Genomic DNA, 51,198 nt, shown 5'->3' with positions numbered 1-51,198 from the left:
GGAGGCAGCGCCCCCGGACGCCTGCCAGAGGCGCGCGGCCGACGGCTTTTCACCCCCAGTCGAGCACGACCTTCCCCGATTTGCCCGAGCGCATCACCTCGAACCCGTCGCGGAACTGGTCGATCGGGAAGCGGTGGGTGATGACCTTGCGGATGTCGAGCCCGTTTTGCAGCATTGCGATCATCTTGTACCAGGTCTCGAAAATCTCACGCCCGTAGACGCCCTTGATGGTGATCGCCTTGAACACGATCCGGCTCCAGTCCACCGGCGACTTGCCCGGCGGGATGCCGAGGAGGGCGATCCGCCCGCCCATCACCAGCGCCTCGATCATCTGGTCCATCGCGGCCTGGCTGCCGGACATTTCCATCCCGACGTCGAAGCCCTCGGTCATCTTCAGCCGGGCCATGACATCTTTCAGGTCTTCGGTCGCCACGTTCACCGGCGTCACGTCCGCCACCTCGGCGGCCAGCGCGAGGCGCGCCGGGTTGACGTCGGTGATCACCACATGGCGCGCGCCCACATGGCGCGCCACGGCGCCCGCCATGATGCCGATCGGCCCGGCGCCGGTGATCAGCACATCCTCGCCCACCAGATCGAAGCTGAGCGCGGTGTGCACCGCATTGCCCAGCGGGTCGAGGATCGCGCCGATGTCGTCGTCGATTTCGTCCGGCAACGGCACCACGTTGAACGCGGGCAGCCGCAGGTAGCCCGCAAAGGCGCCGGGTTCATTCACCCCGATGCCCCGCGTCGCGGGGTCGAGGTGGAACTTGCCCGCCCGGCTCTGGCGGCTCTGGCGGCCGATCAGATGGCCCTCGCCCGAGCAGCGCTGGCCGATCGACAGCCCCTCCACATCCCGGCCCATGTCGACGATCTCGCCCGCGAATTCGTGGCCGGTGATCAGGCCCAGCGGCACCGTCTTGGCGGCCCAGTCGTCCCAATTCCAGATGTGGATGTCGGTGCCGCAGATGCCGGTCTTGCGGATGCGGATCAGCACGTCGTCATGCCCGATCTCGGGCACCGGGCGGTGTTCCATCCACAGCCCGACTTCCGGCTTTGCCTTCACCAAGGCCTTCATTTCGTTGGTCATAGTGCCCCCACCGCCTTGCCCGCCGCGGCAAAGGCCGCCAGCGCGAAATCGAGATCGTCCCGGCTCAGCGCCGCATTCATCTGGGTGCGGATGCGGGCGCGCCCCTTCGGCACCACCGGGAAGAAGAAGCCCGCGACGTAGACGCCGCGCTCATACAAGGCCGCCGCCATCGCCTGCGCCAACCGCGCCTCGCCCAGCATCACCGGCACGATGGGGTGCTCGCCCGGCAGCAGGTCGAACCCCGCCGCCGCCAGCCCGGCCCGCCAATGGGCGGTGTTGGCGAAGAGCCGGGCGCGCAGGTCATCCGCCGCCTCGACCAGATCGAGCGCCGCCAGCCCCGCCGCCACCACGGCGGGCGGCAGCGCGTTGGAAAAGAGGTAGGGCCGCGCCCGCTGGCGCAGCAGGTCGATCACCGGCTGCGGCCCGGCGATGTAGCCGCCCAGCGCGCCGCCCAGCGCCTTGCCCAGCGTGCCAGTCAGGATGTCGACCTCCACCCCGGCATGGGCGGGCGTGCCGCGCCCTTGCGGCCCCATGAAGCCGGTGGCGTGGCAATCGTCCACCATCACCAGCGCGCCATAGCGGTCGGCCAGCGCGGTGATCGCGGGCAGTTTCGCCAGATAGCCATCCATCGAGAAGACGCCATCGGTGGCGATCATCACGAACCGCGCGCCCTCGGCCCGCGCCTGCTTCAACTGAGTCTCCAGATCGTCCATGTCGGAATTGGCGTAGCGATAGCGCCTCGCCTTGCACAGCCGGATGCCGTCGATGATCGAGGCATGGTTGAGCGAGTCGGAAATCACCGCGTCCTCGGCCCCCAGCAGCGGCTCGAACAGCCCGCCGTTGGCATCGAAGCAGGCCGCAAAGAGGATCGCATCGTCCTTGTGCAGAAAGGCCGCCAGCCGCGCCTCCAACTGCCGGTGCAGATCCTGTGTGCCGCAGATGAAGCGGACCGAGGCCATGCCGTAGCCGTGATCGTCCATCGCCTGCTTGGCAACGGCGATCAGCGCCGGATGGTCGGCCAGCCCGAGGTAGTTGTTGGCACAAAGGTTCACGACCTTGCCGTCATGCCCCGCCACCGAAACCCGCCCGCCCTGCGGCGAGGTGATCAACCGCTCGCGCTTCATCAGCCCCTCGGCCTCGATGCCGCGCAACTCGGCCCCGAGGTGCGCCAGGAATGCCGCCTTGTCCGCCATCTCAGAACCCCCTCCGATGTGGCGGACAAGATGCCCGCCCGCGCGGAAATCGTCAAGATCACGGATGCGAATCCGCCAAAACGGAAACCGCCTAGCTGTTCTGCACCACCAGCAGCGCGCGCGCCCCGCCACCCTCGGCGCGGATCGCGTGCGGCCGGTCCGCCGCGTAGCGCGCGGTGTCGCCGGGGCCGACATGCTCCTCGTCCTCGCCCGAGGTCACGCTCAGCGCGCCCTCCAGCACCGTCAGATGCTCGCGGCAGCCCGGCCCGTGCGGGTCGCTGACCAGCGCGCCGCCCTCGGCAAAGCTCAGGTCGTAGACCTCATGCGCGCCTGCCGCCTCGGCGGGGCTGAGGATGCGGATGCGCACCCCGACCCCGCGCCCCTCGATCAGCGGGGCGGCCCCGGCCCGCATCACCTCGACCCCCGGCGTCGCGCGCCCTTCCAGCAGCCCGGCGAAATCGACGTGCAGCGCCTGCGTCAGGTTCCACAGCGTCGCCACGGTCGGGCTCGATTCGCCGCGCTCGATCTGGCTGACCATCGAGCGGCTGACGCCGGAAAGCTTGGCCACCGCATCGAGACTCAGCCCCTTGGAGCGCCGCGCCGCCTTCAGGCTGGCCGCGAGTCGGTCGTGGATGTCGGCACGATGGTTCATGCGACAAACGGTGAGACGGCAGCCGCGCCTCTGTCAACCGCCCATTCATCGCGGCCCAAAAATCCCCCGCGAAGCGTTCCGCCGCCCTGCCGCGATCGACGGGCCGGGCTTGCGCGCGCCGTCGCCGCCCGGCAAACCTTGGGCATGATCACCCGAACCCACCTCAAGGGCGACGCGCCCTCCACCGCGGTCTATTCGCCCTGCGAACGCTACCGCTACCTGCTGACCCGCGCCTGGGACGCCAAGGGGCCAAAGGCGCTGTTCATCATGCTGAACCCCTCGACCGCGACCGAGGTGCAGAACGACCCCACGGTGGAACGCTGCGAGCGGCGGGCGCGGGCCCTCGGCTTCGGCGCGTTCCGGGTCTGCAACATCTTCGCCTGGCGCGATACCGACCCGAGGGCCATGCGCGCGGCGATCGACCCGGTGGGGCCGGGCAACGATGCCGCCCTTCGCGACAGCACCGGTTGGGCCGACCGCATCATCTGCGCCTGGGGCAGCCACGGTGCGCATCTGGACCGGGGGCGGCAGGTGGAACGAATGCTGCGCGAAATCGGCCTTCCGCTGTATCATCTGGGGCTGACGCAGGGCGGCCAGCCGAAACATCCGCTTTATATCAGCTACGACCGCCAGCCCGAATCGTGGGAGGCACCATGACGACCATCGACGGCTTCCTTCGGCGCCGTGTCGCCGCCAACGGCATCACCCTGTCGGTGCAGGAGGCCGGCACCGGCCCCGCGCTGATCCTGCTGCACGGCTACCCGCAGAACGGCATGTGCTGGGCCAAGGTCGCGCCTGCGCTCGCCCGGCATTTCCGCGTGCTGATCCCCGATCTGCGCGGCTACGGCCAAAGCGACGCGCCGCCGGACGACGTCTGGCACAGCACCTATTCGAAACGCACGATGGCGCGCGACATCACCGGCATGATGGACGCCCTGGGGATCACCCGCGCCGATGTCCTCGGCCATGACCGGGGTGCGCGGGTCGCCTACCGGCTGGCCCTCGACGCGCCGGAACGGGTGTCCCGGCTGGGCATCATCGAGATTCTGCCCACCGCCGACTACTGGGCGCATTGGGATGCGGGCCTCGGCATGGCCGCCTATCACTGGACTTTCCTCGCCCAGCCCGCGCCGCTGCCCGAGAAGATGATCGGGGCCGATCCGGTGTTCTACATCGACTGGACGCTGCGAAGTTGGACGCGGGCGAAGTCGTTGCACGCCTTCCCGCCCGACTCGCTGGCGAGCTATCACGCGCAGGCGCGCGACCCGGCGCGGATCGCCGCGATGTGCGCCGACTACCGCGCCGGGGCCACCACCGACCGCGCGCTGGACGAGGCGGACCGCGATGCGGGGCGCAAGATCGCGGCACCGCTGCATTTCCTGTGGGCCACGACCGGCTTCCCCTCGCGCCTCGGGCAGCCTGCCGCGTTGTGGCGCGCCTGGGCCGATCAGGTCACCGACACCTCCTGCGAAAGCGGCCATTTCGCGATGGAAGAGGCGCCCGACGCGGTGCTGGCCGCCTATCTGCCGTTCTTTACCGCCCTACCCTGAGGCGCTGACCAGATCGACCGAGGCCGCCGTCAGCCCCGGCACGCCCAGCACCTGCGCCAGATGCACGCCGTCCAGCGTGACGTAGACCGAATCCGCCTGCGCGCCCGGCTCGATCGTCAGCACCGGGTCGGGATGCTGGGCGGGATCGTATTCCACCACGATGCGGTCCTGCGTGGGGTCGAAGTCGTGGATCGTGGCGTCATGCCCGGCCGCGATCCAGTCGCCCGCCTCGAAGGTGTCGGCGCCATCGCCGCCGCTGGCGTGGTCGCCCGACCCGAGGATCAGGTGATCATCGCCCGCGCCGCCGTTCAGATAATCCGCACTCTCATCGCCGGTGGTTTGCGGGTCATCGTGCGAGGCACCATCCAGCGTGTCGTTGCCATCGCCGCCCATCAGCGTGTCATGACCGGCGCCGCCCGTCAGGCTGTCGTCGCCCGCGTTGCCCTGCATCGCATCGTCCCCCGCCCCGCCGTGGAGCGTATCGTCGCCTTCGCCCCCCATCAGCGTGTCGTTCCCGTCGCCGCCGCCAAGCGAATCACTGCCCTCGTGCCCGGCCAGACTGTCGTCGCCCGCGCCGCCGTCGAGCGTGTCATTCCCCGCGTCGCCATGCAGCGTGTCGTGGCCATCGCCGCCTGCCAGCGAGTCGTCGCCCGCGCCGCCATGCATCAGATCGTCGCCGGAGCCGCCATCGAGGGAATCGTTCCCGGCGTGGCCATCCAGCATGTCGTCGCCGCCGTGCCCGGCAATGGTGTCGTCGCCCGCGCCCCCCACCAGCAGATCGGGCCCGTCGGTGCCGGTCAGGGTCTCCGGCTCGGTCGGTTCGGTCACGCCGGGGTCGGCCGGATCGGCGGGCAGCGGTTCCAGCACCGGACCATCGCCCGGCTCGTTGTCGACCGTCTGCGGGGCATCGGGGTCGATCGGTGGATCGGCGGGGCCGGTATCCTGCGGTGGTCCGGGGTCGGCCGGCAACGAGGGGTCGAGCGGCTGATCGGCCGGGGTGGCGGCGTCGAGCGGGGCGTCCGGCGCCAGCGGCTGCAGCGCGGCCCCCGTCGGCACGGGCGTCGTCGCCGGGTCGGGCACGGTCGGGCCATGCGCCGTCAGGTCGCCGGCCGTGTGATCGCCGGTCGCGTGATCGCCGACCGCGTGATCGGCCATCGCGTGATCGGCTGCCGTGGCATCCGCTGTCATGGCATCCGCTGTCGTGCCATCCGCTGTCGTGCCATCCGCTGTCGGGTGATCGCCCTGCCCCTGGTCAGCGGTCACGTGGTCGTCGGGCAGGTTGCCGCCGGTCGACGGGTCGTCCGCGCCATGATCGGTCGCAGCCGGGTCTTCGGTCTCGGAACCGTGAGGGGCAGGGTCGCCCCCGGACGCCTCGCCCCCGGTGTCGTCGCCGGTTCCGGCTGCATCGGCGGCGGCGCTGCCCGCAAGCGGGTGATCGGCGAGGCCCATGAAATCCTCCAGACTCTGGTGCCCGCCCGAGTCGTCGCCATCTCCGTCGTGGCCGTCGCTGCCACCGGTGCCCGCATCCTCATCGTGATCGGAGTCCGGATGCGACGGCTCGAAGAACACGCCCATCATGGCCAACCCCATCAACCCCAACAGTCCCAGCATGACTCGCACCCCCCAGACACTCCCCCCACCCCGGGCGGATACCGTTAACCACAAATCTCGTTAACTATTTGTTATATAACGATTATGACAGAAAAACGTGGCGCAAAGAAGGCGTGGCTTGCGGCTTTCGGCGTCATGGTTACCGCGCGATGTGCGGCCGCGCGCACCGATCCCGTCAGGGGGATTCGCGCTTTCCTTTTCAACCGATTTCCCCTATACGCGCGCATCTGTCCCTTGGGCGGATACTCCACGGGCCCTGCTGGACGACATCCCGGCCTGCGCCATAACCCCCATCCGAAAGGAGACCCCGATGTCGATCACGGTCGAAGAGAAAACCCGGCTGATCAAGGACTACGCGATCAAGGAAGGCGACACCGGTTCGCCCGAGGTTCAGGTTGCGATCCTGTCCTCGCGGATCGCGACGCTTACCGAACACTTCAAGATGCACCGCAAGGACAACCATTCCCGTCGCGGTCTTCTGATGATGGTGGCGCTGCGCCGCAAGCTGCTGGACTACCTCAAGGCAAAAGACGAAGCGCGCTACAACACGCTCATCGAGCGTCTGGGCCTGCGCCGCTAAGGCTACCGCTACGGCAATTGACGCCCGTGCCGCATGGCGCGGGCGTTTTGCATTTGCGTCGTCATTGCTGCGACAAGGGTCGCCCCCGACCCTGCATACCGAATTCGCGCCCCTCATTCTTGGCCGATGGAAACCGCGCCCACCCAGCAGCCTCCAACCCTCCCGACCGATGTCCCTGGGCGGTTGCGCGCTTCGCCCCTGCTGTTCCCGCTGCTGTCCGTGGTGCTGGTGATCGCGTGGAGTTCCGGCTTCGTCGGCACCCGTTTCGCCACCGATGGCGCGCCGGTTGCCGCCGTGCTGTTCTGGCGCAGCCTGGTGTCTGGCCTGCTGCTTCTGCCCTTCGCCCTGGCCTTCGGGCCGAGGATCACCCGCCGCGCACTGGCCGAGCAGGGCCTGTTCGGCTTCCTCGGGATGTTCCTCTACCTCGGCGGCTTTGCGCTTGCGATCGGGGCCCGGGTGCCAACGGGTCTCGTGGCGCTGATGGCCGATCTGGTGCCGCTGGCCATCGCGGCGCTGTCGTTGCCGATTCTGGGCCAGCGCCTGAGCGGGCGACAGTGGCTCGGCACGGCCATTGGCCTGGCGGGCGTGCTGATTGTGTCGGCTGATGCGCTGACATTCGGCAGCGCGCCCGCCCTTGCCTATGTCTTGCCGATCCTCGGAATGATCTCCTTCGCGCTATCGACCGTTCTGCAAAAGCGGATGCGGGCCAGCGGCCTTGCCATCCATCAGCGGCTTGGCCTGCAATGCCTCTGGGCCGCGGTGTTCTTCGCGCCCTTCGCCGCCTTCTCCGGCGGGTTGTTGCCGCCGATGACCCTGCGCTTCGCCTTCGGCATCGGCTGGCTGGTGGTTCTGGCCACCTTCGGCGCGTGGAGCGTCTATTACTTCTGCCTGCGCTGGTATGCCCCGGCTCGGGTGTCGAGCGTGATCTACCTGAGCCCGCCCGTCACCATGCTTTGGGCCCGGGCCCTGTTCGGCGATCCGCTGACGATGGCCATGGCGCTGGGGCTGGTGGTCACGCTTTTCGGCGTCTATCTCGCCGTCTCGGTGCCGGACCCGACGCAGGACTGACACGCAACCCCGGAATGCCGCCACTTCCCAACCCCCTCGTTTTCCTGTAAGGCGCGCCCCATCTGCGACGTGAGGCCCGATCCCCCCGGGCACATGCGAAGGATCAGGGGGCGGCGGCAATGGGGCCGCCATAGGATAAGGGCACCCGGAGGGCCGGGCGACCCTTGAGGAAACGACATGTTCAACGTTACACGAAAATCGATCCAGTGGGGCGGCGAGACGCTGACACTGGAAACCGGCAAGGTCGCCCGTCAGGCCGATGGCTCGGTCATCGCCACGCTGGGCGAGACCTCCGTCATGGCCAACGTCACCTTCGCCAAGGAGGCGAAGACGGGGCAGGACTTCTTCCCGCTGACCGTCCACTACCAGGAAAAATACTACGCCGCGGGCAAGGTGCCCGGCGGCTTCTTCAAGCGCGAGGCGCGGCCGTCCGAAAAGGAAACGCTGACCTCGCGCTTGATCGACCGGCCCTGCCGCCCGCTGTTCGTCGATGGTTTCAAGAACGAAGTGCTGGTGATGGCGACCGTGCTGAGCCATGACCTTGTCAACGAGCCCGACATCGTCGCGCTGATCGCCGCCTCGGCCGCGCTGACGCTTTCGGGTGTGCCGTTCCGCGGCCCGATCGGCGCCGCGCGCGTCGGCTTCTCGAACGGCGAATACGTCCTCAACCCGCAGGTTGATGACATGCAGAACCTGCGCAACAACCCCGACCAGCGCCTCGACCTTGTCGTCGCCGGCACCAAAGACGCCGTGATGATGGTGGAATCGGAAGCCTACGAGCTGTCCGAAGCCGAGATGCTGGGCGCCGTGAAGTTCGGCCATGCCGCAATGCAGCCGGTGATCGACATGATCATCGACCTTGCCGAAGCGGCAGCCAAAGAGCCCTTCGACTATTCGGCACCGGACTACTCGGCGCTTTATGCCAAGGTGAAGGCGGCCGGCGAGGCGAAGATGCGCGCAGCCTTTGGCTTGCGCGACAAACAGGAACGCCAGAACGCCATTTCCGCCGCCCGTGACACCGTGAAAGCGGCGCTGTCGGCCGACGATCTGGCCGACACGAACCTCGGTTCGGCGTTCAAGAAGCTGGAAAGCGCGATCCTGCGCGGCGACATCATCAACGGCGGGGCCCGCATCGACGGGCGCGACAACAAGACCGTGCGCCCGATCGTGTCGGAAGTCGGCATCCTGCCGCGCACCCACGGTTCGGCGCTGTTCACCCGTGGCGAAACCCAGGCGCTGGTCGTGACCACGCTGGGCACCGGCGAGGATGAGCAGATCATCGACGCCCTGCACGGCAACTCGCGCTCCAACTTCCTGCTGCACTACAACTTCCCGCCCTACTCGGTCGGCGAAGTCGGCCGCGTGTCGGGGCCGGGCCGTCGCGAAATCGGCCACGGCAAGCTGGCCTGGCGTGCGCTGCAGGCGGTTCTGCCCGCGCCGACCGACTTCCCCTACACGATCCGCGTCGTCTCCGAGATCACGGAATCGAACGGCTCGTCGTCGATGGCGTCGGTCTGCGGTGGTTCGCTGTCGATGATGGACGCGGGCGTGCCGCTGAAAGCGCCGGTCGCCGGTGTCGCGATGGGTCTGATCCTGGAAGACGATGGCCGCTGGGCCGTGCTGACCGACATCCTCGGCGACGAGGATCACCTCGGCGACATGGACTTCAAGGTGGCGGGCACCTCGAACGGCATCACCTCGCTGCAGATGGACATCAAGGTCGCGGGCATCACGCCCGAGATCATGGAGCAGGCCCTGGCGCAAGCGCGTGACGGCCGGATGCACATCCTGGGCGAGATGGCAAATGCGCTGACCGCGGGCCGGACCGAGTTCTCGGCCCACGCGCCGCGGATCGAGACGATGCAGATCCCGACCGACAAGATCCGGGAAGTGATCGGCTCGGGCGGCAAGGTGATCCGCGAGATCGTCGAGGTTTCGGGCGCCAAGGTCGACATCAACGACGACGGCATCATCAAGATCGCCTCGGCCAACGCCGACTCGATCAAGAAGGCCTACGACATGATCTGGTCGATCGTGGCGGAACCCGAGGAAGGCCGCATCTACACCGGCAAGGTGGTGAAGCTGGTCGATTTCGGCGCCTTCGTGAACTTCTTCGGCAAGCGCGACGGTCTGGTGCACGTCAGCCAGATTTCCGCCAAGCGGCTCAACCACCCGAACGAGCTCTTGAAGGAAGGCCAGGAAGTGAAGGTCAAGCTGCTCGGCTTTGACGAGCGCGGCAAGGTCCGGCTCGGCATGAAGATGGTCGACCAGGACACCGGCGCCGAGATCGTCGAGAAGAAGACCGAAGAGGCGTGAGCCTTCCAACCCCGTAATGACGAAGGCCCCGGCGAAAGCCGGGGCCTTTGGATTTCCGGCCACCGGTGGAGCCGGGTCTTGACCGGAGCGCCTTACTACGGCGCCGCGGCGAAGCGCAGGTAGGGCAGTTTGATGTCCAGGTCGCCGAACTTCGCCTTTGCCTGCGCGTCGTTCAGACTCATCGACACGATGACGTCCTGCCCCGGCACCCAGTTGGCGGGGGTGGCGACCGGCACGCCGTCGGTGATCCGCACGGCATCGAGGGCGCGCAGGATTTCGGCGAAGTTGCGCCCGACCGACATCGGATAGGCCATTGTCAGGCGGATCTTCTTGTCCGGCCCGATGATGAACACCGTGCGCACCGTGGCAGAATGGGCGGGCGTGCGGCCGTCGGGCAGGTAGGCATCGGCGGGCAGCATGTCATAGGCCTTGGCGACCGCCAGCGAGGTGTCGTCGATGATCGGAAAGTCGGCCGGGGCGCCGGCGAAGGCCTCGATGTCGCGCTTCCATTTCTGGTGGTCCGCGACACTGTCCACCGAAATGCCCATCACCTTGGTGTTGCGCTTCTTGAATTCGGGCACAAGCTGGGCCACTGCCCCGAATTCGGTGGTGCAGACCGGTGTGAAATCCTTCGGGTGGCTGAACAGGATGGCGTAGCCCTCGCCGATCCAGTCGTGCAGCGTGATCGGCCCGTTGGTCGAGTTGGCGGTGAAGTTCGGAGCGGTGTCGTTGATGCGCAGGCCCATCGGAATCCCCTGGTTTGCGAAGTGACGGTTGCGCGAATGACATAGTCGGCGCCGCGCCGGAATGCGACCCCCGATGTCGGGCCCGCGCCTTGCCGCCGGAGGTCGACGGTGCCAAGGTATGGCCCGACCGATGGAGGCGAGCATGACGCGCAAACGTGAATTTTACATCAACGGCGCCTGGGTTGCCCCGGCCGTCGCCCATGATTTCCCGGTCATCGACCCCTCGACCGAGGAGCATTGTGCGACGATCTCGCTCGGCAGCGCCGCCGATGCCGATGTCGCCGTCGCCGCCGCCAAGGCCGCCTTCCCCGGCTGGTCGCAGACCCCGCCCGCGGCACGGCTGGCCTGTGTCGAGAGGATCCTCGCCGTCTACGAACGCCGCGCCGAAGACATGAGCCGCGCGATCAGCCTTGAGATGGGTGCCCCGATCGATATGGCGCGCCGGTCGCAGACCACATCCGGCACCTGGCACATCCAGAATTTCATCACCGCGTTCAAGGCGATGGAGTTCATTCGCCCGCTCGGCCCCCATGCCCCGAACGACCGCATCGCGCTGGAACCGATCGGCGTGGTCGGCCTGATCACGCCGTGGAACTGGCCGATGAACCAGGTCACGCTGAAGGCGATTCCGGCGCTGCTGGCGGGCTGCACGATGGTGCTCAAACCCTCGGAAATCGCGCCGCTGTCGTCGCTCGTCTTCGCCGAGATCGTGGATGAGGCGGGCGTGCCGCCGGGTGTCTTCAACCTCGTCAATGGCGACGGGATGGGCGTCGGCAGCCGCCTGTCCACCCATCCGGATGTCGAGATGATCAGCTTCACCGGCTCCACCCGCGCCGGGATCGCGATCTCGAAAGCCGCCGCAGACAGCCTGAAACGGGTGTGTCTGGAACTGGGCGGCAAGGGCGCCAACCTTGTCTTCGCCGATGCCGACGCCAAGGCGGTCGAACGGGGGGTGAAGCACTGCTTCAACAACTCCGGCCAAAGCTGCAACGCCCCAACGCGGATGCTGGTGGAACGCCCGATCTATGATCAGGCGGTCGAGATTGCACGGCAGGTGGCCGAGGCGACGAAGGTGGCCTCGGCACACGAGGCGGGCGGGCACGTCGGCCCGGTCGTCAGCCAGATGCAGTATGACAAGATCCAGGGCATGATCGAAACTGGCATCGCCGAGGGCGCGCGTCTGGTTGCCGGGGGCCTTGGCCGCCCGGACGGCCTGAACCGCGGCTATTTCGTGCGCCCCACCGTCTTTGCCGACGTGGTGCCCGGCATGACCATCGAGCGCGAGGAAATCTTCGGACCGGTGCTGTCGATGATCCCCTTCGACACCGAGGACGAGGCGGTGCGGATCGCCAACGACACGCCCTACGGCCTGTCCAATTACGTTCAGTCTCAGGACGGCGCCCGGCGCAACCGGCTGGCGCGGCAACTGCGCGCGGGCATGGTCGAGATGAACGGCCAATCCCGCGGCGCGGGCTCGCCCTTCGGCGGCGTGAAATCTTCGGGCCGTGCGCGAGAAGGCGGCCACTGGGGCATCGAGGAGTTCCTGGAGGTCAAGGCGATCTCTGGCTGGGCGGCGGAATAACACCGCCCGCTTACGCGCGCTGAAGCACCTCGACGCTCAGCACCGTCGGCAGGTGGCGGGCGATCTCGGCCCAGTGATCGCCCTCGTCCGCGCTGGCGAAGACTGACCCGCTGTTGGTGCCGAAATAGACCCCGGCGGGCGTCGCCCGATCCGTCGCCATCGCCTGCCGCAGCACGGTGAAGAAACAGTTCTGCCCCGGCAGGCCCGCCCGCATCGCCGCCCAGCTTTCCCCGCCATCGCGCGACCGCCAGACGGCCGCCGAGGCCTCGGGCGGATAGCGCCCGGCCATGTCGCCGTTCAGCGGAAGCACCCAGAGCGTCTGTGGGTCGCGCGGATGCACGGCGATCGGGAACCCGAAATCCGAGGGCAGACCCACGGTGATGCCGTCCCAACTGCGGCCACCATCGGGGCTGCGGAACACGCCGTGGTGGTTTTGCTGATACATCAGGTCGCCGGGCGCCCACACCATGTTGTGCACGCAATGCCCGACCTCATGGTCGGGGTCGGATCCGGCATGGGCGTGCGCGCAGTCCGGGCCCGCGTTCGACAAGCGGTTCCGCCGCTCCCAGGTTGCCCCACCGTCTTCCGACGCGAAGACCCCCGCCGCCGAGATGCCGACCCACAGCTTTTCCGGCGCCCCGGGGTCCGCCAGAATGGTGTGCAGCACGAGCCCTGCCCCGCCCGGTTGCCACTCCGGGGCCGAGGGGTGATCGCTCAGCCCATCGACCCGCGCCCAGTTCTCGCCCCGATCCGTACTGGCGTAAAGCGCCGCCGGCTTGGCCCCGGCCAGCAGGGTTCCGCCCGCCATCCCCAGCGACCAGAGCGCGTCGATCTTGCCGGTGAAGGCGGCGGGAGGCGACGGTTCCCGGCCGATGCGCGCCGCGAACCCCGGATCGGCCGTCATCCAGGCGTCGAACTTGCCGTTGGCGAGCTTCGACTGCGACCAGGTTTCGCCGCCGTCCTGCGACCGCCAGACCCCGGCGCCGGTCCATTCTCCGCCCCCGGCGGCCCAGATCGTGCCGGTGGCGGGATCGCCGATGACATGGTTGATCGACCATCCGTCACAGAACGGGCCGCGCAGATGCCAGTCGCGTCGCTCGGCATCAGAGGCCAGCACAAACACTCCCTTCGTCGTGCCCAGCAGCACCAAGACCGCTTCACCCATGCGCGCCTCCCTGTTCCCGCTGCGGCAATCGTAGCACGGCACGCGATTTGCGGCATCCCCACCCACCCGCCACCTGCCCGCATCGGAAAACGACATCGCCGCCCCGCGCAATGTCGCGCCCGCTTCTTTGCGCGGCCCTGCCCCAGGTCGTAGCATCCGCCCAACCCCGGAGGATGCCATGACCGCCCACCCCCGCCTGATGTCGCCCCTCACCCTGCGCGGCCACAGCTTGCGCAACCGCATCGTCTTTGGCGCTCATACCGCCAACATGTCGGATGACGGGCTGCCCGGCCCCCGTTTCGGCGGCTACCTGCTGGAACGCGCGCTTGGCGGGGCGGCGATGATCGTGGCCGAACCGATGCCGGTCCACCGCACGGCGGTGCTGACGCGCGGCAACTTCCGACACTCCACCGACGCGGTGATCCCGCATTTCCGCACCGTCACCGAGCCGGTGAAAGAGGCGGGCGCGGTCGTCCTGCAACAACTCTACTCCGTTGGCCAGCACAGCGACGCCGACCTTTCCTTCGCGCCGGGTTGGGGCCCCTCCGGGATGCCGAGTTACCACGACAGCGACGGCAGCCACGCGATGACCGAGGCCGAGATTCAGGAGATCATCGCGGCCCACACCGCCGCCGCGCTGCGCTGCAAGGCGGGCGGTTTTCAGGGGGTGGAGGTCTGGGCCGCCTACCACTCGCTGCTGGATCAGTTCTGGACGCCCTGGAGCAACCGGCGCGACGACCGCTGGGGCGGATCGCTCGAAAACCGCACGCGCCTGAGCCGCACCATCATCGAGAACATCCGCCGCGCCTGCGGCGAGGATTTCGTCATCGGCCTTGCCATCTCCACCTCCGACGCCGACCCGGTCACGCTAAAGGGCGAGGCGCTGGCCGAGGTCGTGGCGCTGCACGATGCCACCGGTCACGTCGACTACGTCACCTGCGGCGCGGGCGGCTACCTCGACTTCGACCATCTGATCCCCACCTTCGTGCATGGCGAGAAGCTGACGGCGCCCTTCACCAAGGTGCTGAAAGGACTGCTGAAGCACGCCAGGGTCACCTCCGAGGCGCATATCCGCACCCCCGACAATGGCGAGGCGGTGATCGCCTCCGGCGAGGCCGATCTGGTTTCGATCGTGCGCGGCCAGATCGCCGACCCCCACCTGGCCGCCAAGACCGCGCAGGGCCGCGTCGAGGATGTGCGCGGCTGCATCTCCTGCAACCAGATGTGCTGGGGCCGCCGTTCCCGCGACTACTGGATTTCCTGCCTCGTCAATCCCTCGGCGGGACGCGAGTTCGAATGGGGCGGCGACCGCTTCACCCGCTCGGCCGCCCCCAAGCGCGTGCTGGTCGTCGGCGCCGGACCGGCGGGGCTGGAGGCCGCCCGCGTCGCCGCCGAGCGCGGCCATCAGGTGGAAATCGTCGAGGCGGCGCCACAGATCGGCGGCCAGTTCCGGTTGGCCGGCCTGCAGCCCCGCAGGGCCCAGATCATCGACCTGATGAACTGGTATGAACGCCAGTTCACAAAGCTTCAGGTGAAGCTGACGCTCAATGCCTACCTCGACGCCGACGACATCCGCACCCGCGCGCCCGAGGTGGTGATCCTTGCCACCGGCTCACTGCCGGACGAGGGCTTTTCGCAACGCGGACTGCCGCAATTGGACCGCCTGCCCGGCCTCGACCACGGCCGCGTCTTCTCGCCCGAAGAGGTGATGCGCCGCGAGGCGAGGATCGGCGAGACGGTGATCCTCTATGACGAGGGCAGCCATTGGCGCGGCAACGGCACCGCCTGGGCGCTGGCCGAACAGGGCAAGCGTGTGACCCTCGTCACCCCGGAAGCCTTTGTCGGCAAAGAGATCGCCCGCACCAACGCCGACCTGCCGCTGCGCCAGCGCCTTGCGCGCCTCGGGGTGCGGATGCTGACCGACCATCTGATCGCCGAATGGCACGGCGACGGCGCCACCGTCCGCAGCCTGCTCGACGGCCATGAAGAGCGCATCCCTGCCTCCGCCCTCGTCATGTCCACCACCAACCGCAGCTTTGACCCGCTCTCGGCCGCGCTCCCCGACCTCCACATCCGCCTGATCGGCGACGCCGCCGCCCCCCGGTTGGCCCCCTTCGCCTTCCATGAAGGGCGCAAGGTCGCCCTCGACCTCTGACTCCTGCGCATCTTCTTGGGCAAAATACTCCCGCCGGAGGCTCCTGTGGCCAAAGCCGGATGCCTTCGGCGGGGATATTCTCCGCCAAGATGAATGAGGGTTCAGAAAGGCGCCGGCACCGAGAAGGTCAGCCCCCGCCCGCCGTCGGGGTGATTGATCTTCAGGCTTTCGGCGTGCAGCATCAGGCGCGGGAAGTCGCGCGCGGGGCCGGTGGCGTAGAACGGGTCGCCAAGGATCGGGTGACCCAGCGCCAGCATGTGCACCCGCAACTGGTGGCTGCGCCCGGTCTTCGGCATCAGCCGCACCCGTGTCGTGCCGTCCTCGTGCCGCACCACGCGCCAGTCGGTTTGCGCCGGGCGGCCGGTTTCGTGGTTGACGTGCTGCAACGGGCGGTTTGGCCAGTCGACGGTCAGCGGCAGGTCCACGGTGCCGGTCTTCGGTTCCAGCAGCCCCCAGAGCCGGGCCATGTAGACCTTCTTCACCCGCCGCTCCTCGAATTCGAGGCTCAGGAACCGCTGCGCCGCCTTGGTCAGCGCATAGACGATCAACCCCGAAGTATCGCGGTCGAGCCGGTGCACCAGCAGCGCCGCGGGGTAGACCCGTTGAGCGCGGGTGATCAGGCAATCGGCCAGATGCGCGCCCTTGCCCGGCACCGACAGCAGCCCCGCGGGTTTGTTCAGCACCAGCAGGTGCTGATCGGCGTGGACGATGCGCAGGGGCTCGTCGGGCGGGGCGTAACTGTCGCTCATGCGCCCCGGCTATGCGCCCGCCCGCGCCCCGTCAAGCGTCAGACGATCCGATGTCCGGCCGCTTTCAGCGCCGCGGCCAGCGCGCGGATATGGGCGGGGCCGACCTCGCAGCAGCCGCCGACGATGGTGGCGCCCTGCCCGACCCAGCCCATCGCGAACCCGGCATAGCGGTCGGGCGTCAGATCGTGGCGCGCCGCCAGCGCGGCGACGGTGGGGCTGTCTTGCTTGAAGGCGTCCGAGATGTGGGTGAAGCCGTTGGCATAGGCGCCGAACGGCAGGCCGAACTGCGCCACCTCGGCCATCGCGTCGGCCATCGCCTCGGGCACGGAGCAGTTGCACAGGATCGCGGCGGGTTGGTAGCGCTCGATCAGCGGCGCGAGGTCGGCCAGCGGCTCGCCCGAGCGCAGGCGGGTGCCGTCGCGGTCATCGACCGTCACCGACAGCCAGACCGGCTTGCCGCCAGCCGCCGCGCCCGCCAGCGCACCTTCGGCCTGCATCACCGAGGACATCGTCTCGCACAGGAACAGATCGACGTGCGGGCCGATCAGCCGCGCGATCTCGGCGTATTTCGGCTGCGCCTCGGCCACCGGCGGGCAGGTTTCCGGCCGGTAGGTCGCGACCAGCGGGCCCAGCGAGCCGGCGATGCGCCCGCTGCCGTGAGCCGTGCGCGCCTCCTCGGCCTGCGTGATCGCCTTCATGTGCAGGGTCTCGAACAGGTGGTCGACGTCGAAGCGTTCCAGCCGGTCATGGTGAATCGCATAGGTGTTTGTCGTCGCCACCGTGGCCCCGGCAGCGAAGTAGTCGGCATGGATTTCGCGCACCACGTCGGGATGATCCAGCATCACCTGGGTCGCCCAAAGCGGCGTCGGTTCGTCACCGGTGCGGGCCAGAAGCTCTTGCCCCATGCCGCCGTCAAGCAGGGTTATGTCCATGATCTCTCTCCTCAATCCACAATCAGGCGCAGCGCCAGCGCGCCGAACATCACCGCCGCCACCCGGTTCAGCGCAGCCATCCGGCGGCCGAGCGCATGGCGCACATACCCCGCGACAACGCCGTAGCCCATCGTCACCAGCGTGCCGGTGAAGGCGAAGATGCCGCCCAGCAGAACGATCTGCTGCCAGATCGGACCCAGCGCCGGCTCGGTGAATTGCGGCAGGAAGGCCAGGATGAACAGCACCGGCTTGGGGTTCAGCGCATTCGACAGGAACCCGCGCCGGATCGCCGACCAGGCATGGCCCGCGCCGCGCCCCTCGGGCAGGGTGCCCTGTGCGCGCCAGCTTTGCCAGGCCAGAAACAGCAGATAGGCGGCGCCGATCCAGCGGATGGCGTCCAAGGCCCCCGGCCAAGCGGCGATGGCCGCCGAAACGCCCAGCGCCGCCAGCGTCACATGCCAGACCACGCCGAACCCGACGCCCAGCCCCGCCAGGGCCCCGATGCGCGGTCCGCCGCGAATGCCGCTGGCGGTAGCGAAAATCACATCCTGCCCCGGCGCGAAGTTCACCACCAGCCCGCCCGCGATGAAGGTCGCAAGGTGGCCGGGCGGGAAAGACAAAAGCAGGTGCAGCATCGGCGATATCCTCGCAGGGGTCGGCGCTATCTAGACGGCAGCCCGCGCCCCGGCGCAAGATGCGGCAAAGCGGGAGGGCAGGATGGACCTTGAAACGGTCGAGGCGGAGGCCTTCGGGCGGTCGATGACCGGGCTGACGATCAACCTTCTGGTCGCCGATGTCCGGCGTGAGGCGGCGTTCCTGCGCGAGGTACTCGGGCTCTCCATTCCCCGCCTCGACGCCGATTTCGCCATCGTGCGCTATGGCATGCTGGTGTTCCTGTTGCACTCGGACGCGAGCTACGGCGCCCACCCGCTGCCCTCGCTGCTGCCCGAAGCGGGCCCGCGCGGCGGCGGGATCGAGTTGCGGCTGCACGAAACCGATCCCGACACGGCGGCCGCGCGGGCGGCCGCGTTCGACGGCGCCACCCTGCTGTCGCCGCCCGTCGACAAGACCGCGCACGGGCTGCGCGAGGCGGTGATCCTGTCGCCCTCGGGCTATGCCTGGGTGCCAAGTCGGCGGCTTTAGCTCAGGCGTCCGGCGACTGCGGCAACCCGTCGTCAAGCGTGTAGTAATCGCCTTTGAAGGCGGCGAAGATGTGGGAGGTCAGCCGCCCGCCGGTGGGCGCGTCCAGGCATCCGGCCTCGACCGAGAAGGCCCCATCGGCGGCACGGAACCACAGGCTCGACCCGCAATCGCCGCAGAACCCGCGGGTGCCGCCGCCGGGGATGGTGTAGGTCGCCAAAGGGGTGCTGGCCTGCCAGACCACGTCGGCCTCGCCCACGTCGACCGAGGCGGCGTAGTGGCCCGAGGTCTTGCGGCATTGCGTGCAGTGGCAGGCGGTGACCTCGCCCACCGGCACCGGCAGGGTGAAGCGGCAGGCGCCGCAGAGGCAGGCGGCGGAGGTGCGGCCTTCGGCACTGGCCATCGGGGGCGGCGGCCCTTCGGGAGCGTAGTAGTCACCAGCGTCCGTCACGAAGATATGGCGCACCAGACGCAATCCGGTTGGCGCATCAAGACAGCCGGGGGCGAAGGCGACGCGGTCTTCGCCCTCGGGCACCCAGAAGAGGCTCGCGCCGCAGACGCGGCAGAACCCCCGTTCAGCCCGGCCCGATGAGCGGTACCAGGCCAACCCGTCCTGCCTGGTCAGCCTCACATCAGCCTTTGCGGCAGAGGAGGCCGCCCAGACGTGGCCGCTCCACCGCCGACACTGGCCGCAATGGCAGGCCCAGACATCGCGCGCCGGGCCGCTGACGGCGAACGCGACCGACCCGCAGTGACATGATCCGTGCAACATCCGCCCTCTCTCCGATCACGTCCATACCGTGAAAGGTGGGCGCTGGCGCAAGGGTGGCCCAACCCGCACCGCCCCGATCGCCGCGCCCCGACCGGACGGCGACGCGGAGCGACATCCTGCAACTCAGACCGCGTGCAGAAAGGCCCGCGCAAGGATGGCAGCCAGTTCGCGCGCATCGTCGTCGGTAAAGGCGGCGGGGCGGTCGCTGTCGATATCGAAGACGCCGATCAGCGCGCCCCTGCCGTTGCGGACCGGCAGCACGATCTCGGACCGGGTGGACGAGGCGCAGGCGATATGGCCGGGGAAGGCATCGACATCGGGCACAAGCTGCACCTGCCCGGTGCGCGCCGCCGCGCCGCAGACGCCGCGCGAAAACGGGATGACCAGGCAGCCGTGACCGCCCTGATAAGGGCCGATCTTCAACAATTCCGGCGCGACGACGCGGTAGAACCCGGTCCAGTCGAAGCGGTCGGAGGCGTGGTGCACCTCGCAGGCGACGGTGGCCATCAGGGCAACGGGGTCGGTCTCGCCCGCGGTCAGGGTGGCGATGCGGGCGGCGAGGGCGCGGTAGTCGGTCATCGGGCGGCTTTCGCGGAGCGGAGAGAGGGGGCTCTCTGCCCCCTCTTGGCCTGCGGCCAATTCACCCCCGAGGATATTTTGACCAGTGTGAATGAGCAAGGGTCAGGGGCGCTCGATGGCGATGGCGGTGCCCTCGCCGCCACCGATGCAGATCGCGGCGACGCCGCGTTTGAGGCCGCGCGCCTCGAGCGCGTGCAGCAGCGTCACGATGATCCGCGCGCCCGAGGCGCCGATCGGGTGGCCCAGCGCGCAGGCCCCGCCGTTCACGTTCATCTGCGCGCGCGGCACGCCCAGGATGCGCATGAAGGCCATCGGCACCACGGCGAAAGCTTCGTTCACCTCCCAGAGGTCGACGTCGCTCACGCTCCAGCCGAGCCGGGCGAGGAGCTTGCGCGCGGCGGGGATCGGCGCCGTCGGGAAATCGGCGGGGGCCTGGGCGTGGCTGGCGTGGCCGAGGATGCGGGCGCGGATCGGCAGATTCTCAGCTTCGGCGAGGCTGGCTGCCGCGAGCACGAGGGCGGCGGCGCCATCGGAGATCGACGAGGAGTTGGCCGCGGTGACGGTGCCGCCGGGCCGGAACGCGGGCTTCAGCGTCGGGATCTTCTCCGGGCGCGCGTTCAGGGGCTGCTCGTCCAGCGCCACCTCGATCGCGCCACCGCGGCCCGTCACGGTGACCGGCGCGATCTCGGCCGCGAAGGCCCCGGAGGTCTGGGCCTCGTGCGCGAAGGTCAGCGACGACAGCGCGTAGGCATCCTGATCGTCGCGGCTGAACTGGAAGGCGGCCGCGCAATCCTCGGCGAAGGTGCCCATCAGGCGGCCCTTGTCATAGGCATCCTCCAGCCCGTCGAGGAACATGTGGTCCATCGCCTGGGCATGGCCGAGCCGGGCACCGCCGCGCATCTTGGGCAACAGGTAGGGCGCGTTCGTCATGCTTTCCATCCCGCCCGCGACGACGATCCCGGCCGCGCCGAGCGCGATCTGGTCGAAGCCGATCATCGCGGCCTTCATGCCCGAGCCGCACATCTTGTTCAGCGTGGTCGCGGGAACCGTCTGCGGCAGCCCGGCGCGAAACCCGGCCTGCCGGGCGGGCGCCTGACCCTGACCCGCGGCCAGGACGCAGCCCATCAGCAGTTCCTCGACCCGGTCGGGCGCCACGCCCGCGCGCGCCAGTGCCGCCGCGATGGCCGCGCCACCCAGTGCGGGGGCGTCCGCACCGGACAGCGTGCCCTGGAAACTGCCCATCGGCGTGCGCGCCGAACCGATTATCGCCACCGCGTCCATCGCGCCCTCCCGGAATGCCTGTTCCCTGCATACCGAATGGTAAGGAATGCCGTCTAGGGTCGCCTTCACGATCGTAGACGGAGGACGGCATGGAAATGCGGACGGAACGGCATGGCGGGGCCCTGCTGGTACATGTGGTGGATGCCCGGATCGACGCCGCCGTGGCGATCCGGTTCAAGGACGCGATGCGGGACGTCATCATGGAACCGTCTGACCGGGTGATCCTCGATCTGTCGCGGGTGACATTCCTCGATTCGAGCGGGCTCGGCGCCGTGGTGGCGGTGATGAAGATGCTGCCGCAGGACCGGCCGCTGGAGCTTGCCGGCCTGACGTCGGCGGTGGAAAAGGTCTTCCGCCTGACACGGATGGACCGGGTCTTCACGATCCACCCCGACGCACCGACGGCCGTCGACCCGGGAAGGCTCCATGCCCTGTGACCTGCTGGCAGCGCCGGATCGCGGCGACCTTCGACTGGTCTTCGACAGCGACCCCTTCGCGGTGCGGCGCGCCCTGGCCGCGCTGACCCTGGGTCTGGCGCCGCATCTGACGACCCCCGAGGACCGGAACACGGTCGAGATCGTGCTGGCGGAAGTGCTCAACAACATCGTCGAACATGCCTATTGCGCGGGCTCCGGCCGGATCGAACTGTGTATCCGGCCGACGGCAGAGGGGCTCGTATGCGCGATCTCGGATGACGGCCTGCCGATGCCGGGCGGCGCGCTGCCCGAGGGGCGGCTGCGCGTCACGGCGAATGCCGACGCGCAGGCCGAGGGCGGATATGGCTGGCACCTGATCCGGACGCTTTCGCAAGACCTGTGCTACCGGCGCGAGCGGGGGCGGAACTGCCTCAGCTTTCAGTTGATGCGGACCCAATTGGCGCCCCACCAATGAATCGTCGCGGTTCCGGCAACATTGCCTTGAAAATGCCCCGGCTCCTGCAAATCACCGCCGCACGGGACTGCCAGACAGGCGCTGTAGCCGCACAGGCTTCCCTCGGCGCCGCAGTAAACAGCCCCCACCCAGTTTGCGGCGCCGAGGTCCACTGCCCCCACTTGGAAATCCCCGAGCGCCCGCCTAGGCTCCCCGCAGCACGGGAGAACAGACATGCGCGATTTTCAACGGCCAGGCCGGTCAGCCGTCTTCGCCCTGAACGGCATGGCCGCGACCTCGCATCCGCTTGCCAGCCGGACGGCGATCGACATCCTTCAAGCGGGCGGCAACGCGGTCGATGCCGCCATCGGCGCCGCCGTGCTGCTTGGAATTTGCGAGCCGATGATGACCGGGATCGGCGGCGACTGCTTCGTGCTGCTGAAACCGGCGGGGGAAGAACGCATCGTCGCGCTGAACGGCTCGGGCCGGGCGCCCAGGGCGCTGTCGGCGGCCGAGTTGCGCGGCCGCGGGCTGGCGGCGGTTCCGCTCGACACGGCGGAGGCGGCCAACGTTCCGGGCGCCATCGACGCTTTCTGCCGCCTGTCGGCCGACTGGGGGCGGCTTGGCCTTGCCGCAAGCCTCGCCCCGGCGATCCGCGCGGCCGACGAGGGCGTGCCGGTGGCGCCGCGCACGGCGTTCGACTGGGGGCAATATGCCGGGTCGTTGCAGGGGGTGGCGCGTGAGTTCTACCTTCACGACGGCAAGGCGCCGACGCCCGGTCAGGTGTTCCGCGCGCCTGGTCAGGCCGAGGTGCTGCGCCGCATCGCGAAAGAGGGTCGCGCCGGGTTCTATGAGGGCGAGGTTGCCGAGGATATGGTGCGCTCGCTGAATGCGCTGGGCGGGGTTCACACGCTCGACGATTTCGCGGCCACGGCCTGCGACTACACCGACCCGATCGGCGGCGCCTACAACGGCGTGGAACTGGTCGAGCATCCGCCAAACGGCCAGGGTGCGACCGCGATCCTGATGCTGAACATCCTCAGCCACTTCGATCTGGCGGCGCTCGCCCCGTTCGGCGCCGCCCGCGCGCATCTGGAGGCCGAGGCGGCAAAGCTCGCCTACGATGCCCGCAACCGGTTCATCGCCGACCCCGATCACACCACCCGGCTTGACCATCTGCTGGCGCCCGAGACGGCCGCGCAGCTTGCCGCGCTGATCGACCCCAGGCGCGCGATGACCCGCCCCGCGAACCTCAGCGAGGCGGTGCATCGCGAAACCGTCTATCTGACCGTGGTCGACCGTGACCGCATGGCGGTGTCGCTGATCTACTCGGTCTACTACGCGTTCGGCTGCGGCCTCGCCTCGTCGACGTTCGGCATCAACTTCCAGAACCGCGGCGCGGGCTTCACGCTGGCCGAGGGGCACCCGAACGAGGCCGGTGGCGGCAAGCGCCCGATGCACACGATCATCCCCGCGATGCTGCGCCGCGATGGCAGGGTCGAGATGCCCTTCGGCGTGATGGGCGGCGCCTATCAGCCCAACGGCCATGTGCGCGTGGTGACCAACCTCGTCACCTACGGAATGGACCTGCAGGACGCGCTCGACGCCCCGCGCAGCTTTTCGGGGCCCGAGGGGATGGAGGTTGAACATGGTTACCCCGACAGCGTGCGGGCCGAACTGGCGGCGATGGGGCATGACGTGTGCGACCCCGACGGGCCGATCGGCGGCGCGCAGGCGATCCGGATCAATGCCGGAACGGGTGTGCTGGAAGGCGCGTCGGACCCGCGCAAGGACGGCTGCGCGCTGGGATATTGAACACACCCCGGCCCCCGCAGGCAACCGCCGGGCGCCGTCCTGAGGGTCAGTTCATCTGGAACTGCAGCGGATAGCGGCCGTCTTGGAAATCGCCGAACAGGTCGGGCAGATCGGGGTGATCGACCGGCTCGCCGGTCTCGTCGGGCACCAGGTTCTGCTCGGACACATAAGCCACATAGTAGCTTTGGTCGTTCTCGGCCAGCAGGTGATAGAACGGCTGGTTCTTCGAGGGGCGGCTGTCTTCGGGGATCGCCTGATACCAGTCCTCGGTGTTCGAGAACATGGCGTCGACGTCGAACACCACCCCCCGAAACGGGTGTTTGCGGTGACGCAGCACCTGCCCGATGTGATATTTCGCCTGCGCGGTCTGCATCGTGTCGTCCCCCACACATGTTTACTAATCCCGCCGGGCGGCGCTTGTCCATCCGCCTGCATCGAAAAAGCCGGAGGGGATTGTGGTCCATTGCCCGACAGTTGGGCCCATGCGCCGGGCCGGTTGCCGTGACAAAACGTCGTTAATTTCGCAACGCTTGCACCCGGGGCATTTCCTCGCGCGGGGTTTTCCCGTATCCTCTCTGCAAAACAAGAGCATGTGAGGCAGATGAGCAGGTTTCTTCGCGCAGCGTTGCTGCTGCTGATACTCGCATCCTGCGGGGAGAACTATTCTCCCCCCCGCAATCTCGACGATGCCTGCGCCATCGTGCGCGAGCGGCCGAGCTATCTGCGCGCCATGCGCACTGCCGAACGCCGCTGGGGGGTGCCGATCTATGTGCAGATGGCGACGATCCACCAGGAATCGAAATTCGTCGGCAACGCCCGCACACCCTACCGTTTCGCCCTCGGCGTGATCCCGATGGGGCGCGCGTCGTCGGCGCTTGGCTACGCGCAGGTGCTGGATTCGACCTGGGAAGACTACAAGCGCGAGACCGGCAACTCTGGTGCCAACCGCAAGGACATCCGCGACGCCACCGACTTCATGGGCTGGTACATGGACAAGGCAACCCGCTCTGCGGGCATCCCCAAGACCGACGCGCGCGACCAGTATCTTGCCTATCACGACGGCATCGCCGGCTACCAGTCGCGCTCCTATGCCAGCAAAAGCTGGCTGATCGCGGTCTCGGCCAAGGTGCAGGCGCGCTCGGACACCTACGCCCGGCAGTTGCAGTCCTGCGGCATCCGCTAAAGCAAATTGCGTTTATCGTGAATCAGAATTCGCCCCAGAACCTAGGCGAATCCTGATGTCGTCGTGGCAGATAAACGCAATTCGCTTTAACGCCCGTCGCGCCGCGCGGCCTCGGCCGCCATGTCGAAAAGGGAATCTCCCATCACGCCCCCGGTTGTCAGCTTCGACAGGGTGACGGTGGTCTGCCCGCCCGTGTCGTCGGTCACCACCCATTGCCGCAAGGCGACGGGATTGGCGCTGAAGACCAGCGCGATGGTGCCGTATTCCGGGTGGTCGGGGTCTTCCGCCACCACGACCGTGCTTTCCCCCATGGCGTGATGCGACACCACCATGCGCGCCCGCGACAGGTCGATGTTGCGCGCCAGGATCAGGTTCAGCGGCGTGCGGCCCAGCGGATACTGGGCCGGCGGCGTGTTCGACTTCGGATCGAACACCCCGACCGAGTCCGAGCTTGCAATCACCAGGCTGCGATCCGGCGGATCATACTCAAAGCGCGCGCGGCCCGGCCGGTGGATGTAAAGATGCCCGGTAGACACCGAGCCATCGGCGTTCTGCTGGCTGAACGTCGCCTCGGCGGTGGTCAGGCTGTTGAGATAGGCTGACAGATCGGCAAGCGGAATCTCCTGCGCGCTTCCGGCTGCGGGCAGCAGGATCAGCGTCACGGCGGCGAGAAGGGATCGGATGCGGGTCATGGCTTCGATGTAATCGCGTGCGGTCCGGGATGCCATCCCCCCGCGACATCTCGCCCGATCATAAGACGGCGATCCGCCTGCGGTTGTGCTATCCTGTGCCTGCCCCGACACCCGGAGACTCGCCATGCCCGACAGTTTCACGCTTTACGTTCACGATGCCCCCATCTCCCGCGCCACCACCCTCGACGAGCTTGCGCCGCCCGACATGATGCGCCTTGGCGGGCCGGTGAGGGCGGTTTCCGGTCAGGCCTTTCTCGACAGTTGGGCCGGCGTCAAGCAGGCGATCGACGCCATCCTGACGGACAGCAAGGCCGACGACGACAAGGGCCTGCGGCTGTCCGAGATCGACGTGGGCCTGACCGTTTCGGGCTCGGGCCACGTCATTTTCGCCGACGCCAAGGCCGAGGCGAGCCTGACGCTGAAGTGGACGCGCGGTTAGGCGTTACTGCTCGGGCACCAGAATCTCGCGCTTGCCGACGTGGTTCGCGGTGGTGACCAACCCGTGCTCTTCCATCTGCTCGACCAGCTTGGCGGCCTTGTTGTAGCCGATGCCAAGCTTGCGCTGGATGTAGGAGGTGGAGCACTTGCGGTCTTTCAGCACCACCGCCACCGCCTGATCGTAAAGCGCATCGTCGCCCTCGCCGACGCTGAGGCCCAGCACCTGGTCGATGTCGTCGGCCTTGTCATCCTCGATGCCTTCGACCACCCCCGACATGTATTCCGGCGGGCCATAGGATTTGAGGTGGTTGACGATCTCCTCGACCTCTTCGTCGCTGACGAAGGGGCCGTGGATGCGGGTGATCTTGGCACCGCCCGCCATGTAGAGCATGTCGCCCATGCCCAGCAGTTGCTCGGCCCCCTGCTCGCCCAGAATGGTGCGGCTGTCGATCTTGCTGGTCACCTGGAACGAAATCCGGGTCGGGAAGTTCGCCTTGATCGTGCCGGTGATGACATCGACCGAAGGCCGCTGCGTCGCCATGATCAGGTGAATGCCGCTCGCCCGCGCCATCTGCGCCAGGCGCTGGATGCAGGCCTCGATCTCTTTGCCCGCCACCATCATCAGGTCGGCCATCTCGTCCACGACGACGACGATGTAGGGGATCGTCTTGGGCTCGAATTCCTCGGTCTCGAACACCGGGTCGCCGGTTTCGTCGTCAAACCCGGTCTGGATCGTGCGGCGGAACATCTCGTTCTTGGCCAGCGCCTCGCGGACGCGGCCGTTGTAGCCCTCGATGTTGCGCACGCCCAGCTTGGACATCTTGCGATAGCGTTCCTCCATCTCGCCCACCACCCACTTGAGCGCGACGACCGCCTTCTTGGGGTCGGTCACGACGGGGGAAAGCAGGTGCGGGATGCCGTCGTAGACGCTCAGTTCCAGCATCTTCGGGTCGATCATGATCAACCGGCATTCCTCCGGCGACAGCTTGTACAAGAGCGACAGGATCATCGTGTTGATCGCGACCGACTTGCCGGAACCCGTGGTGCCCGCGATCAGCAGGTGGGGCATCTTGGCCAGGTTGGCGATCACGGGTTCCCCCGCGATGTCCTTGCCAAGGGCCAGCGGCAACCGCATGTTGCTGTCGCCGAAGTCGCGCGCCGAGAGGATCTCGCGCAGCACGACCTTTTCGCGGATGGCGTTCGGCAGTTCGATGCCGATGACGCTGCGGCCCGGCACGGTCGAGACGCGCGCCGACAGCGCCGACATGCTGCGGGCGATGTCGTCGGCCAGCCCGATCACGCGGCTGGCCTTCAATCCCGGTGCGGGTTCGAGTTCATATTGCGTGACAACCGGACCGGGGCGGACCGACACGATCTCGCCCTTCACGCCGTAATCGTCCAGCACGGATTCCAGCATCCGCGCGTTCTCCTCCAGCGCGTCTTCCGCCAGATGGTGGCGCTGAATGACGACCGGATTGGTCAGAAGCCCCAGGGGTGGGGTCTGGTAGGCGGCGGCGAGATCTTCGAACAGCAGCCGGGGCTGCGCTTCGGATTGCGCCTGACGCGACGGCGGCGCGGGCTTGCGCGCCACCGGCTGCACCACGCGGCGCACCTCGGGGGCCTGCGGCACAAGGCGCGGCGCCTCGGCCAGCGCGATCGGCGGTTCCTCGGCATCCAGCCGGTCGAACCCGTCGGCATCTTCCTCGGGCATCTCGATGAACGGAGCGGACGAGGTGACCGCGGGTTGCGGCGGCAGCGGCATCGACAGCGGTTTGCGACCGGCCACCGGCGGCTCGGCCCGGCCCAGCGGGGCGGGCTGCAACGGCAGCGCCGGACGGACATCGGCCACCAGCGGTTTGGGACCACGGAACCGCGGTTTCAACTCGTCGCGCGATGGCGCCTGCACCGGCGGTTCCGCCCGCGAGCGGGCGTTGATCGCATGGGCGATGCGGGCCCGGATGCGGTCTTCGCTCGGCCCCTCGCCAAAGTCGCCGTCCGGGAACGGCTGCTCGACCAGTTCCGGCTCGGGCTCGGCCGCGCGCTTGACCAGCGCGGGCATCCGGCTCAGGAACGACCCGCGCGGCGCGGCGGCCGGGGCGGGCGGCGCGGCAACCGGCAGGCGCGGCGCCTCCCAGTGGGTCTGGCTGGCGGCGGCGGCGCGCAGGGTCGCGCCACGGGCCGACAACGGGGCGGGCGTCAGCCCCTCGGTTTCCTCGGGCATCGTGGCGCGGCGGGCGCGCTGGCGTTCCTGCACGCGTTGCGCCGCTTTCAGCGACCCTGCCGCGCCGACCTGCGCCACGTGGACCGTGCCGGCCGCGCCGCGTTGCGCAAGGCGCAGCAGCATGTCGTAGCTGCGGATCGTGCCGATCAGCAGGAAGCGCCCCGCCAACCGCAACTCGGCCATGTCGCAGCCCAGCACGAACAGCATCAGCGAGAGGAAGGCGAGCCCGGTCGCCAGCGACAGGAACTTCAGCGCGAAGGCCACGCCGAACGGAACCATGCCCACCAGCGTGCCCAGCACGGTGTCGCCGAACAGCCCGCCCAGCCCGAAGGCATGGCCCCAGTCGCCCGAAGGAGTGTGCGTCGAGGCAAAGATCGACCCCATCGCGATGGCGATCGGCGCGAAGATCATCCGGTTCATCACCCGGTCCTCGCCACGGTGGCCGACCAGCCGCGCGCCCCAGGCCAGGAACGTCAGCGGCAGCCCCCAGGCGCCCAGCCCGGCGATCACGATCAGCGGCGAGGCGATGGTCGCCCCGATCCGGCCCAGCAGGTTCTGCACCGGGGCATGCGTCTCGGCCATCCAGCCCGGATCGCCTGGCGCATAGGATCCCAGCACGACCGCCGCGATCAGCCCGGCCGCGATCAGCGCGAGGCCAAGCAGTTCCTTGCCGCGCCGTTCCAGCACCGCCTGCATGTTCTGGTCCAGAAGCGGATCGCGTTGCCTGATCTGATACGAAGCCATGCCTGTTCTCGCCCTCACCGATAAAGACAGTCGCGGAGCCGGATCAGCCCGCGCTGCATTTCTTGTTTTGGAGCCACCATCGCGACGCGAATGTAGCCCTTGCCCGGATTGTCACCCTTGACCGCGCGGCTGAGATAGGCGCCGGGCAGAACCCGCACCCCGGTCTCTTGCCACAGCCGCAGCGCCGCCGCCTCGCCATCCTCGACCGGCAGCCAGAGGAAGAACCCGCCCGCCGGGCCCTTGAAGCCCTGCAGGCCCGCGAAGACCTCGTCGGCGATGCGGAACTTCTCCTGATAGAGCGCGCGGTTTTCCACCACATGCGCCTCGTCGGCCCAGGCGCGCTCGGCCACCCGCTGCAACGGCAGCGGCAGCGGCGCGCCGGCATAGTTGCGCAACTGCTTGATCCGGGCCAGACCCTGCGGCCCGCCCGCGACAAAGCCCGACCGCAGCCCCGGCAGGTTCGACCGCTTCGACAGCGAGTGGAAGACGAACACCCGTTCCGGGTCGGCGCCGATCTCGGCGGCAACCTGCAACGCCCCCACCGGCGCGGTGTCGCGGTAGATCTCGGAATAGCACTCGTCGGCGAAGATCACGAAATCATGCGCCTCGGCCAGCGCGATCAGCGCGGCCAGATAATCGCGCGAGGCCACCGCCCCCTGCGGGTTCGACGGTGAACAGAGGTAGGCGACCGCCACCCGGTTCAGCACCTCGGCGGGCAGGCTGGCGTAATCGGGCAGGAACCCGGTGGCGGCGGTGGCGGGCACATAGACCGGCTCTGCATCCACCGCGAGCGCCGCGACCGCGTAGACCTGATAGAACGGGTTCGGTGTCAGCACCACCGGGCGGCGGCCCTGCTTGGCCTCGGGGCAGATCGCGATCAGCGCGTTGAACAGCCCTTCCCGCGTGCCGTTCAGCGCCATGATCTGGCGCGCGGGATCAAGCGTGGCGCCATAACGGCGGTGCAGCCAGCCCGCGATGTTGCTCAGCAGTTCCGGCGTGCCGTCGTTCGGCGGATACTTCCCGAAGCCGCCCAGATTCGCCGCCAGCACCTCGCCGACGAACCCCGGTGCGGGGTGTTGCGGCTCGCCGATGGTCATCGAAATCGCCTCGCCGCCGGGGGCGTGCGAGTCGAGCAATCCGCGCAGGCGCGGAAATGCGTATTCTGGCAGGTCCGAGAACCGTTCGGGGAAATTCATCTGCTGCCTCAATTTCGGGGTCATATCGCCCCGATTGCCTGCAACGATACCGCCCAAATTCCCCGCGGTCCAGAAAAACGCTGACTTGCCCGTCGCTTGTCAGGCGGGATTGTGGCTTTTTCGCCGGATTGCCAACGCCGCCTCGGCGGCCGCGCCAAGCCGCAGCAGGCGCTCCTCGCCATTTGGCACGCCCATCAGCATCAATCCGGCCGAGGGCACGCCGGTCGGCAGGGTCAACGCGCAGAGGCCGAACAGGTTGGCGATCCGCGTGTTGCGCAGCCCCAGCAGGTTTTCGCTGACGTAGTAGTCGGCATCGGTCATCAGCCGCGCGGCATCGGGCGGCAGAATCGGGGATGTCGGCAGCAGCACCGCGTCGTAGCCCGCCACCCGTTCCGCCCAGATCGCGCGCAGCGCCCGCATCCGGCGCCAGGCGGCAACATGGTCGGGGCCGGTGATCGCGGCGCCGCTTTCAAACCGTTCGCGGATGCGGACGAACATCTTTTCCGGCGCGGCGGCGATGGTGTCACGCCAGATCGCGTTGGCCTCGGCGTTGAACAGCGGCGCCGTCAGCCCTAGCGCCTCGTCGACCTCGGGCGCCGGGCGCGCCTCGATCACCGCGCCCGCATCGCGCAGCCGCGCCACCGCCGCCTCGAACCCGCGCCGGGGGGCGTCGCGCAACTGGTCCAGTGCCGCCGTTTCCAGCACCATCAGCCGTGCGCTTTCCAGCCGCGCGCCGCGCAGGTCGGCGCCATGGCCACCCTCCAGCACCGCCAGCAACAGGGCCGCATCCTCGACACTGCGGGTCAGCGGGCCGACGGTGTCGAAGCTTTCGACCAGCGGCACCACCCCCTCGGCCGATAGCCGCCCATGCGTGGTCTTCAGCCCGACAAGGTCGTTCCAGGCCGCCGGGATGCGCACCGATCCGCCGGTATCCGACCCGATCGCGGCCGGGGCCAGCCCGAAGGCGACCGAGGCCGCCGCCCCCGACGATGACCCGCCCGGCACCGCCGCCGCGTCATTGACACAGGGGGGAGTCGCGGTGACCGGATTGAGCCCGAGACCCGAGAACGCGAGTTCCGACATGTGCGTCTTGCCAAGGCACACCAGCCCCGCCGCCGTCGCATTGCGCAGGACGCGCGCATCCCGCTGCGGCACCCGACCCGCCAGCAGGGCAGATCCCGCCTCGGTCGCCACCCCCGCCGTGTCGAACAGGTCTTTCCAGCTGAGCGGCACACCGTCCAGCGGCCCGCGCCGCAGTCCGGCCTTGGCCCGGTCATGCGCCGCCGCCGCCTCGGCCAGCGCGCGGCTTTCGGTCAGGCGGGCATAGATGCGGTCGCGGTGCCGGTGGCCCCGGATCGCCTCCAGAAACGCCTCGGTCAACGCGACGGGACTGATCTCTCCGGCCTCGATCCCGCGCCCGAGGTCCGCCGCCGTCATTTCCAGCCACTCTGCCGCCATTGCCGCCTCCTGCCGCGCTTTGCGCGACGGTAGCGGCACAGCAGCGCATGGACAATCCCGACACGGCGGCCATATTGCCGGGCATGGAACCTGAAAGCGACATCCTGATCATCGGCGGCGGGCTGAACGGCCCGGCGCTTGCGCTGGCCCTTGCACAGGGGGGGCTGACCGTCACCGTGATCGACACGCTGGCCGAGGCCGCGCGGGCCGATGACGGCTTCGACGGCCGCGCCTATGCGCTGGCGCTCGCCTCGCAGCGGCTCTTGCAGGCGATCGGCGTCTGGGATGGCATCGCGACCCTTGCGCAGCCGATCCTCGGCATCCGCGCCTCGGATGGCCGCGTCGGTCAGGGCCCGGCGCCGTTCTTCCTCGACTTCGCCAATGGCGAGCTGGAAGAGGGGCCGATGGGCTTCATGCTGGAAGACCGCCACCTGCGCCACGCCTTCTTTGCGGCGATGGCCGCCGAGCCGCGGATCACGCAGGTGTCCGGCGAGGCCGTGGTCGCGCAAGCCGCGACGCCCGGCGGGATCACCGTCACGCTCGCCTCGGGGCGCACGCTGTCGGCCCGCCTGCTGGTCGGCTGCGACGGGCGCACCAGCGGCACCGCGACACGCGCCGGGATCAGCCGCACCGGCTGGGGCTACGGCCAGACGGCGCTGGTCTGCGCCATCGGTCACGAAAAGCCGCACAACGGCCTTGCGCAACAGGTCTTCACCCCCGCCGGGCCGCTGGCGATCCTGCCGCTGACCGGCAACCGCAGCGCCATCGTCTGGAGCGAGCGCGAGGAGACCGCCCGCGCCATTCAGTCGCTGGACGACGCGGGCTATCTGGCCGCGCTGCGCGAACGGGTGGGCGACTACCTCGGCACGCTCAGCCTCGCAGGCAAGCGGTTCAGCTATCCGCTGAACCTGACGCTGGCCAATAGCTTTGTCGCCGACCGCGTGGCGCTGGTCGGCGATGCCGCGCATGGCGTGCACCCGATCGCCGGGCAGGGCCTGAACCTCGGGTTGCGCGATGTGGGGGCGCTGGCAGAGGTTGTGATCAAGGCGCGGCGTCGGGGCGAGGATATCGGTGCCGCGGATGTGCTGGAACGCTACCAGCGCTGGCGGCGGTTCGACTCGACCACGCTGGCGCTTGGGATGGATACCGTCAACCGGCTCTTCTCGAACGACAACCCGGTCCTGCGCGCGGGCCGCGATCTGGGCCTTGGCCTGGTGAACGCCTTGCCCGGCCTGCGCCGCCGCTTCATCCGCGAGGCGGCCGGGCTGGCGGGCGACCTGCCGAGGCTGTTGCAGGGGCGGCAGATCTGAAACAGGGCGGGGGGCTGTCTGCCCCCCGCACCGCCCGAGGATATTTGAGGACCGAAAGTTCGGGGCGCTCTAGTCGATCGCGCGCGCTTCGTTGACCAGCATGATCGGGATGCCGCCGCGGATCGGGAAGGCCAGATGCGCGGCGCGCGAGACCAGTTCCTGGCGGTCGGCGTCGTAGGCCAGCGGGCCCTGCGTCACCGGGCAGACCAGTGCCTCCAGCATCCGGCGGTCGAAGAGGTGCGGCACCTCGGGGCGGCCGATCGGGCTGTCGATATCGGTCATTGCATCATCTCCTCGGAGGTGCCGCCCCGCAGGGCAAATTCGAACAATGTCACCAGCGTCTCGCGCCGGGTCGTCAGGCTCGGCGCTTCTAGAAGCGCCTGCCGGTCCTCGGGCGCGAACGGGCACAGCATCGACAGCGAGTCGATCAGCAGTTCGGGCTCGGCGTCCTTCAGGCTGCCCCAGTCGGTCGACAGGTCCATCGCCGCGAAATAGCGGCCGAGCAGGTCAAGGAACGGCGCGCGGTCGAACCGCGGATCGGTCTCGGGGCCGCCCCGGTCACGCTCGAACCCGGCGGCGTCGATCTCGGCCCGCCGATATGGGGTGAAGCCCGAAACCTCTTTCACCACCCGGAACCGCGAGATTCCGGTCAGCGTGATCATGTAGCGCCCGTCCTCGGTTTCCGAGAAGGCGGTGACACGACCGGCGCAGCCGATCGCCTGCAGGCGCTTCCCGCCCCCGCCCGGAACCTCGCGCGGCTGGATCATGCCGATCAGCCGGTCCGGCGTCTTCAGTGCATCCTCCAGCATCGCCAGATAGCGCGGCTCGAACAGATGCAGAGGCAACCGGGCGCGCGGCAACAGCAGTGCACCCGAAAGCGGGAACAGCGGGATGACACCGGGCAGATCCGTGCGTTTGCTCATGCCCATGACCTAGGCCGCAACCGCGATCAGGCAAATATCATGGACGAGAGTTTGCGGCGGCCCTTCAGCACGATCGGATCCTGCGCCTTCAGCGTGTCGAATATCTTGAACAGCTGCGTCTTGGCCGCGCCCGCGTTCCACTCGCGGTCGCGGCGGAACAGGTCCAGCAGTTCGTCCACCGCACCCTCGACGTCGCCCTGCGCATGGAGCGCGAGCGCGAGGTCATAGCGCGCCTGTGCATCGGCCGGATCGGCCGCGACGGCGGCGCGCAAGGCGTCGGCGGGGCCCGCCTTGGCGGCCTGCCGTTTCAGGTCAAGCGCGGCGCGCCCGGCCTCCACTTCCTTCGCCTTGGTGATGGCGGCGGGGGCGGCGTTCAACAACGCCTCGGCCTGATCGAGGTTGTCGAGCGCGAGGTGCGACCGCACCAGCCCGCCATAGGCGGCGGCGTTGGCCGGATCCTCCTCCAGGATCGCGGCGAAGGTCTCGGCGGCGTCCACCGCCGCGCCTTCGTCGAGCATCGTCTCGGCGGCAGCCAGCGCATCGGCCAGCCCGCCGTCACCGGCCATGTCCGCCAGCTTCTGCACGAAGACCTTCACCTCGGAGGCCGGAACGGCGCCCTGAAAGCCATCGACCGGCTTGCCGTCAAAGAAGGCGTAGACCGTCGGGATCGACTGGATGCGCAACTGCCCGGCGATGCCGGGGTTTTCGTCCACGTTGATCTTGACCATCTTCACCTTGCCCGCCGCCGCGGCGACCGCCGCTTCAAGCTGGGGGCCAAGCGTCTTGCAGGGCCCGCACCAGGGTGCCCAGAAATCGACGATCACCGGCACCTCTTTGGAGGCGTCGATCACATCGGCCATGAAGGTCATGTCCGACGAGTCCTTGACCAGCCCTGCCGCAGGCGCGGCCTTCGGTTTCGCGTTCAGTTCGAGCATCTCGCCCCCCGGAAGGATTCAGCTTGCGCCCTATATGTGCCGAAGCCCCACGGGTGCCAAGGGGGCGCGGCGCTGCGCCCGGCGGGATTCAGTCGGCCAGCCGCACCGGATGCCCGTGCGGCGTTGCCAGATACGCCGCCTCCCACGCATCCCTGAGTGCCGCCATCTGATCGGGCGCGGCAAGGCCGAGACAGGAGAGAAGCCCCTCGAGCGTCTCCAGCCAGGCGGCGTAATAGTCCTCGCCGCCATCCAGATCGCGCGCCAGGCCGTGGCGCGCCAGCGTGGCGCCGAGGGCCCGCGTCCACTCGGGCCAGGTGAACCGCCCGGCTTCGGACAGCGCCACCGTCAGCGCGAAGACCTGCGCGTGCCAGGGTTCATCGAAGCGTGTGATCTCGTGCGGGTCGGTCATGCGGGCTCCAGATAGCTTTGCCACAGGTCGATCATCACTTCGTCGCCCCGGCGCTCGGGTGCGCCCCAGAGGTCAGCCGCGTCGAAAGCCACGCCGTAAAGCGGTTCGGGCGCCTCGCCAAGGGCATGGGCGTTGCTGTCGGGCAGCACATGGCACCCGTGGCAACGCACGATGCGGCCGACATGCCCGGCGGCATAGGCGGGCAGGCGGGTGTGACCGCCCTCCACCAGCACGTTGCGCGCGGGCAGACGGGTGCGCACGCGGTCGCCCGGCGCAAACGCCGATGCGGGGCCGGGCCGCAGGCTCGGGCTGCCCCGGCGCAGCGCGGGTTCCACCTGTTCGGCGCGCAGCGCCTTGGGGTCCATCGGCGCCTGCGCGACCTCGGCCCCCGCCAGTTCCGCCCGCGTCACCAGCCCGCGGGCGAGCGCGAGGTTCGCCACCGCAGCGATCCATTTCTCGTAATAGCTGAGCCGGGCATAGTCCTGCGGCTTGAGCGACTCGCGGGCATGACGGCTGGTGTCGATGCTCCACTTGCCCGCCGCCCCGATCGCCAGCGTCAGCGCCATCGCGCGGCGGTGCAAGGGCTTCACGAACAAGGGCTCGCCCGGCGCCGGGTCAACCGGCCCGTCGCCCCAGCGCCCGCCCATGTCATGCACACGGGTCATGGCCGCGTCGGCACCCCGGTGCCGATCATCGAATTGCGGGTGACCCACCGCGCCAGTTCCTCCACTCCCAGCCCCTCGGTGCCCTCGGGCCGCATCGGGATCACGAGGTAACGGATTTCGGCGGTCGAATCCCAGACCCGCACCGCCTGCCCTTCCGGCAGAAACAGCCCGAACTCGGCCAGCACCCGCCGCGGTTCGCGCACCACCCGCGCCCGGTAGGCGTCGGACTTGTACCACGACGGCGGGATGCCCAGAAGCGGCCACGGGTAGCAACTGCACAGGGTGCAGACGACGACGTTGTGCACCTCGGGCGTGTTCTCGACCACCACCACATGCTCGCCCTGCCGCCCCAGCAGCCCCTCGCGCGCCAGAGTGGCGGTGGTGTCGGCGCGCAAGGCGGCAAGGAACGCGGGTTCGGCCCAGGCCCGCGCCACCACGCGGGCGCCGTTCTGCGGGCCGACCATATTCTCATAAAGGTCAAGAATCGTGTCCATCGCGGCGGGATCGACCAACCCCTTGCGCGTCAGCAGTGTTTCCAGCGCCTTGACCCGCAGCGCCGGATCGGACGGCAGCAGGGAATGTGCGTCGTGGTCGTGATGGTCATGCGGCATGGCGGCCTCACAGATCGAACGTGGCAAACACCGGCGCGTGGTCACTGGGCTGTTCCCAGCCCCGCGCGGCGCGCAGGATGCGGCTGCCGTGGGCGGCCCCGGCGATGTCGGGCGTGGCCCAGATGTGATCGAGCCTGCGGCCCTTGTCGGCGGCGGCCCAGTCCGGCGCGCGATAGGACCACCAGCTGTAGAGCAGCCCCTGCGGAATGTCGGCCCGCGTCACGTCGACCCAAGCCCCCGCCTCCTGCACGGCGGCGAAGTGGTCCACCTCCACCGGCGTGTGGCTGACGATCTTCAGCAGTGCCTTGTGGTTCCAGACGTCATCCTCGCGCGGGGCGATGTTCAGATCGCCCACCAGGATCGACCGTTCCGGCCGCTCGGCATGGAAGCGGTCGCGCATCTCCACCAGCACATCGAGTTTCTGGCCGAACTTCTCGTTCACCGCGCGGTCCGGCTCGTCGCCGCCCGCCGGGATGTAGTAATTGTGGATCGTCACGCCATTTTCCAGCCGCGCCGCCACGTGGCGGGCATGGCCCATGCCGATCAGGTCGTGGCCGCCCGCATCTTCCAGCGGCAGCTTCGAGAGGATTGCGACGCCGTTGTAGCCCTTCTGCCCGCGCGCAACCATGTGGGTGTAGCCCAGCGCCCGGAAGGCTTCGACCGGGATCAGGTCGACCGGGCTCTTGCATTCCTGCAGGCACAGCACGTCGGGCGCCTCTTCGGCCATCAGCTTGGCCACCAGCCCTTCGCGCAGGCGGACCGAGTTGATGTTCCAGGTGGCAAGGGTGAAGGGCATGGCGGTCTCCTTTCGCCCTTTCCAGCACGAAACGGAGCGGTGATCCAGAGCGGGCGGGCGCAAAAAAAACCCGGCCATGAGCCGGGTCAGTCCAACAGGGAGGTGCCGCATCATAACCCCGGTGCGGCCAAGGGAAGCTTGCGGCACGTCGATCGCCGCTCAACCTTGGATAGAGAGGATGATAGCGCCAACACGCCAGTCGAACACCATGATTTTCGCATGGCGCTTGTGGCTGATGGTGAATGGTGACGCATGGGCAACAGTCGCCGTGAACTGGATCATGAAACGCCCCAATTGATGTGCCTAGTGCGGGCGATGGCTTCTTGAAGGCCGTGCGCGGTCGTTCGGCCGACGGCTTGCGGACTGATCGCCCTGCGGCTGCCCGAGGCGTGAAAAAAACGGCCCGGGCATAAGCCCGGGCCAGTCCAACAGGGAGGATGCCGCTTCATGACCCCGAAGCGACCAGGGGAGCCCGTGGCGACGTCAATGCCGCTGTCAGAACGCATAACCCTGCATTCCGGCAACAATATGGCGCTTATGCTACCAAACGGTAACCGCCGGATTCGGTGACCAGCAGCCGCGCGTTCGACGGATCGGGCTCGATCTTCTGACGCAGGCGGTAGATGTGGGTTTCCAGCGTGTGGGTGGTGACGCCCGCGTTGTAGCCCCAGACCTCGTGCAGCAGCACCTCACGCGGCACCACACCCTCGGTTGCCCGATAGAGGAACTTCAGGATGTTGGTCTCTTTCTCGGTCAGCCGGATCTTCTTCTCGCGCTCGTCCACCAGCATCTTCTGGGCCGGCTTGAAGGTGTAGGGCCCCAACTGGAACACCGCGTCTTCCGACTGTTCGTGCTGGCGCAACTGGGCGCGGATGCGGGCCAGCAGCACCGGGAACTTGAACGGCTTGGTCACATAGTCGTTGGCGCCCGCGTCGAGGCCCAGGATCGTGTCGCTGTCGGTATCGTGCCCGGTCAGCATCAGGACCGGGCATTTCACGCCCTGCTTGCGCATCCGGCGGCACAGTTCGCGCCCATCTGTATCGGGCAGGCCGACATCGAGGATGATCAGGTCGAAGTGCCCGCCCTTGACCCGCTCCATCGCGTCGTGGCCGGTGCCGGCCTCGAACACGTCGAAATCCTCGGTCATCACAAGCTGTTCCGACAGCGCCTCGCGCAGGTCGTCTTCATCGTCAACAAGCAGAATTTTCTTGAGGGTGGACATGGTCTTGGCCTCCGTGCATGGCCTCTCTTGCCCGACCGACATGCGCCTCTCGTTCCAGGCACACAAGGGGGCGACAGAAATCTCACGCGGACGTGTCGCAGGCGTGGCAATTGTTTCAATTCCACCGCGTTGTGCCTAGATAGGCGTAACACTTGGCCCCGGAGCCCCATGAGCCTGCGCCCGACCCTTGCCGAACAGCTTGCCCGCGCCCGCGCCGATCTGCGCATGGGCCTGCCCGTCGTGCTGACCGGCGGCGGGGCGGCGGTGCTGGCGGCGGCGGCCGAAACGCTGGACGCCGACCGGCTGGCGGACCTGCGCGTGATGGGCGGCGATCTGGCGCTGGCGATCACCGCCTGGCGCGCCGAAACGCTGAAGGCGCGCGCCTATGACGACGATCTGGCGCGGCTGGCGATTCCACCCGACGCCGGCCTGGGCTGGATTCGGGCCGTGGCCGATCCGGCCGATGATCTGCGCACCCCGATGAAGGGGCCGTTCCGCTCGCTGCGCGACAACGACGCCGCCCTTGCCCGTGCGGCGATCCAGTTGGCCAAGTCGGCGCATCTTCTGCCCGCCGCCGTGGTGCTGGCGGTACCCGATGGCGTGGCATTGGCGCTGCGCGAGGGGCTGACGCTGATCCCGGTGACCGAGGCGGCCGCGCAGATGCTGGCGACCTCGCCGCTGCATCCCGTCGTTTCCGCCCGTCTGCCGATGCAGGCGAGCGAGGCGGGCCGGGTCCACATCTTCCGCCCCGAGGATGGCGGCGAGGAGCACTATGCCATCGAGATCGGCAAGCCCGACCGCGCCGCGCCGGTGCTGGTGCGCCTGCACTCCGCCTGCTTCACCGGCGATGTTCTGGGCTCGCTGAAATGCGACTGCGGCCCCCAGTTGCACGCAGCCCTTGGCCAGATGGGGGCCGAGGGCGCGGGCATCCTGCTTTACCTCAACCAGGAGGGGCGCGGGATCGGCCTGGCCAACAAGATGCGCGCCTATTCGTTGCAGGATCAGGGCTTCGACACCGTCGAGGCGAACCACCGCCTCGGCTTCGAGGATGACGAGCGCGATTTCCGCATCGGCGCGGGTATTCTGCGGCAGATGGGGGTGACGCGGCTCAGGCTCTTGACCAACAACCCCGCCAAGGTGCGGATGATGGCGGCGAACGGGCTGGACGTGGTCGAACGGGTGCCGCTGAAAGTCGGCCACACCGCGCAGAACGCCGCCTATCTGGCGACCAAGGCGGCCAAGTCGGGGCATCTGCTGTGAGCGATCTGGTGGTGACGCGCTGGGGCGCCCGCTTCCTGGGCCGCCAGTTCCCCTGCGCCATCGGTCGTGGCGGCATCACGCGAACCAAGCGCGAGGGCGATGGGGCCACCCCCGCCGGGGTGCATCGCATCGTGGGAATGCTCTATCGCGCCGACCGCATCGCCACCGCTGCCCTGCCCGGCTGGGCCGTGCCGATCGGCCCGGCCGACCTCTGGTCGGATGACAGCCGCGATCCCGACTACAACCTCATGGTGCGCGCGCCGCATCCTTTCAGCCATGAACGCCTGCGCCGCGCCGACCCGCAGTATGATCTGATCCTGATCACCGACTGGAACTGGCCCCACGCCGTGCCCGGCCGCGGCTCGGCGATCTTCCTGCATCGCTGGCGACGCCCGCGCCATCCCACCGCGGGCTGCGTCGCCTTCGCCCCGCGCGACCTGCTGTGGATCGCCCGCCGCCTGACGCTACGGACGCGGCTGATCGTGTATCCCTGATTCCGCTTTCCAAAGCGCTTTGGATCGCCTACCTTCCCACCCAGGGAGGACCGCACATGCCCAAACGCGCCGCGTCGCCGGACGACGAACTCTTCGACCTGCGTCTGGCCCGCAGCGGGCCTGACCTCTGGCCGATGCTCGATGCGCTTTATGGCGCCCATCCGGATTGCGACAGCTTTCGCAAGGCGCTGCTGAATACCCTGCGCAAGGGCTGGGACGACCGCCCCGCCGCCCTGCGCCGTCTTGATCTGCAACGCGATCTGGAACCCGACTGGTTCCAGCGCCCGCGGATGGCAGGCTATGTGTTCTACATCGACCGTTTCGCGGGCAATCTGAAGGGGGTGCTGGACCACCTCGACTATCTCGAAGACCTCGGCATCACCTATGTTCACCTGATGCCCTGCCTGAAGCCCCGCCCCGGTGATTCCGATGGCGGCTACTCGGTGATGGACTACCGCGCCATCAACCCCGCCTTCGGCTCGATGGCGGATTTCGAGGCCGTCTCGGCCGCCCTGCGCGCGCGCGGCATCAGCCTGTGCGTCGATCTGGTGCTGAACCACACCGCCAAGGAACACGCCTGGGCGAAGAAGGCCGCGAAGGGCGACCCGACGTATCAGGATTACTTCCTGATGTTCGACAGTCCCGACCTTCCCGACCGTTATTCCGAAACGCTGGTCGAGGTCTTTCCCGACAATGCGCCCGGCAACTTCACCCATTACCCCAAGATCGGCAAATGGGTCTGGACCACCTTCAACGAGCACCAGTGGGATCTGAACTGGGCCAACCCGCAGGTGTTTCTGGAGATTGTGCAGGTCATGCTGTTCCTTGCCAACAAGGGCGTGGATGTGCTGCGCCTCGATGCGGTCGCCTTCATGTGGAAACGCATGGGCACCCGCTGCCAGTCGGAACCCGAGGTCCACATGATCCTGCAGGCGCTGCGGGCCTGCTCGCGCATCGCCACCTCGGCGGTGATCCACCTGGAGGAGGCGATCGTCGCCCCGGCCGAGATGCTGCCCTACCTCGGGCGCGGCCAGCACGACGGCAAGGAAGGCAACCTCGCCTACCACAATTCGCTGATGGTGCAGTTCTGGTCGGCGCTGGCCACCCGCGACACCCGGTTGATGACGCATGTGCTGGCCAGCCACTTCCCCGACCGGCTGACCAACGCGACCTACGCCACCTACGTCCGCTGCCACGACGACATCGGCTGGGCGGTGACCGACGAGGACGCCGCCGCCGTCGGCCTGACCGGCCACGGTCATCGCGCCTTCCTGTCGGATTTCTACGAGGGCGGCTTCCCCGGTTCCTTCGCCGCGGGCGCGCTGTTTCAGGAAAACCCGGCGACGGGTGACAAACGCATCTCGGGCAGCTTCGCCTCGCTGGCAGGGCTGGAAAAGGCGCGCGACCCGGCCGAGGCCGATCTGGCGGTGCAGCGCATCCTGATGGGCCACGCGCTGATCGCCGGGTTTGGCGGCATTCCGCTGGTCTACATGGGCGACGAACTGGCGATGCTGAACGACCGCGCGTATCTGGACGACCCCGATCACGCGCATGACAGCCGCTGGATTCACCGCCCCCGGATGGACTGGGCCGCCGCGGCAGACCGGCACACCGCCGACACACCCTCCGCCCGGGTCTTCCGGGGGGTGAAACACATCCTCGCCCGTCGCGCCGCCACCCCGGCCCTGCACGGCGGCACGCCGACCCGGATCGTGCCGGTGGAAGGGCACGGCGTCCTTGCCGTGCTGCGCGATGCCCCCTCCGGGCCGGTGCTCTGCCTGTTCAACGTCACCGAAAGCTGGCTGCACCTGCCCGGCGAGATTGCCCGCGCGCAGGGAATCACCCGGATGCACGATGCGCTGTCGGACCTGCCGGTGGATTTGCACGGCGGCGCCATCGCCTTGCCGCCCTATGCCCGCGTCTGGCTGACCTGAGGCCCCGATTTCTCGCCGAGGAATTGCCGCCTACGCGGTGGCCCGCGCGCCAAAGATCGCCGAGCCGACGCGCACATGGGTGGCGCCCGCCGCAATCGCCGCCTCGAAATCGCCGCTCATCCCCATCGACAGGCCCGCAATCCCGCAGCGCGCCGCGATCCGCGCCAGCAGCGCGAAGTGGGGCGACGAATCCTGCCCCTCGGGCGGGATGCACATCAGCCCCACCACGGGCAGGTCCATCCCCCGGCAGGCGGCGATGAAACCCTCGGCCGCGTCCGGCAGCACCCCGGCCTTCTGCGGCTCGGCGCCGGTGTTGACCTGCACGAAGAGCTGCGGGCTTGTCCCCCGCGCCTGCGCCAGCTTGGCCAGCTTCTCGGCCAGGCTCGGCCGGTCCAGCGTGTGGATCGCCTCGAACAGCTCTACCGCCTGCTTCGCCTTGTTGGTTTGCAACGGCCCGATCATGTGCACCGCCACGCCGGGAAAGCGGTCGCGCCAGGCGGGCCACTTCGCCGCCGCCTCCTGCACATAATTCTCGCCGAACAGCCGCTGGCCCGCGGCCAGCACCGCCTCCACCCGTTCGGGCGGCTGCACCTTCGACACCGCGATCAGTTGCACCGACCCCGGCGCGCGCGCCGCCGCAGCTTCGGCCGCCGCGATCCTGTTTCGAATATCCTCAAGCGCCATCTGTCCCTCGTGCGTTGGGGCGAACCTGGGCACAGCATGGCACAAAAGAAAAGAGCGGGCACAAGGCCCGCTCTTTCCGTAACACTTTCAGACGGTCGATCAGAACGAGAAGGTCACGCCCAGATCGGCGTAGGTGTTCTTCGGAGCCGGGCCGTTCAGGCCGTTGTCGGTGCGGACCGAACCGGCAATCGCCGCGCCCGAACCGAGGTCGTAGGCCCCGCCGATGCCGTAGGTCGTCTTCTGGACGACATTGGTGGCGGACGACACGAAGGCCGACACGGTCATGGCGCCGAACTTGGTGTTGCCATAGAGCGTCGTGGTCGCGATCGAGTTGGCCGCACCAAAGTACTTCACGTTGCCATAAGCCAGGCCGATGTTCGACGAACCCATCGCATATTCCACCACGGCGGTATAGGCGGTGAAGTTTTTCGGGGTCTTCACGTAGCCGGCTTCGAGGCTCAGGTTGCCGAACTTGTCGAAGACCGACACGGCGCTTTCAGCCTTGGTCCCGATCGCGTTGCCGTTGCTCATCAGCGAGCCGCGAACAATCAGGCTACCGGCGGTGTACGTGGCCAGCACGCCATTGCTGCCTTCGCCACGGCTGGAGTAGCCATCGAAGGGCCAGCCATAGATGGTTTCCCCGCCGCAGCCGCAGATGCCGACTTCCGAGTTGTAGAACAGCGACATTGCGTCGATGGCGTCCGACACGTTGCCGACGGCAACCGAGAAGCCGCCAGCCTTCACGCCGACTTGACCGCCGTTGATCGGGGTCGGGCCGCCTTGGTACTGGTTCGACCGGATGCGGTACTGGCCGAAGAAGGTCAGGCCGCTGTCGGTGGTCTTGCTGGCATTGATCATGATCTGCAGACGGTCGAGCAGCTGGGTGTTCTGCGTGCCGTTCGCGGTTTCGTTCTTGTTGTCGTACTGCAGGCCGAAGTAGCCCGAACCCGACAGGGTCACGTCGGCGGAAGCAGCGCCCGCCAGCATCGTCAGGGCGGTCGAAGCGATAAGAATCTTTTTCATTTGGTTTCCCTCGTTGTCTCAAAGGTGCGCCCAACTTGGGACAGGTCCAAACTGGGTATGGCCCTATTTCCCGCTTCCCCAATGCCATTGCAAGGCACTGGCGACCGCCGCGTGGAATGTCGCCCTGTCTGGTGCACCTTTGCCACAGTTGCGCCACACAGGCCGAGGGGGTGCGCGGGGCCGGGCCCGCCCTCCACGGCCCGCCTCGGGACGGCCTCAAGCGCGCCACGGCCCACCGGACCGCGGGCGGGCACCGAAAAGGCAAGAGCGGGCACGCCCGCTCTTGCCGATGTCCTCGCCAGTCCCCGGATCAGCCAGTCTGGGCTCAGCCAGTCCCTGACTCAGCCAGTCCCTGGCTTAGAACGAGAAGCTGGCGCCGAGGTCGACGTAGGTGTTCTTCTTCCGGGTGGTCTGGATCGAACCGACGACCGCGGCGCCCGAGCCGAGGTCATAGGACGCACTCACGCCATAGGTCGTCTTCGTGAGCTCCTTGGCGATGGTGTCGAGACCACCCGCCTGCGAGACGAAGCCCTCAACCGTCGTCGCGCCGAACTTGGTGCTGCCGTAAAGCGTGACGATGGTCTTGTTCAGCGCCGGTTGAGTCGGCGAGCCATAGAAGAAGTCGCTGCCGCCGGTATAGGAGCCGGAATTGTTGCCCGCCGCGAGACCGAGCATCGAATTGCCCAGCGCGTATTCAATCACGACCGTCGACCCGGCATAGCCGCCGGCCCCGTTGGAGCCTGAATGCACATAGCCCGCGGCGATCTTGAACGCCCCGACCTTGTAGTCGAACGACAGCGCGCCTTCGCCCGCGGTCCCGATCGCGTTGCCGTTCGTTTGCCAGGACGCCCGGGCCACGAGGTCGCCCATCGTGTAGATCGCCAGCACGCCGTTGTGGCCGCCCAGATACTTGTCATAGGTTTCGATCGGAACCGAGAGCGTTTCACCGCCGCAGGCGCACAGGCCAAGCTCCGAATCGTAGTAGGTGTTCATCGCGTCGATGGCGTCCGACACGTTGCCGACGGCAACTGACAGGCCGCCGGCGCTGACACCCACCTGACCGGCGTTGATCGAGGTCGACCCATCCGGCAGCTTGGTCTGATACTGGTTGCTGCGGATGCGGAACTTGCCGAAGAAGGTCAGGCCGCTGTCCGTCTTCTTGCTCGCCTTGATGTCGATCTGAAGGCGGTCAAGCAGTTGGGTCTTTTGTTTGCCGGCGGACGGCTTGCTGTTGTACTGCAGGCCGAAATAGCCAAGACCGACGAGCGTGACGTCGGCCGAGGCTGCGCCTGCGAGCATGGTCAGCGCGGTCGTCGCGATGAGGAGCTTGCGCATGGGGTTCAGACTTTCATGAATGATTGATGACACTTAGGCCCAATCCGCCGAAAGTCGTCTTGGGTTGGCACCTCATCCTCCGCCCGCCCCGCCGGGATCAAATGAAGCATTCATGACGCCCGACCCCTGTGGCTTTTCTGCTGCGTCCGCGCCCCGGGCGTAACCGCGAAGACCCTTGTTTGGCCGGTCCCCCTCGGCTAGACAGGCCCGAGATCAGTTGAAGGACCGAGCCGATGCAGTTTCCACGCAAATTACGCGCGTGCCTTGGAATCGGTCTGGTTCTTTCGATCAGTGGTTGCGGCATGTTCAGCCGCAACGCACCGACGCCCGTCGACGCCGCTCCGACCGGCGGCCAGGCCGACTTCCGGGGCGGCCCCGCGTCAAAGCCCACCGGCAAGCTGGGCGACCTGTTCTCGAAGTCGACCGACCCCAACACATCCGTGCGCGTGAACAAGTACATCTGGAACGCCGCGCTCGACGTGCTGAACTTCCTGCCGGTCGAATCGGTTGACCCGTTCACCGGCGTCATCGTCACCGGCTATGGCACGCCGCCCGGCGGTGGCCGCGCCTACCGCGCCACGATCTACGTGCAGGATCCCGCGCTCGACGCGCGCTCGCTGAACATCGCGATGGAATCTAAGGGCGGCGGCCCGGTCGCGGTGGAAACCGTGCGCGCCATCGAAGATGCGATCCTGACCCGCGCGCGCGAGCTGCGCATCCAGGACGGCAAGCTCTGACATCCGCCGCCTTGCGGTGACGGGCGCGGGCTGGACCTCGGCCGCCGCGCTTGTATAACGGCGCGCAGCTTTCCCGAACGAGGCCCTCCGCATGTCGCGCTACGAACCCGCCGTCACCGAAGCGAAATGGCAAGCCGCCTGGGATGCGGCGGGGATCTTCCGCGCGCATCACGACCCGGCGCGGCCGAAGTATTATGTGCTGGAAATGTTCCCCTACCCCTCGGGGCGCATCCACATGGGCCACGTGCGCAACTACACGATGGGCGATGTCGTCGCCCGCCACAAATCCGCCTGCGGGTTTTCCGTGCTGCACCCGATGGGATGGGACGCCTTCGGGATGCCGGCCGAAAACGCCGCGATGGAACGTGGCGGCCACCCGAAAACCTGGACCTACGCCAACATCGCCGACATGCGCGCGCAGATGAAGCCCTTGGGCCTGTCGATCGACTGGTCCCGCGAATTCGCCACCTGCGACCCGGAATACTACGGCCAGCAGCAGGCGATGTTCATCGACATGATGGAAAAGGGTCTGGTCTACCGCAGGGCGGCGGTGGTGAACTGGGATCCGGTCGACATGACCGTGCTGGCCAACGAGCAGGTGATCGAGGGCAAGGGCTGGCGCTCCAACGCGCCGGTGGAACGGCGCGAACTGACGCAGTGGTTCTTCCGCATCTCGGACTACGCCGAGGATCTGCTGGAGGCGCTGGACACCCTGAAGGACTGGCCCGAAAAGGTGCGCCTGATGCAGGCGAACTGGATCGGCAAGTCGCGCGGGCTGCAATTCGCGTTCCATACCGTCGGCGCGCCGGACGGTTTCGAGAAGCTGGAGGTCTACACCACCCGCCCCGACACCTTGCTGGGCGCCAGCTTCGCCGCCATCGCGCCCGACCATCCGCTGGCCAGGGCGCTGGAGGCGACGAACCCCGCCGTCGCCGCCTTCGTCGCCGAATGCCGCCGGGGCGGCACCTCGGAAGAGGCCATCGAGACTGCCGAAAAGGTCGGCTTCGACACCGGCATCCGGGTCAAGCACCCGATGGACCCGACCTGGGAACTTCCGGTCTGGATCGCCAACTTCATCCTGATGGACTACGGCACCGGCGCCATCTTCGGCTGCCCCGCCCATGACCAGCGCGACTTCGAGTTCGCCAGCAAGTACGGCCTCCCAATCAAGCTAGCATTCTGGTTCATCGGGGAGCCTGTTCCGGACAAACTGCCGCAAGCGTTCGTTCCTCCGAAATATGAGTTGGTCCAATATTTGAAGGACCCAATAACGTTCGGCACATTCGTAGGCGAGAAGGTGCAGAACGCCGAAGAAGCCATCGCCGCCGCCATCGCTTACGCCGAGGCGCAGGGCATCGGCCACGGCGTCACCAACTTCCGCCTGCGCGACTGGGGCATCAGCCGCCAGCGCTACTGGGGCTGCCCGATCCCGGTCATCCACTGCCCCACCTGCGGCGTGGTCGCGGAAGCCAAGGAAAACCTGCCCGTCCGCCTGCCCGACGATGTCACCTTCGACGTGCCCGGCAACCCGCTGGACCGTCACCCGACGTGGCGCGACTGCACCTGCCCGCGCTGCGGCGCAGCGGCGCGGCGCGAAACCGACACGATGGATACCTTTGTCGATTCGTCCTGGTACTACGCCCGCTTCACCGCACCCCACGCCGCCACGCCCACCGACGCCGCCGAATGCGCCTACTGGATGAACGTCGACCAATACATCGGCGGGGTGGAGCATGCGATTCTCCACCTCCTCTACTCCCGCTTCTTCGCCCGCGCGATGCACGCCACCGGCCACCTGCCCGCGAAAGCCATCGAGCCGTTCAACGCATTGTTCACCCAAGGCATGGTCACGCACGAGATTTACGCCACTTACAGTGGCGGTACGTTCGGCGATTTCACCTTCGCCCCCAGCGACCCGGGCTTTTTTGCAGAAGCAAGACGGATCTACCACTACCCTGAAGAGGTGGAACATCGGGACACTGGTGTGTTCCTTAGGGGCACCAACCAGAGGGTCGAAGTCACACCCTCCGCCAAGATGTCCAAATCCAAGAAGAACGTCGTCGACCCGGTCTCCATCGTCCAAGCCTTCGGCGCCGACACCGCGCGCTGGTTCGTGATGTCCGACTCCCCGCCCGAGCGCGATGTGGAATGGACGGCCTCCGGCGCCGAGGCTGCGTTCAAGCACCTCGCCCGCGTCTGGCGGCTGGCTTACGAGGTCGACACCCGCGGCGCGGGCGATGCGTCGCAGGACATGCCCTTGCTGAAAACCATGCACCGCACCATCGCCGACGTGACTCAGGGCATCGAGGGCTTCGCCTTCAACAAGGCCGTCGCCGCGCTCTATACCTTCGCCAACGCCGTGCAACGCTCCGACGCCAGCGCCGGGGCCAAGCGCACCGCGATGCGGGTGATGGCGCAGTTGATGTCGCCGATGACGCCGCATCTGGCCGAAGACATCTGGGCGATGCTGGGCGGCGACGGGCTGGTGTCGCAGGCGCCCTGGCCCAAACCCGATCCGGCGATGCTGATCGAGGATCACGTGACCCTCCCGATCCAGATCAACGGCAAGCGCGTGGCGGAAATCAGCGTGCCGAAAGAGACGCCGACGGCGGAGGTTGAAAACCGCGTGCTGGCGGATGAGACTGTGCGGAAGGTGCTGGCAGGCCGCAGCCCGAAAAAGCTCATCGTCGTGCCGGGTCGCATCGTCAATGTCGTCGTCTGACCGCCGCACCCTGCTGAAACTGATGGCGGCCCTGCCGCTCGCCGCCTGCGGCTTCACCCCGGCCTTTGCGCCCGGGGGGCCCGCGGCGAGCCTGCTCGGCGGCCTGCGCCCCGATGACCCGACCGACAAGAACAGCTTCGACCTGGTCGCCGAGATCGAGGACAAACTCGGCGGTGCCGACGTGCCGCGGTTCCTGCTGGGATACAAGATCACCACCCGCACCACCGGCGTCGGCATCACCACGTCGAACGCCATCACCCGCTACGATCTGACCGGGTCGGTCGCCTACACCCTGCGCGACGCCGCCACCGGCAAGGTGCTGACGCAGGGCACCGCCGACAGCTTCACCTCCTACTCCGCCGCGGGCACCCCGGTTTCCACGCTGACCGACGAAGAAGCCGCGAATTCCAGCCTGATGACGATCCTCGCCGACCAGTTGGTGACCCAGCTCGTCGCCTCGGCCGGGGCCTGGGCGAAATGAAGCTGGCCGCGGCGGACCTCGCGCGCACACTCGGCCGCCCCGACCCGAAACGCTGCGGCCTCTTGATCTACGGCGCCGACCCGATGCGGGTGGCGCTGAAACGGCAGGACGCGCTCGCCGCCCTGCTCGGCCCGAACGCCGAGTCGGAAATGCGGCTGACCCGCATCCCGGCGTCGGAGTTGCGCAAGGATCCGGCCCGGCTGATCGACGCGGTGAAGGCGCAGGGTTTCTTCCCCGGCGCCCGTGCCGCCTTCGTGGAAGACGCCACCGACACGCTGGCTGACACCATCGCCGCTGCGCTGAAGGACTGGCGCCCCGGCGATGCCGCGATCATCGTCACCGCCTCCAGTTCGCTGCCCGCCAAATCCGCGCTGCGCAAATTGTTCGAGCCGCACCCCGCCGCCTACGCGCTCGGCCTCTACGACGACCCGCCGGGGCGGGACGAGGTCGAGGCGATGCTGGCCGCCGCCGGTCTGCGCGACATCGGCCGCGAGGCGATGACCGACCTTCTCTCGCTCTCGCGCGAGCTTGACCCCGGCGATTTCCGCCAGACGATCGAGAAGATCGGCCTCTACAAATGGCGCGACCCCACGCCCCTGACCCCCGCCGAAGTGCAGGCCCTCGCCCCCGCCACGATCGAGGCCGAGGTTGACGACGTCCTCGCCGTCGTGGCCGACGCCGAACACCAGAAGATCGGCCCCTTGATGCGGCGGCTCGAAGGCCAGGGCGTCAACGCCGTCACCCTCTGCATCGGCGCCACCCGGCATTTCCGCGCCCTGCACGCCGCCGCCTGCGACCCCGGCGGCGCGGCCGCGGGCCTGGCCCGGATGCGCCCCCCGGTCTTCGGTCCGCGCCGCGACCGCATGCAGCGCCAGGCTGAACGCTGGGGCCGCCCGCGCCTTGAACAGGCGCTGTCGATCCTGATCGACACCGACCTGTCGCTGCGATCCTCGCAGCGCGCCCCCCAGATGGCGGTGATCGAGCGCGCGCTGATCCGCCTTGCCATGCTCGCCAGGAGATAACCCATGTCGCACACCGGCTATACCGTCATCGGCACCCGCACCAGCCGGGCGCTTCGCGTGCTCTGGATGCTGGAAGAACTTGGCCAGCCCTTCGAACACATCGCCGCCGCCCCCCGATCCGAAGGCGTGGTGGCCTTCAACCCGGCGGGCAAGGTGCCGGTGCTGATCGACAACGGCACCCCGATCACCGATTCCACCGCGATCATCCAGTACCTCGCCGACAAGCACGGGCAGTTCACCCATCCTGCCGGCACGCTCGACCGCGCGCGGCAGGACAGCCTGACCCAGTTCCTGCTGGATGAATTCGATGCCGCGCTCTGGATGGCCGCCCGCCACAGCTTCATTTTGCCCGAGGAACTGCGCATGGCCTCGATCAAGGATTCCCTCAAATGGGAGTTCGAGCGCAGCCAGAAAACCCTGATGGACCGCTTCTCGGAAGGCCCCTTCCTGATGGGCGAGGTGATGACGGTGCCCGACATCATCCTGACCCACTGCGGCAACTGGGCGCTCGCCGCCAAGTTCCCGATCACCCAGCACCGGCTCAGCGACTACCTTTCCATGATGCGCGACCGCCCCGCCTTCAAACAGGCGATGACGCGGTAGGGCCCGGATTTCCCACCCGTGCAGCGAGCCGGAAACCGCGCCGCGCTTTAGGCGGTGATCCACGATGGGGGTGGGCCGTCGCGCGGGGCGGGGCGGACATTGAAATGTGAGGGAACGTCTGATCAAGCGCTTCGGCTGCGCCGATTTGGCTGCCTGATCGTTGCGGTGAGGCTGCGTTCGGGCAAAGTGCTCCGGTTTCGGGCTTTCGCAGCCGCCGTCATGGCGGCAAGCTGGTTTTCGGACGGACTCGTGCTCAT

General features: G+C 68.1%; 51 protein-coding genes. 22 read left to right on the top strand and 29 right to left on the bottom strand.

Annotation, left to right across the window (positions count from 1 at the left end; genetic code table 11):
- Positions 1-49 precede the first annotated feature (49 nt).
- From tdh to AC11WY_RS12695, 3 genes are all read right to left on the bottom strand, one after another.
- Positions 50-1,075 carry an L-threonine 3-dehydrogenase gene (gene tdh / locus AC11WY_RS12705; protein WP_482926022.1) on the bottom strand — a complete coding sequence of 342 codons (1,026 nt, stop codon included), beginning with the start codon at positions 1,073-1,075 and terminating at the stop codon, positions 50-52.
- Positions 1,076-1,083: 8 nt separating this feature from the next.
- A complete protein-coding gene (locus tag AC11WY_RS12700; RefSeq protein WP_482926016.1) occupies positions 1,084-2,280 on the bottom strand; it encodes a glycine C-acetyltransferase in 1,197 nt (398 codons plus the stop codon).
- Positions 2,281-2,371: 91 nt separating this feature from the next.
- Positions 2,372-2,932 carry a helix-turn-helix domain-containing protein gene (locus AC11WY_RS12695; RefSeq protein ID WP_482926014.1) on the bottom strand — a complete coding sequence of 187 codons (561 nt, stop codon included), beginning with the start codon at positions 2,930-2,932 and terminating at the stop codon, positions 2,372-2,374.
- Positions 2,933-3,076: 144 nt separating this feature from the next.
- Between AC11WY_RS12695 and AC11WY_RS12690 the strand changes: the two genes are divergently transcribed.
- Positions 3,077-3,589, top strand: coding sequence for a DUF1643 domain-containing protein (locus AC11WY_RS12690; RefSeq protein WP_482926012.1), 513 nt, complete (start codon positions 3,077-3,079; stop codon positions 3,587-3,589).
- The gene (locus AC11WY_RS12685; protein ID WP_482926010.1) at positions 3,586-4,482 is read left to right on the top strand and encodes an alpha/beta fold hydrolase; all 897 of its coding nucleotides are present in this window, start codon (positions 3,586-3,588) and stop codon (positions 4,480-4,482) included. The genes AC11WY_RS12690 and AC11WY_RS12685 overlap by 4 nt, the downstream gene beginning before the upstream one ends.
- On the opposite strand, the gene AC11WY_RS12680 is transcribed toward AC11WY_RS12685, so the two are convergent.
- Positions 4,474-6,093 (bottom strand): calcium-binding protein, encoded by a 1,620-nt coding sequence (locus AC11WY_RS12680; protein ID WP_482926008.1) that lies wholly within the window; start codon positions 6,091-6,093, stop codon positions 4,474-4,476. The two genes, AC11WY_RS12685 and AC11WY_RS12680, sit on opposite strands and share 9 nt — an antisense overlap.
- 310 nt (positions 6,094-6,403) lie before the next feature.
- On the opposite strand from AC11WY_RS12680, the gene rpsO reads away from it, so the two are divergent.
- From rpsO to pnp, 3 genes are all read left to right on the top strand, one after another.
- On the top strand, positions 6,404-6,673 hold the full coding sequence (rpsO, locus tag AC11WY_RS12675; RefSeq protein ID WP_482926006.1) for a 30S ribosomal protein S15: 270 nt from the start codon (positions 6,404-6,406) through the stop codon (positions 6,671-6,673).
- 183 nt (positions 6,674-6,856) lie between these two features.
- Positions 6,857-7,741 carry a DMT family transporter gene (locus tag AC11WY_RS12670; protein WP_482926004.1) on the top strand — a complete coding sequence of 295 codons (885 nt, stop codon included), beginning with the start codon at positions 6,857-6,859 and terminating at the stop codon, positions 7,739-7,741.
- Between the two features lie 177 nt (positions 7,742-7,918).
- Positions 7,919-10,057 carry a polyribonucleotide nucleotidyltransferase gene (gene pnp, locus AC11WY_RS12665; RefSeq protein ID WP_482926002.1) on the top strand — a complete coding sequence of 713 codons (2,139 nt, stop codon included), beginning with the start codon at positions 7,919-7,921 and terminating at the stop codon, positions 10,055-10,057.
- Between the two features lie 95 nt (positions 10,058-10,152).
- Here pnp and AC11WY_RS12660 read toward each other — a convergent pair whose 3' ends face one another.
- Positions 10,153-10,803 carry a peroxiredoxin gene (locus AC11WY_RS12660; RefSeq protein ID WP_482926000.1) on the bottom strand — a complete coding sequence of 217 codons (651 nt, stop codon included), beginning with the start codon at positions 10,801-10,803 and terminating at the stop codon, positions 10,153-10,155.
- 142 nt (positions 10,804-10,945) lie between these two features.
- Between AC11WY_RS12660 and AC11WY_RS12655 the strand changes: the two genes are divergently transcribed.
- Complete coding sequence (locus tag AC11WY_RS12655; RefSeq protein WP_482925998.1) at positions 10,946-12,385, top strand: aldehyde dehydrogenase family protein; 1,440 nt, start codon at positions 10,946-10,948, stop codon at positions 12,383-12,385.
- A gap of 10 nt (positions 12,386-12,395) precedes the next feature.
- Here AC11WY_RS12655 and AC11WY_RS12650 read toward each other — a convergent pair whose 3' ends face one another.
- Positions 12,396-13,550 carry an exo-alpha-sialidase gene (locus AC11WY_RS12650; protein ID WP_482925996.1) on the bottom strand — a complete coding sequence of 385 codons (1,155 nt, stop codon included), beginning with the start codon at positions 13,548-13,550 and terminating at the stop codon, positions 12,396-12,398.
- Between the two features lie 178 nt (positions 13,551-13,728).
- Here AC11WY_RS12650 and AC11WY_RS12645 point away from each other — a divergent pair, with 178 nt between their 5' ends.
- Positions 13,729-15,705, top strand: a complete 1,977-nt coding sequence (locus AC11WY_RS12645) for an oxidoreductase (RefSeq protein ID WP_482925995.1) — start codon at positions 13,729-13,731, stop codon at positions 15,703-15,705.
- A gap of 101 nt (positions 15,706-15,806) precedes the next feature.
- On the opposite strand, the gene AC11WY_RS12640 is transcribed toward AC11WY_RS12645, so the two are convergent.
- The 3 genes from AC11WY_RS12640 to AC11WY_RS12630 are packed head-to-tail and all read right to left on the bottom strand — an operon-like array spanning position 15,807 to position 18,021.
- A complete protein-coding gene (locus tag AC11WY_RS12640; RefSeq protein ID WP_482925993.1) occupies positions 15,807-16,454 on the bottom strand; it encodes a pseudouridine synthase in 648 nt (215 codons plus the stop codon).
- Between the two features lie 38 nt (positions 16,455-16,492).
- The gene (locus AC11WY_RS12635) at positions 16,493-17,389 is read right to left on the bottom strand and encodes a homocysteine S-methyltransferase family protein (RefSeq protein WP_482926020.1); all 897 of its coding nucleotides are present in this window, start codon (positions 17,387-17,389) and stop codon (positions 16,493-16,495) included.
- A gap of 8 nt (positions 17,390-17,397) precedes the next feature.
- Positions 17,398-18,021 (bottom strand): LysE family translocator, encoded by a 624-nt coding sequence (locus AC11WY_RS12630; RefSeq protein WP_482925991.1) that lies wholly within the window; start codon positions 18,019-18,021, stop codon positions 17,398-17,400.
- Positions 18,022-18,103: 82 nt separating this feature from the next.
- Between AC11WY_RS12630 and AC11WY_RS12625 the strand changes: the two genes are divergently transcribed.
- Complete coding sequence (locus AC11WY_RS12625; RefSeq protein WP_482925989.1) at positions 18,104-18,529, top strand: VOC family protein; 426 nt, start codon at positions 18,104-18,106, stop codon at positions 18,527-18,529.
- Between the two features lies 1 nt (position 18,530).
- On the opposite strand, the gene AC11WY_RS12620 is transcribed toward AC11WY_RS12625, so the two are convergent.
- The 3 genes from AC11WY_RS12620 to AC11WY_RS12610 all read right to left on the bottom strand — a co-directional run bounded on the left by AC11WY_RS12620 (position 18,531) and on the right by AC11WY_RS12610 (position 21,158).
- On the bottom strand, positions 18,531-19,298 hold the full coding sequence (locus tag AC11WY_RS12620; RefSeq protein WP_482925987.1) for a GFA family protein: 768 nt from the start codon (positions 19,296-19,298) through the stop codon (positions 18,531-18,533).
- Between the two features lie 123 nt (positions 19,299-19,421).
- Positions 19,422-19,877, bottom strand: a complete 456-nt coding sequence (locus tag AC11WY_RS12615; RefSeq protein ID WP_482925985.1) for a GAF domain-containing protein — start codon at positions 19,875-19,877, stop codon at positions 19,422-19,424.
- A gap of 102 nt (positions 19,878-19,979) precedes the next feature.
- Positions 19,980-21,158 (bottom strand): acetyl-CoA C-acyltransferase, encoded by a 1,179-nt coding sequence (locus tag AC11WY_RS12610; protein WP_482925983.1) that lies wholly within the window; start codon positions 21,156-21,158, stop codon positions 19,980-19,982.
- Positions 21,159-21,247: 89 nt separating this feature from the next.
- On the opposite strand from AC11WY_RS12610, the gene AC11WY_RS12605 reads away from it, so the two are divergent.
- The 3 genes from AC11WY_RS12605 to AC11WY_RS12595 all read left to right on the top strand — a co-directional run bounded on the left by AC11WY_RS12605 (position 21,248) and on the right by AC11WY_RS12595 (position 23,843).
- Positions 21,248-21,595, top strand: a complete 348-nt coding sequence (locus AC11WY_RS12605) for an STAS domain-containing protein (protein WP_482925981.1) — start codon at positions 21,248-21,250, stop codon at positions 21,593-21,595.
- Complete coding sequence (locus tag AC11WY_RS12600) at positions 21,585-22,049, top strand: ATP-binding protein (protein WP_482925979.1); 465 nt, start codon at positions 21,585-21,587, stop codon at positions 22,047-22,049. The genes AC11WY_RS12605 and AC11WY_RS12600 overlap by 11 nt, the downstream gene beginning before the upstream one ends.
- Before the next feature lie 213 nt (positions 22,050-22,262).
- Positions 22,263-23,843 carry a gamma-glutamyltransferase family protein gene (locus AC11WY_RS12595; RefSeq protein ID WP_482925977.1) on the top strand — a complete coding sequence of 527 codons (1,581 nt, stop codon included), beginning with the start codon at positions 22,263-22,265 and terminating at the stop codon, positions 23,841-23,843.
- A gap of 46 nt (positions 23,844-23,889) precedes the next feature.
- Here the strand turns inward: AC11WY_RS12595 and hspQ are convergent, their stop codons facing one another.
- Positions 23,890-24,216: a heat shock protein HspQ gene (gene hspQ, locus AC11WY_RS12590; protein WP_482925975.1), complete on the bottom strand. Its 327-nt coding sequence runs from the start codon at positions 24,214-24,216 to the stop codon at positions 23,890-23,892.
- 228 nt (positions 24,217-24,444) lie between these two features.
- Here hspQ and AC11WY_RS12585 point away from each other — a divergent pair, with 228 nt between their 5' ends.
- Positions 24,445-25,026 (top strand): transglycosylase SLT domain-containing protein, encoded by a 582-nt coding sequence (locus AC11WY_RS12585; RefSeq protein ID WP_482925973.1) that lies wholly within the window; start codon positions 24,445-24,447, stop codon positions 25,024-25,026.
- An 86-nt stretch (positions 25,027-25,112) separates the two neighbouring features.
- On the opposite strand, the gene AC11WY_RS12580 is transcribed toward AC11WY_RS12585, so the two are convergent.
- Entirely contained in the window at positions 25,113-25,754 is a 642-nt protein-coding gene (locus AC11WY_RS12580; protein ID WP_482925971.1) for a LolA family protein, read from the bottom strand.
- An 88-nt stretch (positions 25,755-25,842) separates the two neighbouring features.
- Here AC11WY_RS12580 and AC11WY_RS12575 point away from each other — a divergent pair, with 88 nt between their 5' ends.
- Positions 25,843-26,157 carry a Pepco domain-containing protein gene (locus AC11WY_RS12575; RefSeq protein WP_482925969.1) on the top strand — a complete coding sequence of 105 codons (315 nt, stop codon included), beginning with the start codon at positions 25,843-25,845 and terminating at the stop codon, positions 26,155-26,157.
- Between the two features lie 3 nt (positions 26,158-26,160).
- Here AC11WY_RS12575 and AC11WY_RS12570 read toward each other — a convergent pair whose 3' ends face one another.
- The 3 genes from AC11WY_RS12570 to AC11WY_RS12560 form a co-directional block, all read right to left on the bottom strand.
- Positions 26,161-29,121: a DNA translocase FtsK gene (locus AC11WY_RS12570; RefSeq protein ID WP_482925967.1), complete on the bottom strand. Its 2,961-nt coding sequence runs from the start codon at positions 29,119-29,121 to the stop codon at positions 26,161-26,163.
- 14 nt (positions 29,122-29,135) lie between these two features.
- A complete protein-coding gene (locus AC11WY_RS12565; RefSeq protein ID WP_482925965.1) occupies positions 29,136-30,317 on the bottom strand; it encodes an aminotransferase class I/II-fold pyridoxal phosphate-dependent enzyme in 1,182 nt (393 codons plus the stop codon).
- 99 nt (positions 30,318-30,416) lie between these two features.
- Positions 30,417-31,775, bottom strand: coding sequence for an amidase (locus AC11WY_RS12560; protein ID WP_482925963.1), 1,359 nt, complete (start codon positions 31,773-31,775; stop codon positions 30,417-30,419).
- A gap of 83 nt (positions 31,776-31,858) precedes the next feature.
- Between AC11WY_RS12560 and AC11WY_RS12555 the strand changes: the two genes are divergently transcribed.
- Entirely contained in the window at positions 31,859-33,085 is a 1,227-nt protein-coding gene (locus tag AC11WY_RS12555) for an FAD-dependent monooxygenase (protein ID WP_482926018.1), read from the top strand.
- A gap of 69 nt (positions 33,086-33,154) precedes the next feature.
- On the opposite strand, the gene AC11WY_RS12550 is transcribed toward AC11WY_RS12555, so the two are convergent.
- From AC11WY_RS12550 to AC11WY_RS12510, 9 genes are all read right to left on the bottom strand, one after another.
- Positions 33,155-33,367 carry a Trm112 family protein gene (locus AC11WY_RS12550; RefSeq protein ID WP_482925961.1) on the bottom strand — a complete coding sequence of 71 codons (213 nt, stop codon included), beginning with the start codon at positions 33,365-33,367 and terminating at the stop codon, positions 33,155-33,157.
- Positions 33,364-34,008, bottom strand: coding sequence for an LON peptidase substrate-binding domain-containing protein (locus tag AC11WY_RS12545; RefSeq protein WP_482925959.1), 645 nt, complete (start codon positions 34,006-34,008; stop codon positions 33,364-33,366). The genes AC11WY_RS12550 and AC11WY_RS12545 overlap by 4 nt, the downstream gene beginning before the upstream one ends.
- Before the next feature lie 26 nt (positions 34,009-34,034).
- The gene (locus AC11WY_RS12540; protein ID WP_482925957.1) at positions 34,035-34,943 is read right to left on the bottom strand and encodes a tetratricopeptide repeat protein; all 909 of its coding nucleotides are present in this window, start codon (positions 34,941-34,943) and stop codon (positions 34,035-34,037) included.
- 88 nt (positions 34,944-35,031) lie between these two features.
- A complete protein-coding gene (locus AC11WY_RS12535) occupies positions 35,032-35,352 on the bottom strand; it encodes a nitrile hydratase accessory protein (RefSeq protein WP_482925955.1) in 321 nt (106 codons plus the stop codon).
- Complete coding sequence (nthB, locus tag AC11WY_RS12530) at positions 35,349-36,017, bottom strand: nitrile hydratase subunit beta (RefSeq protein WP_482925953.1); 669 nt, start codon at positions 36,015-36,017, stop codon at positions 35,349-35,351. Before nthB ends, AC11WY_RS12535 begins: the two co-directional genes overlap by 4 nt.
- A complete protein-coding gene (nthA, locus tag AC11WY_RS12525; protein ID WP_482925951.1) occupies positions 36,014-36,628 on the bottom strand; it encodes a nitrile hydratase subunit alpha in 615 nt (204 codons plus the stop codon). Before nthA ends, nthB begins: the two co-directional genes overlap by 4 nt.
- Positions 36,629-36,635: 7 nt before the next feature.
- The gene (locus AC11WY_RS12520) at positions 36,636-37,424 is read right to left on the bottom strand and encodes an exodeoxyribonuclease III (protein WP_482925949.1); all 789 of its coding nucleotides are present in this window, start codon (positions 37,422-37,424) and stop codon (positions 36,636-36,638) included.
- A gap of 159 nt (positions 37,425-37,583) precedes the next feature.
- The gene (locus tag AC11WY_RS12515; protein ID WP_482925947.1) at positions 37,584-37,706 is read right to left on the bottom strand and encodes a hypothetical protein; all 123 of its coding nucleotides are present in this window, start codon (positions 37,704-37,706) and stop codon (positions 37,584-37,586) included.
- Positions 37,707-37,959: 253 nt separating this feature from the next.
- The gene (locus AC11WY_RS12510) at positions 37,960-38,646 is read right to left on the bottom strand and encodes a response regulator transcription factor (protein WP_482925945.1); all 687 of its coding nucleotides are present in this window, start codon (positions 38,644-38,646) and stop codon (positions 37,960-37,962) included.
- 168 nt (positions 38,647-38,814) lie between these two features.
- Here AC11WY_RS12510 and ribA point away from each other — a divergent pair, with 168 nt between their 5' ends.
- Genes ribA through AC11WY_RS12495 form a run of 3 tightly spaced genes read left to right on the top strand, consistent with a single transcriptional unit; the run spans position 38,815 to position 42,334 of the window.
- Positions 38,815-39,906, top strand: a complete 1,092-nt coding sequence (gene ribA, locus AC11WY_RS12505; protein WP_482925943.1) for a GTP cyclohydrolase II — start codon at positions 38,815-38,817, stop codon at positions 39,904-39,906.
- On the top strand, positions 39,903-40,400 hold the full coding sequence (locus AC11WY_RS12500; RefSeq protein ID WP_482925941.1) for a L,D-transpeptidase family protein: 498 nt from the start codon (positions 39,903-39,905) through the stop codon (positions 40,398-40,400). The genes ribA and AC11WY_RS12500 overlap by 4 nt, the downstream gene beginning before the upstream one ends.
- A gap of 56 nt (positions 40,401-40,456) precedes the next feature.
- Entirely contained in the window at positions 40,457-42,334 is a 1,878-nt protein-coding gene (locus tag AC11WY_RS12495; protein WP_482925939.1) for an alpha-amylase family protein, read from the top strand.
- Positions 42,335-42,364: 30 nt separating this feature from the next.
- Here the strand turns inward: AC11WY_RS12495 and AC11WY_RS12490 are convergent, their stop codons facing one another.
- From AC11WY_RS12490 to AC11WY_RS12480, 3 genes are all read right to left on the bottom strand, one after another.
- Positions 42,365-43,018: a YggS family pyridoxal phosphate-dependent enzyme gene (locus AC11WY_RS12490; RefSeq protein ID WP_482925937.1), complete on the bottom strand. Its 654-nt coding sequence runs from the start codon at positions 43,016-43,018 to the stop codon at positions 42,365-42,367.
- A gap of 99 nt (positions 43,019-43,117) precedes the next feature.
- Positions 43,118-44,041 carry a porin gene (locus AC11WY_RS12485; protein ID WP_482925935.1) on the bottom strand — a complete coding sequence of 308 codons (924 nt, stop codon included), beginning with the start codon at positions 44,039-44,041 and terminating at the stop codon, positions 43,118-43,120.
- Between the two features lie 357 nt (positions 44,042-44,398).
- Entirely contained in the window at positions 44,399-45,376 is a 978-nt protein-coding gene (locus AC11WY_RS12480; RefSeq protein WP_482925933.1) for a porin, read from the bottom strand.
- A gap of 302 nt (positions 45,377-45,678) precedes the next feature.
- Between AC11WY_RS12480 and AC11WY_RS12475 the strand changes: the two genes are divergently transcribed.
- The 5 genes from AC11WY_RS12475 (at position 45,679) to AC11WY_RS12455 (ending at position 50,941) form a co-directional block, all read left to right on the top strand.
- Entirely contained in the window at positions 45,679-46,113 is a 435-nt protein-coding gene (locus AC11WY_RS12475) for a DUF3576 domain-containing protein (protein ID WP_482925931.1), read from the top strand.
- 91 nt (positions 46,114-46,204) lie between these two features.
- Positions 46,205-48,835: a leucine--tRNA ligase gene (leuS, locus tag AC11WY_RS12470; protein WP_482925929.1), complete on the top strand. Its 2,631-nt coding sequence runs from the start codon at positions 46,205-46,207 to the stop codon at positions 48,833-48,835.
- A complete protein-coding gene (gene lptE, locus AC11WY_RS12465) occupies positions 48,822-49,316 on the top strand; it encodes an LPS assembly lipoprotein LptE (protein WP_482925927.1) in 495 nt (164 codons plus the stop codon). The genes leuS and lptE overlap by 14 nt, the downstream gene beginning before the upstream one ends.
- Positions 49,313-50,338, top strand: coding sequence for a DNA polymerase III subunit delta (holA, locus tag AC11WY_RS12460; protein WP_482925925.1), 1,026 nt, complete (start codon positions 49,313-49,315; stop codon positions 50,336-50,338). Before lptE ends, holA begins: the two co-directional genes overlap by 4 nt.
- 3 nt (positions 50,339-50,341) lie before the next feature.
- Positions 50,342-50,941 (top strand): glutathione S-transferase family protein, encoded by a 600-nt coding sequence (locus AC11WY_RS12455; RefSeq protein ID WP_482925923.1) that lies wholly within the window; start codon positions 50,342-50,344, stop codon positions 50,939-50,941.
- The last annotated feature ends 257 nt before the right edge of the window (positions 50,942-51,198 follow it).

This window comes from Solirhodobacter sp., assembly GCF_964715405.1.
This window is presented reverse-complemented; position numbering and strand designations above follow the sequence as displayed.

Bases quoted from the DNA above. Each gene is read 5' to 3' on its own strand.
- ribA (WP_482925943.1), top strand. From the start codon at position 38,815: ATGAGCCTGCGCCCGACCCTTGCCGAACAGCTTGCCCGCGCCCGCGCC.
- AC11WY_RS12560 (WP_482925963.1), bottom strand. From the start codon at position 31,775: ATGGCGGCAGAGTGGCTGGAAATGACGGCGGCGGACCTCGGGCGCGGG.
- AC11WY_RS12685 (WP_482926010.1), top strand. From the start codon at position 3,586: ATGACGACCATCGACGGCTTCCTTCGGCGCCGTGTCGCCGCCAACGGC.
- AC11WY_RS12595 (WP_482925977.1), top strand. From the start codon at position 22,263: ATGCGCGATTTTCAACGGCCAGGCCGGTCAGCCGTCTTCGCCCTGAAC.
- AC11WY_RS12620 (WP_482925987.1), bottom strand. From the start codon at position 19,298: ATGTTGCACGGATCATGTCACTGCGGGTCGGTCGCGTTCGCCGTCAGC.
- holA (WP_482925925.1), top strand. From the start codon at position 49,313: ATGAAGCTGGCCGCGGCGGACCTCGCGCGCACACTCGGCCGCCCCGAC.
- AC11WY_RS12550 (WP_482925961.1), bottom strand. From the start codon at position 33,367: ATGACCGATATCGACAGCCCGATCGGCCGCCCCGAGGTGCCGCACCTC.
- AC11WY_RS12455 (WP_482925923.1), top strand. From the start codon at position 50,342: ATGTCGCACACCGGCTATACCGTCATCGGCACCCGCACCAGCCGGGCG.
- pnp (WP_482926002.1), top strand. From the start codon at position 7,919: ATGTTCAACGTTACACGAAAATCGATCCAGTGGGGCGGCGAGACGCTG.
- AC11WY_RS12605 (WP_482925981.1), top strand. From the start codon at position 21,248: ATGGAAATGCGGACGGAACGGCATGGCGGGGCCCTGCTGGTACATGTG.
- AC11WY_RS12570 (WP_482925967.1), bottom strand. From the start codon at position 29,121: ATGGCTTCGTATCAGATCAGGCAACGCGATCCGCTTCTGGACCAGAAC.
- AC11WY_RS12610 (WP_482925983.1), bottom strand. From the start codon at position 21,158: ATGGACGCGGTGGCGATAATCGGTTCGGCGCGCACGCCGATGGGCAGT.
- AC11WY_RS12515 (WP_482925947.1), bottom strand. From the start codon at position 37,706: ATGATCCAGTTCACGGCGACTGTTGCCCATGCGTCACCATTCACCATC.
- AC11WY_RS12540 (WP_482925957.1), bottom strand. From the start codon at position 34,943: ATGCTCGAACTGAACGCGAAACCGAAGGCCGCGCCTGCGGCAGGGCTG.
- AC11WY_RS12565 (WP_482925965.1), bottom strand. From the start codon at position 30,317: ATGAATTTCCCCGAACGGTTCTCGGACCTGCCAGAATACGCATTTCCG.
- AC11WY_RS12485 (WP_482925935.1), bottom strand. From the start codon at position 44,041: ATGAAAAAGATTCTTATCGCTTCGACCGCCCTGACGATGCTGGCGGGC.
- AC11WY_RS12510 (WP_482925945.1), bottom strand. From the start codon at position 38,646: ATGTCCACCCTCAAGAAAATTCTGCTTGTTGACGATGAAGACGACCTG.
- AC11WY_RS12630 (WP_482925991.1), bottom strand. From the start codon at position 18,021: ATGCTGCACCTGCTTTTGTCTTTCCCGCCCGGCCACCTTGCGACCTTC.
- AC11WY_RS12495 (WP_482925939.1), top strand. From the start codon at position 40,457: ATGCCCAAACGCGCCGCGTCGCCGGACGACGAACTCTTCGACCTGCGT.
- nthA (WP_482925951.1), bottom strand. From the start codon at position 36,628: ATGCCGCATGACCATCACGACCACGACGCACATTCCCTGCTGCCGTCC.
- AC11WY_RS12700 (WP_482926016.1), bottom strand. From the start codon at position 2,280: ATGGCGGACAAGGCGGCATTCCTGGCGCACCTCGGGGCCGAGTTGCGC.
- AC11WY_RS12580 (WP_482925971.1), bottom strand. From the start codon at position 25,754: ATGGCATCCCGGACCGCACGCGATTACATCGAAGCCATGACCCGCATC.
- AC11WY_RS12600 (WP_482925979.1), top strand. From the start codon at position 21,585: ATGCCCTGTGACCTGCTGGCAGCGCCGGATCGCGGCGACCTTCGACTG.
- hspQ (WP_482925975.1), bottom strand. From the start codon at position 24,216: ATGCAGACCGCGCAGGCGAAATATCACATCGGGCAGGTGCTGCGTCAC.
- AC11WY_RS12480 (WP_482925933.1), bottom strand. From the start codon at position 45,376: ATGCGCAAGCTCCTCATCGCGACGACCGCGCTGACCATGCTCGCAGGC.
- rpsO (WP_482926006.1), top strand. From the start codon at position 6,404: ATGTCGATCACGGTCGAAGAGAAAACCCGGCTGATCAAGGACTACGCG.
- AC11WY_RS12475 (WP_482925931.1), top strand. From the start codon at position 45,679: ATGTTCAGCCGCAACGCACCGACGCCCGTCGACGCCGCTCCGACCGGC.
- leuS (WP_482925929.1), top strand. From the start codon at position 46,205: ATGTCGCGCTACGAACCCGCCGTCACCGAAGCGAAATGGCAAGCCGCC.
- lptE (WP_482925927.1), top strand. From the start codon at position 48,822: ATGTCGTCGTCTGACCGCCGCACCCTGCTGAAACTGATGGCGGCCCTG.
- AC11WY_RS12555 (WP_482926018.1), top strand. From the start codon at position 31,859: ATGGAACCTGAAAGCGACATCCTGATCATCGGCGGCGGGCTGAACGGC.
- tdh (WP_482926022.1), bottom strand. From the start codon at position 1,075: ATGAAGGCCTTGGTGAAGGCAAAGCCGGAAGTCGGGCTGTGGATGGAA.
- AC11WY_RS12520 (WP_482925949.1), bottom strand. From the start codon at position 37,424: ATGCCCTTCACCCTTGCCACCTGGAACATCAACTCGGTCCGCCTGCGC.
- AC11WY_RS12650 (WP_482925996.1), bottom strand. From the start codon at position 13,550: ATGGGTGAAGCGGTCTTGGTGCTGCTGGGCACGACGAAGGGAGTGTTT.
- AC11WY_RS12680 (WP_482926008.1), bottom strand. From the start codon at position 6,093: ATGCTGGGACTGTTGGGGTTGATGGGGTTGGCCATGATGGGCGTGTTC.
- AC11WY_RS12695 (WP_482926014.1), bottom strand. From the start codon at position 2,932: ATGAACCATCGTGCCGACATCCACGACCGACTCGCGGCCAGCCTGAAG.
- AC11WY_RS12660 (WP_482926000.1), bottom strand. From the start codon at position 10,803: ATGGGCCTGCGCATCAACGACACCGCTCCGAACTTCACCGCCAACTCG.
- AC11WY_RS12545 (WP_482925959.1), bottom strand. From the start codon at position 34,008: ATGAGCAAACGCACGGATCTGCCCGGTGTCATCCCGCTGTTCCCGCTT.
- AC11WY_RS12640 (WP_482925993.1), bottom strand. From the start codon at position 16,454: ATGAGCGACAGTTACGCCCCGCCCGACGAGCCCCTGCGCATCGTCCAC.
- AC11WY_RS12690 (WP_482926012.1), top strand. From the start codon at position 3,077: ATGATCACCCGAACCCACCTCAAGGGCGACGCGCCCTCCACCGCGGTC.
- AC11WY_RS12615 (WP_482925985.1), bottom strand. From the start codon at position 19,877: ATGACCGACTACCGCGCCCTCGCCGCCCGCATCGCCACCCTGACCGCG.
- AC11WY_RS12585 (WP_482925973.1), top strand. From the start codon at position 24,445: ATGAGCAGGTTTCTTCGCGCAGCGTTGCTGCTGCTGATACTCGCATCC.
- AC11WY_RS12625 (WP_482925989.1), top strand. From the start codon at position 18,104: ATGGACCTTGAAACGGTCGAGGCGGAGGCCTTCGGGCGGTCGATGACC.
- AC11WY_RS12490 (WP_482925937.1), bottom strand. From the start codon at position 43,018: ATGGCGCTTGAGGATATTCGAAACAGGATCGCGGCGGCCGAAGCTGCG.
- AC11WY_RS12645 (WP_482925995.1), top strand. From the start codon at position 13,729: ATGACCGCCCACCCCCGCCTGATGTCGCCCCTCACCCTGCGCGGCCAC.
- AC11WY_RS12655 (WP_482925998.1), top strand. From the start codon at position 10,946: ATGACGCGCAAACGTGAATTTTACATCAACGGCGCCTGGGTTGCCCCG.
- AC11WY_RS12575 (WP_482925969.1), top strand. From the start codon at position 25,843: ATGCCCGACAGTTTCACGCTTTACGTTCACGATGCCCCCATCTCCCGC.
- AC11WY_RS12535 (WP_482925955.1), bottom strand. From the start codon at position 35,352: ATGACCGACCCGCACGAGATCACACGCTTCGATGAACCCTGGCACGCG.
- nthB (WP_482925953.1), bottom strand. From the start codon at position 36,017: ATGACCCGTGTGCATGACATGGGCGGGCGCTGGGGCGACGGGCCGGTT.